The sequence below is a fragment of the Steroidobacter flavus genome (assembly GCF_042651805.1).
In the GTDB taxonomy this organism is placed as follows: domain Bacteria; phylum Pseudomonadota; class Gammaproteobacteria; order Steroidobacterales; family Steroidobacteraceae; genus Steroidobacter; species Steroidobacter flavus.
The window spans coordinates 632,466-690,136 of sequence record NZ_JBHSDU010000014.1 but is presented as its reverse complement, the minus strand read 5'-3'; the positions used below and the strand labels follow the sequence as shown (position 1 = coordinate 690,136).

The 57,671-nt window shown below is 61.4% G+C and carries 43 protein-coding genes (2 of these 43 cut by a window edge); 29 read left to right on the top strand and 14 right to left on the bottom strand.

All coding sequences use genetic code 11. The features are described from left to right. Positions 1-56: the beginning of a MipA/OmpV family protein gene (locus tag ACFPN2_RS25660; RefSeq protein ID WP_380601933.1), read on the bottom strand. Its footprint begins 802 nt before the window's first position; only the first 56 of its 858 coding nucleotides appear in the window; its start codon is at positions 54-56; the stop codon falls past the left edge of the window. Positions 57-299: 243 nt separating this feature from the next. Here ACFPN2_RS25660 and ACFPN2_RS25655 point away from each other — a divergent pair, with 243 nt between their 5' ends. The 5 genes from ACFPN2_RS25655 to ACFPN2_RS25635 all read left to right on the top strand — a co-directional run bounded on the left by ACFPN2_RS25655 (position 300) and on the right by ACFPN2_RS25635 (position 7,822). Next, a complete protein-coding gene (locus ACFPN2_RS25655) occupies positions 300-2,021 on the top strand; it encodes a beta-propeller domain-containing protein (RefSeq protein WP_380601931.1) in 1,722 nt (573 codons plus the stop codon). 294 nt (positions 2,022-2,315) lie between these two features. Further along, on the top strand, positions 2,316-3,458 hold the full coding sequence (locus ACFPN2_RS25650) for an acyl-CoA dehydrogenase family protein (RefSeq protein WP_380601929.1): 1,143 nt from the start codon (positions 2,316-2,318) through the stop codon (positions 3,456-3,458). Further along, positions 3,455-6,004 carry an SGNH/GDSL hydrolase family protein gene (locus ACFPN2_RS25645; protein WP_380601927.1) on the top strand — a complete coding sequence of 850 codons (2,550 nt, stop codon included), beginning with the start codon at positions 3,455-3,457 and terminating at the stop codon, positions 6,002-6,004. Before ACFPN2_RS25650 ends, ACFPN2_RS25645 begins: the two co-directional genes overlap by 4 nt. 8 nt (positions 6,005-6,012) lie before the next feature. Further along, positions 6,013-6,261, top strand: coding sequence for an acyl carrier protein (locus ACFPN2_RS25640; RefSeq protein WP_380601925.1), 249 nt, complete (start codon positions 6,013-6,015; stop codon positions 6,259-6,261). A gap of 4 nt (positions 6,262-6,265) precedes the next feature. Further along, complete coding sequence (locus ACFPN2_RS25635) at positions 6,266-7,822, top strand: amino acid adenylation domain-containing protein (protein WP_380601923.1); 1,557 nt, start codon at positions 6,266-6,268, stop codon at positions 7,820-7,822. A 34-nt stretch (positions 7,823-7,856) separates the two neighbouring features. Here ACFPN2_RS25635 and ACFPN2_RS25630 read toward each other — a convergent pair whose 3' ends face one another. The 5 genes from ACFPN2_RS25630 to ACFPN2_RS25610 form a co-directional block, all read right to left on the bottom strand. Then, complete coding sequence (locus tag ACFPN2_RS25630; RefSeq protein WP_380601921.1) at positions 7,857-9,293, bottom strand: amidohydrolase family protein; 1,437 nt, start codon at positions 9,291-9,293, stop codon at positions 7,857-7,859. 12 nt (positions 9,294-9,305) lie between these two features. Then, the gene (locus ACFPN2_RS25625; RefSeq protein ID WP_380601919.1) at positions 9,306-12,035 is read right to left on the bottom strand and encodes a TonB-dependent receptor plug domain-containing protein; all 2,730 of its coding nucleotides are present in this window, start codon (positions 12,033-12,035) and stop codon (positions 9,306-9,308) included. 46 nt (positions 12,036-12,081) lie between these two features. After that, positions 12,082-13,731 carry an N-acyl-D-amino-acid deacylase family protein gene (locus tag ACFPN2_RS25620; RefSeq protein WP_380601917.1) on the bottom strand — a complete coding sequence of 550 codons (1,650 nt, stop codon included), beginning with the start codon at positions 13,729-13,731 and terminating at the stop codon, positions 12,082-12,084. A 189-nt stretch (positions 13,732-13,920) separates the two neighbouring features. Then, entirely contained in the window at positions 13,921-14,379 is a 459-nt protein-coding gene (locus ACFPN2_RS25615) for a universal stress protein (RefSeq protein ID WP_380601915.1), read from the bottom strand. Positions 14,380-14,427: 48 nt separating this feature from the next. Continuing rightward, entirely contained in the window at positions 14,428-15,084 is a 657-nt protein-coding gene (locus ACFPN2_RS25610; RefSeq protein WP_380601913.1) for a TetR/AcrR family transcriptional regulator, read from the bottom strand. A gap of 104 nt (positions 15,085-15,188) precedes the next feature. On the opposite strand from ACFPN2_RS25610, the gene ACFPN2_RS25605 reads away from it, so the two are divergent. The 3 genes from ACFPN2_RS25605 (at position 15,189) to ACFPN2_RS25595 (ending at position 19,260) form a co-directional block, all read left to right on the top strand. Continuing rightward, a complete protein-coding gene (locus ACFPN2_RS25605) occupies positions 15,189-16,052 on the top strand; it encodes an SDR family NAD(P)-dependent oxidoreductase (RefSeq protein ID WP_380601911.1) in 864 nt (287 codons plus the stop codon). Positions 16,053-16,067: 15 nt separating this feature from the next. Further along, positions 16,068-16,625, top strand: coding sequence for a nuclear transport factor 2 family protein (locus tag ACFPN2_RS25600; protein ID WP_380601909.1), 558 nt, complete (start codon positions 16,068-16,070; stop codon positions 16,623-16,625). Between the two features lie 121 nt (positions 16,626-16,746). Further along, positions 16,747-19,260 (top strand): TonB-dependent receptor, encoded by a 2,514-nt coding sequence (locus tag ACFPN2_RS25595; RefSeq protein WP_380601907.1) that lies wholly within the window; start codon positions 16,747-16,749, stop codon positions 19,258-19,260. 11 nt (positions 19,261-19,271) lie between these two features. Here ACFPN2_RS25595 and ACFPN2_RS25590 read toward each other — a convergent pair whose 3' ends face one another. Together ACFPN2_RS25590 and ACFPN2_RS25585 are read right to left on the bottom strand one after the other, a co-directional pair. Further along, complete coding sequence (locus tag ACFPN2_RS25590; protein WP_380601905.1) at positions 19,272-20,540, bottom strand: c-type cytochrome; 1,269 nt, start codon at positions 20,538-20,540, stop codon at positions 19,272-19,274. Positions 20,541-20,552: 12 nt separating this feature from the next. After that, positions 20,553-21,230 carry a TetR/AcrR family transcriptional regulator gene (locus tag ACFPN2_RS25585; protein ID WP_380601903.1) on the bottom strand — a complete coding sequence of 226 codons (678 nt, stop codon included), beginning with the start codon at positions 21,228-21,230 and terminating at the stop codon, positions 20,553-20,555. 92 nt (positions 21,231-21,322) lie between these two features. Between ACFPN2_RS25585 and ACFPN2_RS25580 the strand changes: the two genes are divergently transcribed. From ACFPN2_RS25580 to ACFPN2_RS25550, 7 genes are all read left to right on the top strand, one after another. Further along, the gene (locus tag ACFPN2_RS25580; protein ID WP_380601901.1) at positions 21,323-22,531 is read left to right on the top strand and encodes a hypothetical protein; all 1,209 of its coding nucleotides are present in this window, start codon (positions 21,323-21,325) and stop codon (positions 22,529-22,531) included. Continuing rightward, positions 22,521-24,155, top strand: a complete 1,635-nt coding sequence (locus ACFPN2_RS25575) for a DUF1592 domain-containing protein (protein WP_380601899.1) — start codon at positions 22,521-22,523, stop codon at positions 24,153-24,155. The genes ACFPN2_RS25580 and ACFPN2_RS25575 overlap by 11 nt, the downstream gene beginning before the upstream one ends. Then, positions 24,152-25,483, top strand: coding sequence for a DUF1552 domain-containing protein (locus ACFPN2_RS25570; protein WP_380601897.1), 1,332 nt, complete (start codon positions 24,152-24,154; stop codon positions 25,481-25,483). The genes ACFPN2_RS25575 and ACFPN2_RS25570 overlap by 4 nt, the downstream gene beginning before the upstream one ends. Before the next feature lie 169 nt (positions 25,484-25,652). Continuing rightward, on the top strand, positions 25,653-26,114 hold the full coding sequence (locus ACFPN2_RS25565) for a UrcA family protein (RefSeq protein WP_380601896.1): 462 nt from the start codon (positions 25,653-25,655) through the stop codon (positions 26,112-26,114). An 84-nt stretch (positions 26,115-26,198) separates the two neighbouring features. Continuing rightward, entirely contained in the window at positions 26,199-26,636 is a 438-nt protein-coding gene (locus ACFPN2_RS25560; RefSeq protein WP_380602841.1) for a YqaA family protein, read from the top strand. A 107-nt stretch (positions 26,637-26,743) separates the two neighbouring features. Further along, positions 26,744-27,580, top strand: a complete 837-nt coding sequence (locus ACFPN2_RS25555; protein ID WP_380601894.1) for a hypothetical protein — start codon at positions 26,744-26,746, stop codon at positions 27,578-27,580. Between the two features lie 13 nt (positions 27,581-27,593). Continuing rightward, positions 27,594-30,344 (top strand): MGH1-like glycoside hydrolase domain-containing protein, encoded by a 2,751-nt coding sequence (locus ACFPN2_RS25550; protein ID WP_380601892.1) that lies wholly within the window; start codon positions 27,594-27,596, stop codon positions 30,342-30,344. A gap of 3 nt (positions 30,345-30,347) precedes the next feature. Here the strand turns inward: ACFPN2_RS25550 and ACFPN2_RS25545 are convergent, their stop codons facing one another. Next, the gene (locus ACFPN2_RS25545) at positions 30,348-30,656 is read right to left on the bottom strand and encodes a hypothetical protein (protein ID WP_380601890.1); all 309 of its coding nucleotides are present in this window, start codon (positions 30,654-30,656) and stop codon (positions 30,348-30,350) included. Positions 30,657-30,880: 224 nt separating this feature from the next. Between ACFPN2_RS25545 and ACFPN2_RS25540 the strand changes: the two genes are divergently transcribed. Then, positions 30,881-31,915 carry a threonine aldolase family protein gene (locus ACFPN2_RS25540; protein ID WP_380601888.1) on the top strand — a complete coding sequence of 345 codons (1,035 nt, stop codon included), beginning with the start codon at positions 30,881-30,883 and terminating at the stop codon, positions 31,913-31,915. 54 nt (positions 31,916-31,969) lie between these two features. Here the strand turns inward: ACFPN2_RS25540 and ACFPN2_RS25535 are convergent, their stop codons facing one another. From ACFPN2_RS25535 to ACFPN2_RS25520, 4 genes are all read right to left on the bottom strand, one after another. Continuing rightward, positions 31,970-33,904, bottom strand: coding sequence for a glycoside hydrolase family 2 protein (locus tag ACFPN2_RS25535; RefSeq protein WP_380601886.1), 1,935 nt, complete (start codon positions 33,902-33,904; stop codon positions 31,970-31,972). Between the two features lie 219 nt (positions 33,905-34,123). Continuing rightward, entirely contained in the window at positions 34,124-35,143 is a 1,020-nt protein-coding gene (locus ACFPN2_RS25530) for a hypothetical protein (protein WP_380601884.1), read from the bottom strand. Beyond that, complete coding sequence (locus ACFPN2_RS25525; RefSeq protein WP_380602839.1) at positions 35,140-36,354, bottom strand: TonB family protein; 1,215 nt, start codon at positions 36,352-36,354, stop codon at positions 35,140-35,142. Before ACFPN2_RS25525 ends, ACFPN2_RS25530 begins: the two co-directional genes overlap by 4 nt. Continuing rightward, positions 36,354-36,776 (bottom strand): BlaI/MecI/CopY family transcriptional regulator, encoded by a 423-nt coding sequence (locus ACFPN2_RS25520; protein ID WP_380601882.1) that lies wholly within the window; start codon positions 36,774-36,776, stop codon positions 36,354-36,356. Before ACFPN2_RS25520 ends, ACFPN2_RS25525 begins: the two co-directional genes overlap by 1 nt. Positions 36,777-36,925: 149 nt before the next feature. Between ACFPN2_RS25520 and ACFPN2_RS25515 the strand changes: the two genes are divergently transcribed. The 11 genes from ACFPN2_RS25515 to ACFPN2_RS25465 all read left to right on the top strand — a co-directional run bounded on the left by ACFPN2_RS25515 (position 36,926) and on the right by ACFPN2_RS25465 (position 54,566). Next, positions 36,926-37,954 carry a formylglycine-generating enzyme family protein gene (locus ACFPN2_RS25515; protein WP_380601880.1) on the top strand — a complete coding sequence of 343 codons (1,029 nt, stop codon included), beginning with the start codon at positions 36,926-36,928 and terminating at the stop codon, positions 37,952-37,954. A gap of 161 nt (positions 37,955-38,115) precedes the next feature. After that, positions 38,116-38,667, top strand: a complete 552-nt coding sequence (locus ACFPN2_RS25510) for an RNA polymerase sigma factor (RefSeq protein ID WP_380601878.1) — start codon at positions 38,116-38,118, stop codon at positions 38,665-38,667. After that, on the top strand, positions 38,664-39,695 hold the full coding sequence (locus ACFPN2_RS25505; RefSeq protein ID WP_380601876.1) for a FecR family protein: 1,032 nt from the start codon (positions 38,664-38,666) through the stop codon (positions 39,693-39,695). Before ACFPN2_RS25510 ends, ACFPN2_RS25505 begins: the two co-directional genes overlap by 4 nt. A 100-nt stretch (positions 39,696-39,795) precedes the next feature. Then, positions 39,796-42,141: a TonB-dependent siderophore receptor gene (locus ACFPN2_RS25500; protein WP_380601874.1), complete on the top strand. Its 2,346-nt coding sequence runs from the start codon at positions 39,796-39,798 to the stop codon at positions 42,139-42,141. A 12-nt stretch (positions 42,142-42,153) separates the two neighbouring features. Continuing rightward, positions 42,154-45,057, top strand: coding sequence for a serine hydrolase (locus ACFPN2_RS25495; RefSeq protein WP_380601872.1), 2,904 nt, complete (start codon positions 42,154-42,156; stop codon positions 45,055-45,057). A gap of 36 nt (positions 45,058-45,093) precedes the next feature. Continuing rightward, positions 45,094-46,119, top strand: coding sequence for an extracellular solute-binding protein (locus ACFPN2_RS25490; protein ID WP_380601870.1), 1,026 nt, complete (start codon positions 45,094-45,096; stop codon positions 46,117-46,119). Between the two features lie 4 nt (positions 46,120-46,123). Beyond that, complete coding sequence (locus ACFPN2_RS25485) at positions 46,124-48,310, top strand: S9 family peptidase (protein ID WP_380601868.1); 2,187 nt, start codon at positions 46,124-46,126, stop codon at positions 48,308-48,310. A gap of 90 nt (positions 48,311-48,400) precedes the next feature. Beyond that, the gene (locus ACFPN2_RS25480; protein ID WP_380601866.1) at positions 48,401-48,937 is read left to right on the top strand and encodes an RNA polymerase sigma factor; all 537 of its coding nucleotides are present in this window, start codon (positions 48,401-48,403) and stop codon (positions 48,935-48,937) included. Then, positions 48,934-49,869, top strand: a complete 936-nt coding sequence (locus ACFPN2_RS25475) for a FecR family protein (protein WP_380601865.1) — start codon at positions 48,934-48,936, stop codon at positions 49,867-49,869. Before ACFPN2_RS25480 ends, ACFPN2_RS25475 begins: the two co-directional genes overlap by 4 nt. 96 nt (positions 49,870-49,965) lie before the next feature. After that, positions 49,966-52,968, top strand: coding sequence for a TonB-dependent receptor (locus ACFPN2_RS25470; RefSeq protein WP_380601863.1), 3,003 nt, complete (start codon positions 49,966-49,968; stop codon positions 52,966-52,968). Positions 52,969-52,973: 5 nt separating this feature from the next. Then, positions 52,974-54,566 (top strand): carboxylesterase/lipase family protein, encoded by a 1,593-nt coding sequence (locus tag ACFPN2_RS25465; protein WP_380601861.1) that lies wholly within the window; start codon positions 52,974-52,976, stop codon positions 54,564-54,566. 84 nt (positions 54,567-54,650) lie between these two features. Here the strand turns inward: ACFPN2_RS25465 and ACFPN2_RS25460 are convergent, their stop codons facing one another. Beyond that, entirely contained in the window at positions 54,651-55,127 is a 477-nt protein-coding gene (locus tag ACFPN2_RS25460; protein WP_380601859.1) for an Lrp/AsnC family transcriptional regulator, read from the bottom strand. Positions 55,128-55,217: 90 nt separating this feature from the next. On the opposite strand from ACFPN2_RS25460, the gene ACFPN2_RS25455 reads away from it, so the two are divergent. Further along, entirely contained in the window at positions 55,218-56,612 is a 1,395-nt protein-coding gene (locus ACFPN2_RS25455) for an aminotransferase (RefSeq protein ID WP_380601857.1), read from the top strand. Beyond that, a protein-coding gene (locus tag ACFPN2_RS25450) for an aldehyde dehydrogenase family protein (protein WP_380601855.1) crosses the window boundary here: on the top strand, positions 56,612-57,671 show its 5' portion. Its footprint extends 344 nt past the window's final position; 1,060 of the gene's 1,404 nt are visible here — the first part of the coding sequence; its start codon is at positions 56,612-56,614; its stop codon lies beyond the right edge, outside the window. Before ACFPN2_RS25455 ends, ACFPN2_RS25450 begins: the two co-directional genes overlap by 1 nt.

Here is a 57,671-nt window from a genome sequence, read left to right as displayed (position 1 = left end):
GGCAGGCAGGCCGCGAGGAGCATAAGCAGGGCGAGTGTGCGCAGTTTCGTAGGCATTGGCGTGTTCTGCGTGCGTGCGGTCGGGCCGCGCTGGAGAAGCATTGTCCCCAGTGCACACGCGGTCAGCTGTGAAGCTTTAGTGGCGATTTGTTACGCAAATGTACGTTGTGTTCCTGCTCTGTTAACACAGCGTGCCATCTGTACGCGCCACTGACAACCTTTACAAATCCGCGACGGATTCGCCAGCCCCCGCTTTCTAGTATGCCGGGGCCGACGACCCACCGATCCGGAGAACAGTGGATGAGCTCATCCGCGAAAAACACCGCGCTGCTGCTGGCCTCCGACGAGCAGTCGCTGGACACCGACTACTCCGATCGGCGGCTGGCGCTATCGACCGAGGGAGGCTTGCAATATGCGACGAAGGGCGAGCAGGTATTGGGAGCCTTGCGCAACGGCATTCGGATGTCGCTGGGCGGCGCGCCTGAGATCGCTCTCATCGATGGACTCGCGGGATTCCGTGGCGGGTATTCCAGCGCCGCCGTACACGTGGCAGGCGTGGATGAGGCGGATCTCGTCAAATACGACGGCGAGCACATTTATGCCCTCGTTGCCCGGCCGCAGCCTGGTGGGCTGATCCGCAATGTCCTGAAGGTCGCCAGCACGAATCTGGAGAACGCCGGGATTCAAGTCACGTCCGAGTTCGCGCTGGAGGGGGAGCGCAGCTCGCTGCCGCTGCTGTATCAAGTGCGAGCTCCCGGCGGTAACACGGAATATGTCGTGGCGGTCAGCCAGAGCTATCAGGATTGGTTGCAATCGCCCGATCGCACGGTCCTGCAATTGCTCGACGTGCGCGATCCTTGCAATGTTTCGCAAGCCTGGAAGATCGAGCTCGACGGTTGGCTACGGGCCAGTCGCAAGATGGGCGACATGTTGTACCTCGTCAGCAGCTATCGACCGCGGCTGTCGGGATTGAAGTTGCCGGCGGACGCTCTGGCCACCAGAGAAGCGAATGAAAGGCGCATCCTCGGAGCGTCCGCGGCGGATCTGCTGCCTTGTTACAGCGTCGACGGCGGAGTCAGGGTGCCGCTCGTTACGACACGTGACTGTGTGTTGCCCGCCAATCTGTCGTCGCGGGATGCGTACGCCGATCTGGTGGTCATCACTGCTATCGACCTGAACGCGCGGCGGGTGACCGACGTCAACTACCTCAGCACCAACGTCAACGGCGTTTACGTTTCGCTCGACAGTTTGTATGTGGGCGGCGAGGGCTACGCCGCGGACGGCACAGTCACGACCGTGCTACACAAGTTCGGACTCAACCGGGGCGATATCACCTATCGCGCGAGCGGCACAGTCAGCGGCAGGATGAATTGGCTGAATACTTCCTGCTTCATGGATGAGTTCCGTGGCGATTTGCGTATCGTCACGAGCCGTTCCGATGTGTATAGCCTGTCGGTGCTGCGCGAAACGCCGGATCGACGGCTCGCGTTGATGGCTCGGCTGCCGATCGGCAAGCCAGGTGAGGAGGTCCACGCCGTGCGTTTCTTTGGCGAGCGCGCATACGTCGTGACCGCCAACGTTTCCGACCCGCTCCATGCCATCGACTTGAGCCGGCCGGTGGATCCGTTCATTGCGGGCGACTTGGACATTCCCGGTCTATCGACTTATCTGCACTCCATGATCGGGCCGACGGGCGCTCAATTGTTGCTGTCTGCGCGGAAGGTTCGCACCGGGATCAAGGTCGAGCTCTTCGATGTAACTGACCTCGCTCAGCCACGATCGCTCGGCGCGCAAGTGTTTGGGCAGTCGGGCGAAGTAACCCACCAGCCGCTGTTGCCGACCGAACCAACAAATCGTTATCGGATTGCGCTGCCGATCGATCTGTTCGACAGCGGGTCCAGAGGCGGCATTCATCTATTGGAAATCGATGACCTGACCGCCGCCACACCGCGCCTGACCCTGGCGAGCACGTTCGTCGGGAACGGCGACAGGTTCATCGGCACCCTCTGGGATCGACTCTAGAACCGCCCCGGTTCTTTGTACCCGCGCCCAGTGTCATCGGGCGCCGTGGTTTTTGCCGACATCGTCGAGTTCGTCACGATTGCCTGGCAGGGCACGTTGCCCTCCCGAAAAGAAACATTTGGAAATATCGGCACACAGGAGTGTTGACGATGTTTACATGTGGCGATGCCGCGCGTTGTGCCGCTTCGTTCTAATCTCTTGAGCACGCTGCGGTGATTGCAGATGGGCTCGCTTAGTGCATAAGGGGATCTGCTAACGAGCCTGGCCCCAACAAATAAAAAAACAGGGAGCGTGATGAACGGTCTGCTATCGGCCGAGCAACTCAGACTTCAAGAAGCCGCGTTTGAATTCGCGCAGCGCATGCCCGTGGATATGGTGGAGCGGGATCGCAGCGCGACGTTCGATCGCAGCGGCTGGCAGCGTTGCGCGGAGTTCGGCGTGCTCGGCATGCCGATTCCACAAGAGCACGGGGGGCTGGGGCTGGGCCTTTCTGATCTACTGGCGGTGATGGAAGGACTGGGTCGTGGCCTGCGAGACCAGGGGTTGCTGTTTTCTCTGAATGCCCACCTGTGGACCAACTCGATTCCCATCCTGCGGTACGGCGATGAATCGCAACAGCGCCGGTTTCTCAAGTCACTGTGCGACGGGTCGTTGATCGGTGCGAATGCGGCGTCGGAGCCGGATGCGGGATCGGACATCTTCAGCATGCGTACGCGAGCGCGGCGGGAAGGCGACTACTACATTCTGAACGGCACCAAGACGTTTGTTACCAACGCACCGGTCGCCGATCTCTTCGTTGCATACGCCACCGTCAACCCCGCGCTCGGCGCCACCGGCATCACGGCTTTCATCGTCGAGCGAGACACGCCGGGACTGATCGTCGATCGCACGCTCGACAAGATGGGATTGCGGACTTCGCCGATGGCTCAAGTGGTGTTCGATGGCTGTCGCGTTCCGGTCGGGCAACGGCTCGGGCGTGAGGGCAGGGGCGTGCCGATCTTCGAATGCTCGATGGAATGGGAGCGCGGCTGCATCCTGGCCAGTTGCCTCGGGGTCATGCGGCGGCAACTGGACGAATGCATTGCGTACGCCAGGACGCGCAAGCAGTTCGGCAAGCCTATCGGCAAATATCAGTCGGTCGCGAACCGGATCGTGGATATGAACGTGCGCCTCGAGACCTGCCGTCCGCTGGTGTATCGGATCGGCGCGCTCAAAGATGCCAATCAGGATGCCACGGTCGAAGCCGCGCTGGCGAAGCTCCATGTCTCGGAGTGCTTCGTCAAATCCTGTCTGGATGCCGTGCAAGTGTTCGGCGGCTACGGCTACATGACGGAAATGCAGATCGAGCGCGACCTGCGCGATTCGGTGGGCAGCACGCTGTACTCAGGGACGTCGGAAATTCAGCGGAACATCATCGCTCGGGGACTGGGGCTATGAGAACGGAAGCAGCGGTCGCGGTGCTACCTGGCGGCGTGAGTGCTTACTTGCGTCATTGGCCCATCATCGCTCAACTGGCGCTGATAGTTCTCATCGCGCACGTCTATCAACTCGAAGGCGCGCCCTTCAGGAACGTTCTTTGGCTGACGAGCGCTGGATTTCTGATCAGCATTGCGCTGCCAGTTCAGTACCGACTGCCGTTGTTCACTTGTGTGTCGCTCGCGGCGATCTTTGTCGTCTTCGGCCTGGCCGATGGCGCGTGGCTGATCGCGCTTGGGCTCACGCTCATCGGTATTTGTCATCTGCCGATCGCGTTACGACTGAGGATCGCTTTGCTCATCCTGGTCGGGGCGGGGCTGGCGGCGCTGCGCATGGGCACGATCGGCTCTCCCTGGACCGCGGCGATCTGGCCGATCCTGGGCTCGATGTTCATGTTCCGCTTGATCCTGTACGCGCGAGCGATGAAGAACGATCAGGGCGAGCGGACCTGGTGGTCCTCCCTGGCTTATTTCTTCATGCTGCCGAATGTCGCCTTTCCGCTCTACCCCGTCGTCGATTACCAGGCCTTCCGGCGCACGCACTTCGATACTGACGAGACCGCGATCTACGAGCAGGGAATTCTGTGGATCGCCCGCGGCCTGGTGCACCTCGTCCTGTACCGGTTCGTTTATCACAATTTGCTCACCGACCCGGCGGACGTGACGCGTCTATCGGATCTCGTGCAGCTCATGCTCGGGACCTTTCTGCTCTATCTCAAGGTGTCGGGTCAGTTTCATCTGATCGTGGGCTTGTTGCATCTGTTCGGCTTTCGCTTGCCCGAGACGCACAAGCTTTATTATCTGGCGCACGGCTTCACCGAGCTATGGCGCAGAATCAATATCTATTGGACGGACTTCATGATGAAGACTGTCTTCTATCCCCTGTATTTCCGGGTGAAGCGTTTCGGTCCGGCCATGGCCGTGGGCATCTCGACCGCAGCGGTCTTCGTGACCACCTGGTTGCTGCATTCCTATCAATGGTTCTGGTTACGCGGCGGATTTCCGCTGACGTTGCCCGATGCATTGTTCTGGGGAGTCCTCGGCGCTCTCGTCGTGCGCGGCGCACTGAAGGAACTGCGCGCGACGAAAGCTTTGAAGCGCCGCGCGGCCGGATGGGATTTCAAGATGGGAGTGCGGGCTGCTACGACGTTCTTTCTGTTCTGTCTGCTGTGGTCGTTGTGGAGCACCGAATCCGTCGGCCAATGGATCTGGATGCTGGCCAGTGCCGGCGAGGTCGACGTCAAGGGCATTGCGCTGCTGCTGGGGATATTCGGCGTCATCCTGATCCTCGGTGGCTTCGATTGGGAGGCCAGCAAGCGAACTTCCAGCTCGCGATGGCGACAGCCCTGGGTGCGAAGCATGGCGTCGCTGATGTTTCTGTTGTTGATCTCCTTGCCCGCGATTCGCGATCTAGGGCCGCAGCCCTGGGGCAACGCGATGGCATCGCTGCGTAACACCGGCTTGAACGTGCAGGATGCCGCGAAACATCACCGGGGTTACTACGAGCAACTGGACGTACGCGGACAGATCAATGCCGCGCTGGCTGCTGCTGACGATCCGTCGGAATGGCTCGCGCCGGCGGAGGCGGGGATCATTCGCAATCGTGAGGATCGCATCGAACGCGATCTTTATCCGTCGCTCGATCTGGTGTGGAACGGTAAACCGTTTACTACGAATACGTTCGGGATGCGGGACCGGGAGTATTCGCTGCAGAAGCCTGCGGGCACTTATCGAATTGCACTTCTCGGCCCCTCTCACGTCATGGGCAACGGCGTCGCCGACGGCGAGACGTTCGAGCATCTGATCGAGCAGCGCCTCAACAAAGAGCGGGCCGGTGCGACTCAGCGCAACTTCGAGATTTTGAATTTCGCTGTGGACGGCTTCACGTTGCCGCAGCAGCTGGCGCTGCTGGAGGACCGGGTGCTGCAGTTCGCTCCCGACATGGTGATCGTCAATCACTATCACCGGGGGCGCATGATGACAGAGCGCTACCTCGGGAAAATCACTTGGAAAGGAATACCGGTCTCCGACGATCTTCGCGCCATCCTGGCTCGCGCGGGAATCGATCGAGTCGACCGCGGATCGGTGCCGGTTCCCACGGAGTTGGGTCGCGCTCTGGCGCGCAACGCGGGGCTGAATCCGCGGATGCCACAAGGCGAGTTTGAGGCTCGTGTACGGCGCGTTTCCAATGACGTCAACGATTGGGCATTGGAGCGGATTGCGACGGTGGTGCGCGACAACGGTGCGTTGCCCGCGGTGTTGGCGCTCAACGCCGTCATCGACGATGCGCCCGCTGAGATTCCAAACATCGAAGCCATCCGCCGCGCGGAGTATCTGGTCTTCGATTTATTCGACGTCTTTCCAGCGCAGGATCGGGCCGCATTGAGAGTGGCGCCGTGGGACGATCATCCGAACGCGATGGGACATCAGTTGATCGCCGATGCGCTTTACGCTCAGCTGATCCGCGCGCTGCCGCCAGCGAATCTGCAAAGTAATACTCAGAAGTAGGAGGGCGAATGGACAACATACGCGAGCAGGTGCGCCGATTCATCCTGGACAACTTCCTGCCCGGCGAAGATGCGGCGAATCTGACCGATTCGACCGAGCTCAAGGAGAGCGGCATCCTCGACTCGATGTCGACCTTGAAGCTGGTCACGTTCCTCGAAGAGCTCTACAAGGTGGAGTTCGAGGCGGACGATCTGGATGCCGGCAATCTTGCCACGATTGCCAGCATTGCCACGCTGGTGACTTCGAAACAGCGGTAATGCCATGAGCACCGTCCGGTCCTTGGCCTCTCTGCTCGAGCGCTCGGCGCGCGAATTCCCTGAGAACATTGCAGTCACGGTTCCCGGCGGGCGAAGTGTCACTTACTCGGAGCTGTGCGAGCTATCCGACCGGGTTCGCGATCGGCTCGTCCATATGGGCGTTCGCCGGGGCGATCGAGTGGGATTGAGATTGCACAAATCCATCGAGGCGGTCGCAACGATTTTCGGCGCTTTGAAGGCGGGTGCCGCCTACGTTCCAGTGGATGCCGAGTCGCCGGCTGCGCGTGCCGCATACATTCTGAATGACTGCGACGTGAAAGTTGTGGTCACGGAGCGCGAGTTGGAATCGGAACTCGTTCAGGCCCTCGGAGACACACGCCCCATGCTCGTGCTCGATGCCACGGCATCGCGGCCGATGGAGGAGTTGCTGGAACAGTTGCAACGATCCGAGCCTGCGGCGCCGGTCGAATCGATTGCAACCGGCGCGGATGACATTGCTTACATTCTGTATACGTCGGGGTCGACAGGGAATCCCAAGGGTGTGGTGCTCTCGCACGGAAATGCGCTGAGCTTCATCGACTGGTGCAGTGAAACCTTCGCGCCCCGCGCTGACGATCGTTTCTCATCGCACGCGCCATTTCATTTCGACCTGTCGATTCTCGACATCTACGTTTCGTTGAAGCACGGCGCGACGCTCGTGCTGATCGGCGAAGCGCTGGGCAAAGAGCCTCTGAAGCTGGCCGCTGCCATTGCCGCCGAGCGCATTTCTGTCTGGTACTCGACGCCCTCGATCCTGAGTCTGCTGGCCAACTACGGCAAGCTGGCCAAGCATGACTTTGCAGCGTTGCGCATGGTGTTCTTTGCGGGCGAAGTTTTCCCGATTCCGCAATACAGGGCGTTGCAGGCGATCTGGACCCGGCCGCGCTATTTCAATCTGTATGGGCCCACGGAAACGAATGTTTGCACGTGGTACGAAGTGACCTCGGATGCGCCTCTGGATCGAATGTCGACATTTCCGATCGGCAAGATCTGTCCGCCCAATCTTGGCCGGGTCGTGAACGAGCAGGGCGAGATCGTCAGTATCGGCGAGCCGGGCGAATTGCTCGTGGCCGGTCCCAACGTGATGCGTGGCTATTGGAATCTACCCGATCACAACGAGCGCGCCTTCTTCAAGGACGAGGCCGGTGCGCTCTGGTATCGAACCGGCGATATTGTCTGCGAGGAGCCGGAGGTCGGCTATCGATATGTCGGTCGTCGCGACCGTATGGTCAAACGGCGCGGGTATCGCGTGGAGCTTGGTGAGATCGAAGCCGCACTACTGCGGCATCCGGATGTGCGGGAGGGCGCAGTGGTTGCGATCCCCAATCCGGAGGAAGGCGTTCGAATCCTGGCATTCGTGGCCTGCCAGGACGGAACGACGCTGACTCGGATCGCGCTCAAAGCGTACTCGGCGCAGGCGCTGCCGCCTTACATGATTCCCGACATCTTCGCCGTCGTCCCGGCGCTGCCGCGAACGTCGACGGACAAGATCGATTATCAGCGGCTCAAGAGCGGCGGTTGACCGATCGCGAGCAGGCAACCGCCGGGAATATCGCCTACTGGTCGTTGGACACGATGCCCTTGCCGGGCAACACGCCGGGCACCAGTGCACCCTTGTCGATTAGCACGGTGCCGTTCACCACGACGAACTTCATGCCGGTGCTGCGCTCGTTGGGCTTCTCATAAGTGGCCCGGTCTTTCACGGTGGCCAGATCGAACACGACGATATCCGCGTCCGCGCCTTCCTGAATTCTTCCTTTGCGTCGCGCCGACACCGTGGCTTTTTCGAGTCGCTGCGCCGGCATCAAGCTCATCTTGCGGATCGCATCGATCAAGCTGATGGTTCGCAGCTCACGGACATAGCGCGCGAGGATCATGCTGTATGTCCCCGCGTTCCGCGGGTGACCGACTTCGCCATCGCTCGCAATCGACGTGAGCGGATTGGCGATGACGCCGTCGACCACTTCCTGGCGATTGACGAACAAAACCACGCCCTGCGACTTCGGCGAGGCATGGAGCTCATCGAAGCGTGCCTGGGTCAGACGCTCGCCGGTCTCCGGCAGCATCAATGAGTTGTAGCCGATGCCGAACTTTTCCTGCCAGCCCGGGTTGAAGAGGGCGGAGTTGATTGAAGTCATGCCGGCGATGTACGGATAAGCTTCCGCTGTGACATCGAGTCCGCGAGCTTTCGCGCCCGCCACCATGGCCAGGCAGTCTGAAACATCGGCGAGGCAGGTCGAATTGATATGGACGATCTGCAGGGGAGCGCCAGTCACCGCCGCGGCGCCGATGACTTCGCTGACGGATTCGATGCTGGAGCCGGGCTCTTTGCGACCGACGCTGCGAATGTGCGTGAACACTGGCACATTGCGGCTCGCCGCCGACTGGAAGATATGAATGATTTCCTGGCGCGTCGCGCCCGGGACGTATTGGATGCCCATGCCGATGCCGAGTGCGCCCGCATCGATTTCGCTGTTGAGGCGAGACTGCATCTGCCTGACTTGCTCCGGCGTAGCAGGGTCGTTTGTTGCATGACCGCTCTGGGGGATCAGGTCGTCGCCTGCGAGCGGTGAGCCGAACGCGGCAGCTCGGGCTGCCGCGTGACTCGCGGTCGTTCCATAGTTGATCAGCGAGTGACCGGACTTCCGTGTCAGAAACTCTTTGACGTCGGGAACTCCGATTTCCATCTCGAGGCCGCTGGTGACGCCGTCAAACGCCTTCAGCACCCCAGAGACTTCATCCTGGCCATGCTGATGCAGATCGATGAAACCCGGAGCCACCACCAGTCCCTTCGCATCGATCGTGCGAGTTCCGGTAAGTGGCTCCGCAGAGATGCGCGCGATGCGTCCCTGGTTGATGCCGACGTTCATGGTCGCGTCCAGCCCGGTTTCGGGATCCAGTACGCGTCCCCCGCGAATGACTAATTCATAAGGGGCGCTCCAGACCACGGCCGGAGCCAGCGCTGCCACGATGGCGACGATCAACTGTTTCATCTTGCTGCTCTATCAGAAGTTGGCACGCACACCGAGCGTGAAGTACCGGCCGATGACATCGAAGTAGGGCGAGTTCAACGCGGCCACCGCCGGTTCCTTGTCGAACACGTTCTGCACGCTGCCGAACACGGTCAACTTCGAATCTCCCAGCGGAATGTAGGTACGCAAACCCAGATCGATGTAAGTGCGGCTGCCGATGTGGTTGCCGGCGAGGGCCACGACTTCCTCCGGCGCGTAGCCGCCGCCCCCGAGATAACGGGCGCGAAGGTCGCCGCCGAGGAACTCGCTTTCATAGGCGAACGAGAGCGAACCGCGCCACTTCGGCACCAGGTACCCGGTCTGCCAACCGAGATAGCCCGCGCCTTCGATCGCGGAGACGCCGTTGTCCACCACCAGCGAATCGACATAGTTCACCAGGCCGCGCACGCTCAGCTGACCTGGGCCGATCGGCAGCTTGTAGGACGCCTCGAGGTCGTAGCCTTTGTTGGTGTACTCGGCGATGTTGATGTATGTCGCGTTGATCGTGGAAATATCACCGGCCCCGTTGCGGGTGATCTGGCTGCAGGCGTTCTGATTGCCCTCGTCATAGCAGCTGTTGACGATTTCCTGCGCCGTCAGCGTGGAAATCACGTCCTCGATCTTGATGTGATAGTAGTCGAGCGACACCTCCAGGCCCGGCAGGAACGAGGGGGTGAACACCGCACCGACGGTCAGCGTGTCCGCGATCTCGGGATCGAGTTGAGGATTGCCGCCGGTAAACTGGGTTACCTGCGTGGTCGGCGGGGTCGCCTGCGATTTGTCCTGCACGGTCGTGTAGTACGCGCCGGGAATGGAGTACAGCTCGAGGAGGTTCGGTGCCCGGATGTCGCGGGAGCGGGTGGCGCGCAGCTTGAAATCCTCCACCATGTGCCACGTGCCGCCGAGCTTCCACGACCAGATCTGGCCGCTGTTTTTGTAATCGGAGAGGCGGGCGGCGCCGTTGAAGTTGAGCGACTTCACCAGCGGCTTGTCCACCAGCAACGGCAGCGCGACTTCGACGAACCCTTCGGTCACGTCGTTGCTGACCTTCGGGATGTTGTCGCCGTTGATGGTGGCGAAATTGCCGGCCAGCGAATTTGCATCGTAGGTCGAGCGGTACTTTTCCTTGCGATATTCGATGCCGGTGGCGAACGACACCGGCTGATTCCACAGGTCGAACGGTTCGCCGCTCAGGATGAGGCCGGCGGTCTGCAGCCAGTTTTCATCGAACGCGCGCCAATCCGCCGTCGCGTAGTCGATGGCGGCCTGATCCGCGCGACCCGAGCCGAACAGATTCAGCGGACGGCAGGCGGTGGTCGGATCGGTCAGCGCGATCCGGCACACCGGTGTGCCGTTCGGGCCGGCGACCGCGTCGATGGCATTCATGAAATTCTCGGCAAGCGCCAGATTCAACAGGCGCATGTCCTGTTCCTGCTTGCCCTGACCGTAGTAGCCGTTGTATCGCCATTTGCCATCGGCGAACTCGCCGTCGAAACCGACGGTGGCCTGGACGGTCTCGCGATCGTAATCGTATCTCGCGAGCGCAACGTCGGTAACCGCGCGGCCCATGATGAACGTGGATTCACCCGATCCTTGCACCAACGCACGCTGCGCCGGTGTGAGATTCAGGAACGGATTATCGTAGGACATTTCGAGTTGCGTGATCGCGAGATCCGGGAAGTAGACGCGCTCGTCGGCGACATTGTTGTAGCTGACCTCGGCCCAGGCTTTGAACGTATCGGTCACATTGACCGAGAAGCGGCCCAGGACGTTGGTGCGCTCGATCGGCGCCACGACGGAGCGGTACTGATCGACGTGATACCCTTCGCCGCCAATCATCAGGTTGGGCGACAACGGGCTGCGAACGCCGTATTGGAAGGGCCGCAGCGTGCCGTCCGGATCGAAGGTCATGCCGGCGAGCGGGCCGGTGTTGATCAGACCGCCTTCGCTGCGCTGGGCTTCATGCAAGTTCATGGTGGGATACAGCCCGCCGCTGGCGTCCGGGAAGAAGTTGGTTGCACCGATGCGGGGACGACGAATGGCAGGAATGATGCCTTCGTCCTTCAAATAGTCGGCGCCGAGCAGCAGGTGAGCGCGGTCGTCGAACAGGCTGGTGCCGAAGGATGCTTCGACCAGTGTCTTCTCGGCATCACCGTGCGTGGAGACGCCGCGCTGGACGCCGACTTCGACGCCTTCTTTTTCGTCATCGAGAATGATGTTCACGACGCCGGCAACAGCGTCCGAACCATAGGCCGCCGAGGCGCCGCCGGTGACGACGTCGATGCGCTTGACCAGCGAGTACGGCACCGTCTGCAAGTCGTTCGCGCTGACGTAACGACGGTTGTTGACCAGCACCAGGGTGCGCGAGGAGCCCAAGCCGCGCAGATCGGCGGGCGTCTGGCCCGAATTGGTCACAGTATTCGTCGACTGCGCGGAGTCCGTCGCTCGGAATTGCGGCAAGTCGGTGAGTGTCGCCGCAATATCGGTGCGACCCGCCTGACGCATTTCAACTTCGCCCAACACCGTAGTCGGCGTCGGAGCGTCGAATCCGGCGGTGCTGATGCGCGAGCCGCTGACTACCACCACATCGATCGGCTCGACGGTTTCCGCCGCCGATTGAGTTTGAGCATGGGCCGCGCCGGCGCATGCGAGCGCTACAGCGAGAGCGACTTTGCTCTTGCCGCCGACGCGCGCTGAAAAACCAATATCCACTACTGTGACCATGATGACCCCTTGTTACATTCTTCTCGCAAATCCCCAAAAAAAACGCTCAGGTGCGTGCGTCGGCAGGGTCCTTTGCGCAGCCGCTGTTCTTCAAAGCCACGCCGGGCTTGGCACCTGTGTGTCGACCTTCGGACACGACCACCTGGCCGTTCACCAGAACGTATTGAATGCCTTCGGGTGTCGCGGTCGGGTTCTGATAAGTCGCGCGATCCTGAATGCGGTCGTAGTCGAAGACGGTGATGTCGGCCCACAGGCCGGTGCGAATGGCGCCGCGATCGAATTGGCGCATGCGAGTCGCCGGCCACGACGTGAGTTTTCGAATCGCGTCGGGCAGTGTGAGCACGCCGCGCTTTCTCACATACTCGGCAATGAGGCGCGGGAAATTTCCATACGAGCGAGGGTGCGGTAATCCCAGCGCGTCAGTGGCGTTGAGCTTTTCGCTGGCCGATGCATCGCTGCCGAGCGACACCCAAGGCGTGCGCAGCGCCGTTTCTATGTCCTTCTCATCCATCATGAAAAACAGCGCCATGGCGCGATGGGGCTGCGCTTCGATCACGATGTCCCAGGCCACGTCGGCGGGGTCCTTGCCGAGCTCTTTGCCGATGGCCGCGAGACTGCGATTGTGGAAGCGCTCGTACTTGGGGTTGTAGGCGTTCGCGAGCACGACCCGATCCCAACCGCCCGAGGCGTGGACCAGGTTCGACCAGCCGGGCAGGGAGCCGCCCGCGACCTCGCGCTTCAGGCGCTCACGCACCTTGCGGCTCTCGAGCTTCTTCAAGCCTTGTTTGAAGCCACCTTCCCACACCCAGCTCGGCACGGTGATTTCGAGGCCCGTGCCGCCGGCTTCGTAGAGATACATGTCGGCGGCGATGTCGACGCCGCGCTGACGAGCCGCATCGACTTGAGCGACGGCTTGCGGCATCAACTGGTGCCAGCCGGGCTGATACGCGCCCTTGAGATGAAAGATCTCGATCGGGATGCCGGCCTGCTCGCCAATCTCGATCGATTCCGAGATGGCGCTCAACAGGTTGGCGCTCTCGTCGCGCATGTGACTGGCGTAGATGCCACCGCACGACGCGGCGACTTTCGACAGTTCGATCAGATCGCGAGTGGATTGAAAGCTGTCGGGGGGATAGATCAACGCGGTCGCCACGCCGACCGCGCCACCGCGCATCGCCGTCGCCACCAGCGACTTCATTTTTTCCAGTTGCTCGGGCGTCGGCTCGCCGGCGCCATCGCCCATCACCGCGACACGAGCCTGGGCCGTGCCGTAGTAGCTGCCGAAGTTGAGCGAGATTCCTTGTCGCTCCAACTGCGCGAAGTAGGCGGGGATCTCCTCGGCGGCGACCGGTGTTCCGCCTTCGCCGGCGATTGCGCTGGTCACGCCCTGCAGGAGCTTGTTTTCCGCGCGACCTTCGGTGCGAAGTACCTCGCCCGATTGGTCCATCATGTCGATCCAGCCTGGGGAAACATAGAGCCCGCGCGCGTCGATCTCCTTGCGGCCGCGCTCAGCGATCTTGCCGACCGCGGCGATGCGCCCGTTGGCGATAGCAACGTCCGCGTTGATCCAGGGATTGCCCAGGCCGTCGAGCACCCGCCCGTTGCGAATGACGAGGTCGTAGCTGGGCGCAGGTCCTTCTGCTTGCACGGCACCCAGCGTCAAAGCGCAAAGGGTTGCCAGGGCGAGTCGCTTCATCGAGCCTCCCACCAGAACGGGATCAAGTTGGCATTATGGGAGAATAGTATCCTGATTAGAGAATCATTTGTCACTATAGGCAAGCACCGCATTTCGGCGATCTGAAGCATTTACAGGAAAATTTTTTTTGAGCCGGAGCAGGACCGGCGCTGGCCTGTGGAAGAAAAGCAACGACCGGCTGGAATAAATCTACTGAGGTGCCGGCTCTTGACTGCGTACTAGCAGTACTGGCACGGGGGCACGTCGCACGATGTACTCCGCATCGCTGCCCATCACCAGCCTGCGAAAGCCGCGGCGGCCATGAGTACCGCACACGATCAGGTCGGCATCGCTCTGCCGGGCTTCTTTGACGATGCACTCGCCGGCCGAGTCGCCGATCGTCTCGATCAATTCCACGTCGACCTCGATGCCGGCGTTCGTGACCTTGTCCTTGCACTCCTGTAGCAGCGCGCCGCCGATCTTGCGGATGTCTTCGGCCACTTGATGGACGGTGGCTGGCATCGCTTCCACGGTCACCATGACCCAGGGCTCCACGACGTGCACGAGCCGCATGCGAGCTTTCAAATGACTCGCCAGGTCCATGGCCTCATCGAGCCCCTGAGCGGAGGCCGCACTGCCATCGATGGGAACCAGTATTCGTGAATACATGGGCCGATCTCATGCCTGCCGCATGAATCGGTCAAGGGGGCCTGGGGCCTACCAGGATTTCCTGGCCGCGAGTAGCAAATCCACCGCGTGATCGCCGAACTTCAGGGCACTGGCCAAGGTCAGCGTGCCCAGCTGCTGTTGAATGCGGAACCAGCCGGTCAGTAGCGACATCAGATCGAGCGCCACCTGGCGCGGATCGCGCGCCGGTCTTTTCTCGGCACGGGAATAAGTGGCGATAACAGCGACGAGCATGTCGATGATGACATCGTGCCGCGCTTTACGCAGAGGACGCGTGATCTCCGCAGGCGCAGTGTCGAGCAAGACATCGAACGCGCGAACATCCGGCTTGGTCGCCCATTTCAGCACTGCGGCCACGTAGTGGCGTAGTCGCTGTTCGAGCGAGTCTCCCAGCATCCAATCGCTCTTCGCCGACTCCGCGCCCCATTGGGCACGTCGATCCTCGACCACGGCGCGAAACAGCTCTGCTTTGTTTGCATAGCGAGAGTACAGCGTCGCTTTGGAGATGCGCGCCGCCAGTGTTACGGCGTCCATGGACGTGTCCACATAGCCCTTCGCCAGAAACACCGCCGCGGCGGCATCCAGAATTTCTCGATCCAACTGCTCCACGGAAGACGCTGCGGGGCGCCCAACCTTCACCACACGGCGCGGCTTGTGGACCTTTGTTGATTTTCTGCTTTGTTTCATGCGCGCAGCTTAACTCATTTCATTAGTTGCATGCTCGCGAGCCGAGGTGAGCGATTGTCGTCTCGTGTCTGGACAAATGAAACGGCACCGTTCTATTGTGACTCATGACATCGAAAGGGCCGGTCGCCGTCGTTACTGGTGCGAGCCGTGGAGCAGGGCGCGGAATTGCTATTGCGCTGGGCGCGCACGGTTGCACGGTGTATGTGACGGGTCGTTCCGAGCAGGCAGGCGACTCGTCGTTGCCGGGTACGATTCATGAGACCGCGGCGGCGGTGACTGCGGCCGGCGGCAAAGGCATTCCGGTGCGCGTGGATCACGCCGACGATGAACAAATAAAACAATTGTTCGAGCGAGTTCGCGACGAGCAGCAGCGGCTCGACATCCTGGTCAACAACGCGTGCGCGCTTCACGATCGACTGACCGCCCCCGGACATTTCTGGGAGAAGCCGCTCGAGATCGTCGACATGCTCGATGTTGGATTGCGCAGCAGCTACGTCGCGAGTTACTACGCGGCGCCGTTGATGATCGAGCGGCGCGGTGGGCTTGTTGTCTTCACTTCCGCTTCAGGCGCCGTGCACTACGTGTTCGGGCCGGCTTACGGAGCGCACAAGGCCGGTATGGACAAATTCGCTGCCGACATGGCGGTCGATTTCAAAGATTACGGCGTGGTGGCCTTGTCCATTTGGATGGGCACCTTGCTCACCGACCGGTTGCGTCAGGTCATCGCGTCGGACCCGGTGAAGTTCGGTCAGTTGGAGCGCAGTGCTGAGACGCCGGAGTTCACCGGGCACGTGATCTGGGCGCTTCACAACGATCCCGGGCTGCTGGAGATGAGCGGGCAAACGTTGATCGGCGCGGAGCTGGCGCTGAAGTACGGCATCAAGGATCAAGGCGGTCGCCAGCCGCGCTCGTATCGAGATACTCACAAAGTCGCGCCCAGAGTCCAATACCCCATCATCATTCGCTGACGGCGAGGAGCAGCCATGGAATCGATCAGTCTCGACAAACTCGCGCGCGACGTGCAGTACCTGATGGATCGGCAAGCCATCTACGACGTGATTGCGAACCACGCGCGCGGGCATGATCGTCACGATGTCGATTTGCTCACCGCTGCGTATCACGAAGATGGCATCGATGAGCACGGTCATGCCATCAATCCCGGTCCGAAGTATGCGGAATGGGCCAATGCCGTGCACTCGGCGGGCGCGGTCCTCCACACGCACAACATCACCACCCATCTATGTGAGATAGACGGCGACGTCGCTCACTGCGAGAGCTATGTGATCGTGGCGCTGCTCAACAAGGATGAAACGAGCGCGCGGATGATCAGCGGTCGCTACATCGATCGTCTGGAAAAGCGCGGCGGCGAATGGAAGATCGCGCTGCGCCGTTCGACGGTGGATGTCTTGATTGCCGGCGATGCTTCGATATTGAAGGCCCCGATCTTCCAGAAGCAGGGCTACACCAAGGGTCTCAATGACAAGCGCGATGTGTCGTACCAGCGGCCACTGAGCCTGGACGTGACGCCACAGCGCTGGTGAACGCTCGATGCCAGGCGCCGGTGAAAGCTGCCTGGCCGACTCTCGATAAATAAAGCGGCCGGCCCGGCCGGAAGCCGGCCCAAACATTCGTTGGCTACATAGAAAGACAGGGGGTGTCCGTATGTTTGTGCGACCTGCATTGTTTCTTGCCGGGGTGGGGTTGGTGTCCGTGGGGCATCAGGCGAGTGCTCAAAGCGCCGGTCCGTCGGCGTCGGAGGTGGAGACAGCGAAGCTCGAAGAAATCATCGTCATGGCGCGTCGACGCGAGGAGTCGATCCAGGATGTGCCGCAGACGGTCAACGTGGTGACTTCCGATCAAATCGAACGACTCAATGTCCGCAACTTCACAGACCTGCAAAGCTTGCTGCCGGGGCTGACGCTCTCCGGGGGCGGCAGTTATTCCACGGCCGCGACGGTTCGGGGCGTCGCGTTCAATCCCGAGGCGAGCGGCAACAATCCAACCGTCGAGTTCTATTTGAACGACACGCCGATCGCGTCGAATTTCCTGTTCCAGTCAACGTTCGATGTGGGACAACTGGAGCTGTTGCGCGGCCCGCAAGGAACGCTGCGGGGCCGGGCGGCGCCGTCCGGCTCGATCACAGTGACGACGCGTCGTCCGGATCTGAGCGACTTCGGCGTGTCGGCCAACGCGACTGCCACCGACACCCACGCGTACAAATACGACGCAGCGATCAACGTTCCCATCATCAAGGAAATGCTCGCTCTGCGTGTGGCCGCGGTGAGCGACGAGAATGAATTCAATCGCGTCGACACCGTCAAGCGAGCGTCGGATCCGGCGCACAATCCGGAACCGTTCCGGGACACGGAAGCGGTGCGTGCCAGCCTGAGGTTCGAGCCCACCGATTGGCTGGCGCTCAACGTCATGTATCAAACGCTGGATCAGAAGAACACGTCGTATACGCAGGTTCGGTCCTCGTCGCTGGTGACAGGCGAAGCACAGTCCGGCGATCTCATCCGTCCTTACGATTTCCGTTCCCTCGAGGATCAGGGGTCGCGCAACCAGCAGGAGATGGATATCTTTATCTGGAACCTCGACGTGCGGATCGCCGGCCAGCGTTTGAGTTATTCCGGCGCGGCCAACGAACAGGACATCGCCATCCTTGGCCAGAATGACAACGGCGACTACTTCTCGCCGCAGAGATTTACACCGGCAGTGCGTGCGTTTCAGGATCGTCCGGGTTATGAGGCTGTGTGTCAGGAGCAGGGCAGGCGGGTCGATCTGGTGCCGACCAATCAGAACTACTTTCAGTGCACGCACACCGATGCCAAGCGTCGCTCGCATGAGCTGCGGCTGGCGTCGGAAGAGCGGGTGTTCGGGATGTTCGATTACGTGGTCGGCGCGTTCTACGATTACAACGACACTCCGAGTCGCTTGACGCAGGAGACACCGCTGCTCGCTGCGCCCACGGTGTTGGCGGCGGTCAATCTCACGGCGATCGAGCGCAACGGCGACTCCACTGAGAAATCCGCATTCGGCAACCTCACCGCCCACATCGGTGAGGCGCTAGAGCTCTCGGGCGGCGTGCGCTACATCGAATACGAGAACTTCTCTTCGATCAAGGTTGACGGGGCCTATCCCACGCCGGATACCAGAGACAAGGATTCCACTGCCATCTATACCGGCTCCGCTAAGTACCGTTTCAATGACGATGTGATGGTGTATGCGACGGTCGGCACCTCGTGGCGGCCGGGCGTGCGGGTCATCGGTAACTTCAGCGCGAATATCAGTCCACGAGAGCTCGGCTTCCTGAATCTGGATCCGGAAGAATCCACTTCCTACGAAGCGGGCATCAAGACGTCCTTCCTGGACGACCGGGGCATGTTCAATCTGAGCGTGTACCAGCAGGACTTCGACGACTATGTTTATCGGGGCGGCTCGGTCTTCTTCATCAACTATCGACGCCTCGCGCCGACGGTGGTGGTGCCGGAAGCCGGGAGTCTCAACTTCGTCGCCGGCGTGCCGGTAACGGTGAAGGGCGTGGAGGCGGAGGCGTCGTTCCAGATCCGGCCGCGCTGGAGCTTGAGCGGCAACATCAGCTATGCGGATGGCAAGATCAAGAACGGCACCATCGCGTGCAACGATCTGAACGGCGATGGTGTGCCTGACACGCTCACTGCGGCACCCACCCTGGCTCAGCTGCAGAGTTCACTCGAGCCAGGTCAGAACGTGGCGCAGTGTCAGTTCAGCGGTCGCTCCACGTTCGCGCCGGAGTGGAGTGCCAATTTACAGACCGAGGCAAGCATGGAGCTGACTCCACGCATGGATGGATTCGTGCGCGGTCTCGCTACCTACACACCGTCGAATTCGCAGGATCCGAGCAATTCATTCGACAACGTGGACAGCTACGCGATGGTGAATCTCTACGCGGGCGTGCGAGATCCGGACGGGCAATGGGAAGTGTCGTTGTTCGCCAAGAACATCTTCGATGAGAAGGTGGTTCTCAACAGCGGCGCATCGCCGCTGACGACGAATCTGACGACGCTACGCTTTGGGCCGGGAGGTGCTGTTATTGGCAGCACTGGGTCGTCCTTCGCCTCTCCGTACTACAGCGTCAACGTGCTGCCCGAGCGAGAGGTAGGCATCAACCTGCGAGTCGGGTTCGGTTCTCGCTGAGGTTTCCCGCCTCAGCGTTGTCGATTCACCTGGGCCGGCGTGACCGCGCCGGCCTGGTTCCCGAAGCTGGCGCGAACGTAAGTCACGAGATTGGCGATATCTTCATCCGACAACCGCTTGCCGAAGGGCTTCATGCGAGTCCGCTCGGAAACGAACGGCGGTGGCGGCAGGCGCGGACCGTAGAGAATCACGTTGATCAACGATGCGGGATCGGCGGCTTGCACGATGCTGTTTCCCGCCAGCGTGACACCGAGCCCCTTGTCGCCCAGCCCGGTCGGCAAGTGACAGCTGCCGCAGTGGACGGTGTAGGTGACCTTGCCTGACGCGAGTTGTTCCTTTGACGGTGTGCCGCCGCTGGCGGGCGCGTCTGCGGGAATCTCGCGCAGATACGTTGCGATGGCTTGCACGTCGGCATCCTCGAAATGTCGGGTCGAGTTCAGGACGACTTCGATCATGGGGCCATGAACGATGGCGCGTTCTGATTCTCCCTTCTGCAGATACGAAGCGATGTCTGCTTCCGTCCAGTGTCCCAGGCCGGTCGGGTGGGTCGTGAGATTCACGGCGGACCATTCGCGATACTTGCCGGGCTTGACCTCGTCGAACATGACACCGCCGGTGAACGCGAGCTCATGACGCTCGGCGCCAAGGAAGTTACGTGGCGTGTGACAGGCGCCGCAATGTGCGACACCTTGGGTCAGATAGGCGCCACGATTCCATTCGGCGGATTGATTGGGATCGGGCGCGAAGGTGGCGGGCTCATGAAACAGCTTGTTCCAGGCGCGCAGGGCAAAGCGCAGGTTATAGGGAAAGCTCAGATCGTTGGCTTTGGCCGCCGCTTTCACAGGCGCGACGGTCTTCATGTACATGAACAACGATGCGATATCCGAGTCCGTCATCTTGGCGAACGACGGGTAGGGGAACGCGGGATATAAATGAGTGCCGTCCGGGCGCATGCCGTGTTTCATGGCGCGATGGAAATCGTCGAACGACCAGGCGCCAATGCCCGTCTCTGCGTCGGAGGTGATGTTAGTGGAGTACAGTTCGCCGAATTCAGTATGGAACTTCACGCCGCCCGCATAAGGCGCGCCATCTTTAGCGGTGTGGCAGGTGGCGCAATTACCCACCAGGGCGAGATAGCGGCCCCGGTCCGCGGAGGCCTGGAGTCCACTGAGTTCCTGCGCGGCTATGGTCGACTCGGGCCAGAGCAGCCAGGCCCCGAATCCAATCCCGATCACGCCAAGCAATGCGGCGGCCTTCAGGCCCATCCTGCGGGTCATCATGCTGTGAGGCTCTTAGTTTGAGCGGCGCTTCGCGCGCGGTGTACTGCGCGCCGGCGTCGCACTGGACGATGTTTTCTTTTTCGGAGCGGTCGCGGCAGCAGCGGGGGCGAGCTCTTCGACGAGCCGTTCGCTGTATCGAATGCCTGCCAGCTGCAGCCAGTCCCGAGTCCGCAGCACCAGATAACGCCGCGAATCCGGATCGTCCATGGCGAGCCAGGCGATGATGTTGCCAGTGAGCTGCGAAAGAAAGGCTCGGACGGCCAAGTCATGCTCGATCGCCACTTTCGGCATCACTTCCGAAATGGCATCGAGGAGCACCTTGCCGCGCTTGTGCTCCAGTGCTGTCAGTTCAGGGTCCTGCAAGCTGGCGTTGTATCTGGAGAAGAACTTCGCGCTGCTTTCGCGCGAGTGCAAATGACCGCCGATGAAGGCGGCGATGTGTAGCAGCCCGTCGCCTCCCTTGGGCTTCGGCACTTGAGCGATGGCGGCGGCGAATTGCTGGATGACTTGCGACAGCAGCGTCAGCTTCAGCGCACTCGTGCTCCTGAATCGAAGAATGATGGTGGCGCGCGATATCCCGGCCTCGGCGGCCACTTCGGCAATCGAAAAAGCATCGGGCCCGCGTCGATCGAGCACTCGATGCGCCGCCTGCAAAATGTCTTCGTCGGAAGCAATGACTGGTCGCGCCATGGCAGTACAAATCTCTGGTGTCCACCGCTGCATTGACATGCTAACACCCCTGTTATTAACATGCACGTCAGAAATGGCTGGAGCAGCGATTCATGGCCGGAACCTCGCCCGTTGTGACATTGGCATTGTTGCTGTCGGCCTCGGCCGCCGGGGCTGCGGCGCCTGAGTTCGTGCAGAACGGCAGGGCGGGCTTCGTCGTTACGGGCATCCGTTACGCGCTCGGCGACGATGCGGCCAAGAGCGGCGCATGTCCTCGCGGCATGTCCATGAACGTCGCCGAGATTTATGCGTTGAAGCCGGAAGGCAAGCGGCGCAAGGGCGAGTCCGACGACGACTACGGCAAACGAGTGGAGGCGGGTGGTCGAGCGATCTCAGCTGCGCCGAACGGCCAGAACGTCTGCGCCAATCCCGAAGCCGCCCCGCCCGAGCCGTACTATCGCTCGCTCGAATCCGCCGACGTCGTGGCGGACGGCATCGATCTCGATGGTGTCGATTCGAACGCGACTCAACCCGCGGCGGGCGGCATGTGCCCGCATCAGGATTTCGTGAGCAGGGACGGGCAGCGCGGCGTCGACAATCAATTCTTTCGTGTCGTGGGCTGCAATCGATCGTTCCAATCGACCGGTCAGTCCAATGGCTTCGGCGTGGCCATGCTGACGGGCTCCTGGGGCATTCTGATTACGCTGGACGGCGTCGACGACATTCGCAACGACGACAGCGTCGAAGTGACGGTCGTATCGAATGCGGATCCCATCCAATTGAGCCCGACGCGTGAGCCGCTGGCCTATGCGACGTATGCCATGCATCAGGATCCGCACTATCGAACTCGCACGCACGGTCGAATCAAAGAGGGAGTGTTGACCACCGATCCCGTCGACCTGCGTTTCTACACGGAAGTAAACAGTCTGTTCAACGATCGGCCGCTGAAGCGTGCCCGTCTGCAAGTCACGCTGTCCGAAACGGGTGTCATCGAAGGTTATCTGGCGGGCTACACGCCGGTCGAGTCGGTGTACGACATGCAGTTCGGATTTCGGAATGCCAAGAACGCGGCAGGTGAGCCGGGTCCTCAGCAACTACGCCTGCACACTGCCAATGGCGCGGCACGTGTCTTGGGCTACACCTGCCAGGGCGCGTATCAGTCTCTTTATCAGCACGCCGACGCCGATCCCGATCCACAAAGCGGTCGCTGCACGTCCATCTCTACTCAATATCAGATCAAGGCTATTCCAGCGTTCGTGGTGGACGTGGCTACGAAGAGCGTCAACGACAAGCTGATTCAGGCGAACGGCAATGCAAAGTAGACGCGTCTTCTCTGGGGTTCTCGCTGTGCTGCTGATCGCGCTCGGCGGTTGTGGCAGTCATACGGGAGAACCGGATGCGGTGGGCGGGCCCGCTGTCATGCGGCGGCTGACGGAGTCTCAGTATCGCGCCACCGTGGCCGACATCTTCGGGCCGGAGATCCCGATCACTGCTCGCTTCGAACGCGCGTTGCGAGAAGACGGTTTGATCTCGATCGGCACGGGCCGGTCGGGCATGTCGCCCTTTAGCATCGAACAATACGACGGAGCTGCACTCACCGTGGCCGCGGCTGTGGTCAGCGAAGAGCATCGTGCCAAGCTGATTCCTTGCCAACCCAAATCCGGTGCGGCTCAGTTCGATGCGGAGTGTGCGAAGCAAGTCGTCCAACACTATGGAGTCCCGCTGTTCCGCCGGCCCTTGCGAGACGATGAAGTGAAGCGTTTCGTGGACGCCGCGCAGGCAGGGCAGGAACGCCTCGGCGATTTCTACGCAGGTCTGCAGTTCGCGCTGGCCGCCATGATGGTGTCACCGGAGTTTCTGCTGCGGATCGAAAGAACGCCGCCGGACGCGAAGCAAAGAGACGTCATGCAGCTGGACGCATGGTCCAAAGCCACGCGGCTGAGTTATTTCCTCACTAACTCGACGCCGGATGACGAACTGCTGCGTGCCGCCGGCGCGGGTGAGTTGGAAACGCGGCGTGGATTGCAACGGCAAGTGGATCGTCTGGTCGGATCGCCCCTGTTCGAAACTGCGGTGCGAGCGTTCTTTCAGGACATGCTCCAGTTCGACAAGTTCGGCGACCTGGCGAAAGATCCGGTGGTGTATCCGGCGTTCAACTCGACCGTTGCGGCTGACGCTCAGGAACAGACGTTGCGCACGATCACTCATCTGTTGATCGAAGAGAAGGGCGACTACCGCGATCTGTTTACGACTCGTGACACTTTTCTCACGCGTGCGTTGGGTGTTGTCTATCGCGTTCCCGTCCCGACGCGCAATGGTTGGGAACCGACGGAGTTCGCCGAGGGCAAACATCGTGAAGGCATCCAGTCCCAGGTGGCATTCCTCGCCTTGAATTCTCATCCCGGGCGCTCGTCCGCGACCTTGCGAGGCAAGGCGCTTCGCGAAGTGTTTCTATGTCAGGAAGTGCCGGATCCACCGGCGAATGTGAATTTCGCCGTGGTCCAGGATCCGTCGAACGTGGCGATGCCGACGGCGCGGGATCGATTGGTCGCGCATCGAACCGAGCCGGCCTGCGCGGGGTGTCACGCGATCACCGATCCGGTTGGGTTGACGCTCGAGAACTTCGATGGGCTGGGCACGTATCGCTCGGTCGAGAACGGCGCGGCTATCGATGCGAGCGGCGATCTGGACGGCATCGCGTTCAACTCGGCAGATGGGCTTGCACGCGCCTTGCACGATCATCCGGAGACGCCTCGCTGCCTGGTTGAAAAGATGTATCGATTCGCGGTCGGGCGCGACACCGAGATGGAAGAGCGCCCGTACATGGATTATCTGAACCGGGAATTCAAAGCCAGCGGTTATCGCGTGCCGGAGGTCATGCGCACCATCGCGCTGAGCGACAACTTCTTTGCGATCTCGACGCTTCGAGACGGAGAGCAAACATGAGCAAGATCAATCGACGCACCGTTCTTCGCGGTCTCCTGCAAGGCTCCGCGGTGGGCGTGGCATTGCCGATGTTGAACTGCTTTCTTACGGACAGTGGACGCGCGCTGGCTGCGACAGGGCAACGTATCCCTGTTCGCTTCGGCACCTGGATCTGGGGCTGCGGTTTCATCCCGGAGAAGTGGGTGCCGACGACGACGGGCACTAACTACGCCATGCCCGAGGATTTGCAGCCTCTCGAACCTTATCGCAAGAAGCTCGCCATCTTGAGCGGCTTCGATGTGAAGCTCGATGGGGTGCCGAACAAGCCGCATATCACTGGCTGTCTCGGCCTGCGCACCGGCGTGCCGGTGCCGAATGAGAGCGTCAAGGCGCCCACGCTCGATGTGATCGTCGGCGATGAGATCGGCAAGAGCACGCGGTTTCGTTCGCTCGAGATCAGCACGTCGGGTACTGAGCGTTCCTATTCTTATCGTGCGGCGGGCTCGCCGAATCCCAGCGAAGTCTCGCCGACGGCACTGTATCAGCGCATCTTCGGTGCGGGCTTCCAGGATCCAAACTCAGCGGACTTCAAGCCCGACCCGAGCACGATGGTGCGTCAAAGCGTGCTCTCGGCGGTCCAGGACGACCGTCAACGATTGATGCGCGAAGTCGGTGTGGAAGACCGGCGTCGGCTGGACGAATACTTCACGTCGATTCGACAGCTCGAAGAGCAGCTGGCGTTACAGCTGCAACCGCCAGCTCCCGTGCAGAATTTCACGATGCCGAAGGCGCCGCCGAAAGTGACGTTCGACTCCGAGATGGACAATGTGCTGATCACGCACCGTTTGATGGCCGGCTTGCTGGCCAAGGCGCTGCAATGTAATCAGACACGCGTCTTCAACGTGCTGCTGTCGGACACGGCGTCGAATCTACGTCGCAAAGGCTCGACCACGACCCATCACACGCTGACTCATGAAGAGCCGACCGATCCGCAGCTCGGCTATCAAAAAGAGCACGCCTGGTTTGCCACCCGAAGCATGGTGGCCTGGCGCGATTTCCTGGATGAGATTGCCGCGATCCCCGAGGGCGACGGCACGTTGCTCGACAACTGTCTGATCCTTGCTCATTCCGACTGCTCGATCGCGAAGGCGCACGCAGTGGAGGGCATCCCGATGATGATCGCCGGCAATGCCGGCGGCAGAATTCGCACCGGCTTTCATCTGGCCGGCAACGCGGATCCGGTCACGCGCGTCGGACTCACGTTGCAGCAGGCGATGGGATTACAAGTCGATCGCTGGGGCGTGATGTCGATGGAGACCAAGCGCACGGTGACGGAACTGCTGGCGTAACAACCCGCGCGCTGACATCCAACACTACGGCTCGTGACGTTCGTCGCGAGCCAACGAATCCAGCCTCGGGCGCGCACGACACGCTGTGCGGATTGTGCTTGCTGCCCGAAAGATTCGTTGTCGACTTCAGTGACTTAGAGAAACCTCGCCGCTCGCCGGCCGAGCCGGCATGACGGCTGCAATTTGCTCCAGCAAGCGCGATGCAAAGCGCTTGACCGCTATCTCTCACTCCCTGGAGCCAAAGACCATGTTCAACTTCAACGTCAATGCCGCGCGTTCGCGTGGCCATCTGCTGATGCTGACAGTCATCATCGCCTGCTTGTCAGCGGGATTCGCCAGCGCCGATACCGGCCGCTCGGATGATGTACCAAAGATCGTCGTCAGCCTCGCAGGCATCGAGCTGTCGACACCGAAGGGAGCGGAGCTGGCCTATGACCGGATCCGGTCCGCCGCGAAGATCGTTTGTCGTTCCGGCCAATCGCGCGAGCTGGAACAGATCGCACGAGCTCGTGCCTGCTTCAGAACCGCGGTCGACGATGCAGTGGGACAGGCAAATCGTCCGCTCTTGTCGGCTCTGCATGAGCGCCGGATGGGCGAGCAGGGTGAAATGATCCGGACCGCCCGTCGTTGAAGAGAGCTCGGAGCGGGGCGCTTGGCCGGCATGGATGCCGGCAACCGCGTTACCATCGCGAGATGAATCACGATGGTGAGCTACATGCCGGAGCTGGCGATCTACGCGGGCCTGTTTTTGGTGGCGTTTGTCGCCGCCACTTTTCTGCCGATGCAGTCGGAAGCCGCACTGGTCGCGCTGCTGCTGACGGACAACTATCCGGTGGCGCTGCTGGTCGCAGTGGCCAGCGCAGGCAATGTGCTCGGTGCGACGGTCAACTGGGGACTGGGGCGGTTGGTCGAGCGCTTCAGCGAGCGCTCCTGGTTTCCTGTGCGGCCAGCGGCGTTGGACCGTTATCGAGTCTGGTATCAACGCTACGGCAAATGGTCCTTACTGTGGAGCTGGATGCCAATCATTGGCGATCCGCTGACTGTCATCGCGGGCGTTCTGCGCGAGCCGCTGCCGATCTTTCTGTTGCTAGTCACGGTAGCTAAGGTCGGGCGCTACCTGGTGCTGACTGCCGTGACTTTGAACTGGACTTAGCCGCTGATAAACGTGGCGGATGAAGCCGTCCGCGCCTGCCCGCTCTACAGATTCGCGGGCGCTCGCAGCATCTCTAGCCTGTCAACGGGCAGCGTACAGAGATGGCCATGCGAGCTCACAAATTCACTAGCGCTGTCGCGATGGTGGTGGCGGTCAGCCTCATGTCTCTCGCGCGTTCCGCGGCTGCGGCTGAAAGCGACGAACGCATTCCCGATCATCCTTTGATGTCCGACGCCTGGTACTTCAGTGCCGGCGCGCTGTGGGCCGAGTCGAATGTCACGGCGAATCTCAACAGCGGAGCTGTAGGTGTCGGCGCGCTCATCGATTTCGAGGACGATATGGGCCTGGATGAGACGAGTATCATCGGCCTGTTCGATGCGCGCTGGCATTTCACCCGACGCTGGCAGCTCGAAGTCGAATATTTCAAGCTGGACCGCGACAACGAAAAGCAGCTCCAGCGCACCGTCGACTGGGGCAACTTGAACCTGCCGGTCGACGCGGTGGCCAAGGGCTCCTTCAACATCGAGGACTTCCGGGTCAGTGTCGGCTACTCGTTCTTCCGCACCAAGGACAAGGAATTCGGCGTGGGCCTCGGGGCGCACGTCGCCAAGCTGGAAGCGGGCCTGTCGACCAGAAATTTTGGTTCCGAGGTCGCCAGCCAGACGGCGCCGCTGCCGTTCCTCACCGTCTATGCGCGCATGGCTTTGACCGATCGCTGGCTGTTGAGCATGCGGGTGGATCGACTCTCGCTCGATACCGGCGATATCGACGGCAAAGTGTTCAGCAGCGGCCTGGATGTGATCTACCAGCCCTGGCGACATTTCAGTATCGGCTTGGGCTTCCGCGACATCAATTTCCAGGTGTCGTCCACCAGCGAGGATTGGCGCGGCAAAGCGCAGATCCAGCAGAGCGGACCGGCGCTCTATTTCGCGACCTCGTTCTAGGCGTGAAGCGCTCATGAATGCCGACGCGGAGTCTCACCGTTTGCGAGCTGCCCGCGCGGGCATTGCGGCCTGGCGTCGATGGGGGCCGTACCTGAGCGAGCGCCAGTGGGGAACGGTGCGCGAGGATTACAGCGACAGCGGCGATGCATGGAATCATCTGACTCACGATCAAGCGCGTTCTTATGCCTACCACTGGGGTGAGGATGGCATGGCGGGCTTGTGCGATGACCGTCAACAACTCTGCGTTGCTCTCGCCCTCTGGAATGGCGCGGATCCGATCATCAAAGAACGGCTGTTCGGCCTCACCAACAACGAAGGCAATCACGGCGAGGACGTGAAGGAATATTACTTCTACCTCGATTCGACGCCGACGCATTCGTATCTGAAGTATCTGTACAAGTATCCGCAGCTGGCCTATCCCTATGACGACCTGGTGCATACCAATCGCTCGCGACGGCGCGATGAGTTCGAATATGAGTTGCTGGACACGGGCGTGTTTGCCGAGGACCGGTACTTCGACGTCTTCGTCGAGTATTCGAAGGGATCGCCTGAAGACATTCTGATCCAGATAACGATTTGCAATCGCGGCCCGGACGCCGCCACCTTGCACGTGCTGCCGACCTTCTGGTTTCGTAACACCTGGCGGTCCGACAGCGGGAGCTCCCGGCCGATGCTACGGCAGATCGCCGCGGGCGAGTCGGGCAGTGTGATCCGGGTTTCACACTCGCAGCTGGGGGAGCGATTCATCTATAGCGAGCAACCGGCCGAGCTGCTGTTCACCGAGAACGAAACCAACACTGAGCGCCTGGAAGGCAAGCCGAATCGCACGCCGTATGTGAAAGATGGAATAAACGAGTACATCGTGCACGGCCGTCCGGAAGCGGTGAACCCGGAGCGTTGCGGCACCAAGGCAGCGGTGCACTACACGATAGAGGTCGGCGCTGGCGAATCGAAGGTCGTGCGCCTGCGCTTGTGCGAACGTGCGCCGGCGCAGCTCGTTTCGGCACGCGATCAGTCCGGTGATATGTTCGCGGCGAGCTTCGATGACACCGTCAACGCACGCAGGCGCGAAGCGGACGAATTTTACGCCAGTGTCATTCCAAGCTCGCTCGACAACGACGCGAAAAGTATCGTCCGCCAAGCGCTGTCGGGCATGCTTTGGTCGAAGCAGTTTTATTACTACGACATTGCCGCGTGGGTGCAGGAACACCGCCGTTACGGCCGGCACGCGCCACGCAATATCCAGTGGCGACACATGCACAACGCCGACATCATTTCGATGCCGGACAAATGGGAATATCCATGGTACGCGGCCTGGGACCTGGCGTTCCACATTCTGGCGCTGACGCTGGTGGACGAAGACTTTGGCAAACAGCAGCTCGATCTGATGTTACAGGCCACCTATCTGCATCCGAGCGGACAACTGCCCGCATACGAGTGGAACTTCGGCGACGTGAATCCGCCGGTGCATGCGTGGTCGACGATCTTCACCTATCGGCTCGAAGCTGCGGCGCGCGGCAACGGCGATATCGATTGGCTGGAGCGCTCCTTTCACGCACTGTTGCTGAATTTCACCTGGTGGGTGAATCGCAAAGACCGCGACGGCAAGAACGTGTTCGAGGGCGGCTTTCTCGGGCTCGATAACATCGGGGTGTTCGATCGAAGCGCGCCGTTGCCCACCGGCGGGCATCTGGAGCAGGCGGATGGCACGGCGTGGATGGCGCTGTTCTGTCAGAACATGCTCGAGATCGCCATCGAGCTGACCTTGGCGCGGCCTACATACATCCGAATGTGCACCAAGTTCGCCGAGCATTTCCTGTGGATCGCGTCTTCGATGGTTGTGACACAGGACGGCGTCGGCATGTGGGACGAGGAAGACGGGTTCTTCTACGACGTGCTACAGCTTCCCGACGGCGGGGCACAGCGCCTGAAAGTTCGCTCGATGGTGGGGTTGCTGCCGTTCTGCGCGGTCACGGTGTTCGATGGACGGCTGTTGGAAAAGTATCCTGAAGTGGGGGAGGTGCTGCGCGAGTTTCTGGTGTCGCATCCCGATCTCACCAGCGCCATTCACGATCCGACCCGTCGGGGTGAGCACGGCAGACTGATGGCTTCCATTCTCGATGCAGCCCGGTTGCGGCGGGTGCTGGCACGCATGCTCGATGAGAACGAATTCTTCAGTCCGTACGGCATTCGTTCGTTATCGAGAGCTCATTTGGATCGGCCCTACCAGTTCTGGGTCGGCGGCCAGGAGTATCGAGTCGGCTATCTGCCGGCGGAATCGGACAATGGGATGTTCGGCGGCAACTCGAATTGGCGCGGTCCGATCTGGATGCCGGTGAACGGGCTCATCATTCGCGCGCTGCTCCAGTACTACACGTACTACGGAGACGATTTCACCGTGGAGTGCCCGACGGGATCCGGGCGGCAAATGAATCTATATGAGGTGGCGGAGGAACTGTCGCGACGGCTCACTGCGATCTTCAAGCGCGACGCGAATGGTCGACGCCCGGTTTACGGCGGCACCGAGAAGTTTCAAACCGATCCGCACTGGCGCGACTACCTTCAGTTCTATGAGTACTTCCATGGCGACAATGGCGCCGGGCTCGGCGCAAGCCATCAGACGGGATGGACGGGCATCATCGCTCGCATCATGCAACTGTTCGCGCTCGTGCCGGCCGACCAACTGCTGAAGAGCGGCGCCCGAGCCACGATCAAGGAAGCGCAGGAGCGCAAGCCGCCTGCACCGGTCGCGAAGCGGATCTGACGATCACCGGCTCACATCGAGCGAGCTGCTCACCACGACTTTGTCGTCGAGCGCGGCGACATACCACCAGGTTCCCGGCGCATCGCGACCTCGGTTGAAGCCATACGTTACTGCGCCGCCGCCGCGACCGTTCTTTACGACCATTGTGGATTGGCCGATGTAAACCTCCCGGCCGTCGCCGTCATAGACGTTCACCTGCAGCGAATGCTCGCCGTCGTCGGCCTGGATCCAGAATTCGAAGTAAATCTTGTCGGCAAACGTGGCTTGGCCTGCGAGCGGGGTCCGGCGGTCGGTGCCGGGAGTCTGCTTCAAGAATCTCGCCTCGCCGCTGGGGTCGCCCGCCATTAAAGCGGCGCCCGGAAAGCAGGCGAGCAGGACCAATATTGCGCAGGTTCGACGGTTATACATATGTTCTTCCTCACCAACGCTCGATTAGAGAGACAACGGCCGTGGCGATTCGTTTCATCGTCGTGCGCCTGCCTTGCTGGTGACGCGCTGCATCGTTAGCATCGCCGGGAGCCCCCGGAGAGTTTCCCATGTCCCAGATCATCGATGCCAGAAGCGATACCGTCACGCGACCGACCCCGGCCATGCTGGAAGCCATGATGTTGGCCGAAGTCGGCGACGATGTGTACGGCGAAGACGAAACTGTCAACGAACTGCAGCGCAAGGCGGCCGATCTGTTCGGGATGGAAGCGGCGCTGTTCTGTCCGTCCGGAACGATGACCAATCAGATCGGCATCCGCGTTCACACGCGACCGGGTGACGAGGTCATTTGCGACGAGCTCTCGCACGTGTACCTGTACGAGGTCGGCGGCATCGCGGCCAACAGCGGCGCGTCGGTGCGCTTGTTGAAAGGCGATCGCGGACGCTTTACGGCTGAGCAAGTCCGCTCACAAGTCAGCTCTCGAAGCGATGTGCACGCCGCGTGGTCGCGACTCGTGGTGGTCGAGAACACAGTGAACAAAGGCGGCGGCGCGTGCTGGGATTTCGCCGAGCTGGAACGAATTCGCGGTGTCTGCAATGAACATGAGCTGGCATTGCATCTGGACGGCGCACGCGTCTTCAACGCCATCGTCGCTCGCAACGAATCCCCGCGTGACTATGGCCGCCTGTTCGACTCGATTTCCATCTGCCTGTCAAAGGGACTCGGCACGCCCGCCGGCTCGTTGCTGTTGGGGTCCGGCGAGTTCATTGCGAAAGCGCGTCGGTTTCGCAAGATGATGGGAGGAGGGATGCGGCAGGCCGGCTATCTGGCCGCGGCGGGCCTGTTTGCTCTGGAGCACAACGTCGCCCGGCTGCACGACGATCATCGACGAGCGAAAACGATCGAGCGGGAGCTGCAGGGTCTCTCTTATGTATCGAGCGTGCTGCCCGTCGAAACGAATATCGTGATCTTTACCATCGATGCCCGCTCGAGCACCGATGAGTTTCTGCGGAGCTTGCAGAGCCATGGCATCAAGGCAGGCAGCATGGGCGGGTCGACGATCCGCTTCGTGATGCATCTCGATATCGGCGACGATCAGGTCGGCGCGCTCGTTGAGAAGCTGCGGACGCTGCAGGTTGCGTAGAGCCCGGAATGTCACCGGCGCGTACCGGTGACGCTCCGTTGCGATGACGAATGTTTATTCGTCGAACAGCGGCTTCGCGATGGTCGAGAACGTCTCCGCCGGAAACTTCTCGACTTCACGATCGTAAGAAAGCAGTCCGTTGAGCTCGCTCTCGACATCGGTGGTCTGAGTGTAGACCGCGGCGCTCACGCCGGCTTCCTTCGCTTGACGGATGACTTCCTCGAACTTGCGCTTGTAGCGGGCGAGGTAGTCCTCCGGCGTTTTGGCCACTTGATAGATCTTGAGGTCGCGGTCCGGGAACCAGAGGTGGCCCGGGACTGCGAGACCGACACCGCCATATTCGCCGAGCACCAGTGCGCGAGGGCCGTGCGCGACGGGAGTGGTCGGTACTTCCTCATAGGTATGGATATCGAAGACGTCGGAGCTGTCATCGCCGACATCCATCCAGCCGCTGGCCGCATTGACCAAGCGGCTCGGATCCATGTTCTTAGCCAGCTGGGCTACCGTACGAGCGTCGTACTGACCCCAGCCTTCATTGTTGGTCACCCACATGACGATCGACGGAAACGCCCGCAACGCGCCGATCATGCGCGCCAGCTCGCTTTGATACTCAGCCATTGCGGCGGAAGAGAACGTCGCCTCATGATCGCTCTGCCGGCGCACGGATTGATCGTCCATCGCGCCCGAGGGCATGTCCTGCCAGATCAGGATGCCGAGTCGATCGGCATCGTAGTAATAACGGGCGGGCTCCACCTTGATGTGCTTGCGGAGCATGTTGAAGCCGGCTTTCTTCAGAAAGACCATGTCACTGCGCGCCGCTTCCTCGGACGGAGGTGTCAGCAGACCGTCTGGCCACCAGCCTTGATCGAGCGTTCCGTTCTGGAACAGCGGCTTGTTATTGAGCAGCAACACCGGTCGGCCCTGTGCGTTGGGCCCGACCGAAATCTTGCGCATGCCGAAGTAAGTGGTGACTTTGTCGCCGCCCTCGGATTGCACCTTCGCGGCGGCATAGGCCTTCTGCTCAGCGCTGGTGTGAGGCGCGATGCGCGCTTCGCGTCCGCTCGATACACCGAGATCCTGAATCTTCACCAGCTCGGCGGTGAGATCGTAGAGAAACGGATCGTTCGGTGACCACAGATGCGCATCTGGAATTGCCAGCGACGCGCGACGATTGCCTCGCATGAGAGTGGAAGCAACGATCTTGCCGTTCGCCGACGCGGTGAGTCGTACTGCATCGGTGGCGCTAGTGGCATTGTTGAGTGCGACTTCCACCTCGACCATGCCGTGATCGATATCAGGCGTTGCGCGCACCTCCTTGATATAGAGATCGGGGACCGCTTCGAGCCACACCGTCTGCCAAATGCCGGTCACTGCGGTATACCAGATGCCTTGAGGCTTGAGCGTCTGCTTGCCGCGCGGCTGATCGCCCGCCGACGTCGGATCGGACACATGCACCACGAGTTCGTTAGCACCCGACTTCAGAAACTCGGTGATGTCATAGCTGAAAGGATCGGATCCGCCACGATGCGCGCCGACCGGTGCGCCATTGATAAAGACCTGCGATTCGTAGTCGACCGCGCCGAAGTGGAGGAGGGTGCGCTTACCTTTCCAATTCGCTGGCACCGAGAAGTTGCGTCGATACCAAAGACGCTCGTTCGGCAGCACCTTACGCGCGACCCCTGACAGTTTCGATTCGACTGCGAAGGGGACGAGAATCTTGCCGTCCATTTTCTTCGGCTGAGGTGACGTCGCTTTGGTAATTGCGTAATCCCACGAGCCATTCAGATTGAGCCAGTCCGGGCGCTCGAGTTGGGGACGGGGGTAGCTGCGCCACGCATTCTCGGGCGTCACCGCCTTGCCCCATTTCGTGACGATCGGGCCAACGTAGGCGGCGCCGGACGTCATCGCCGGGTCTGCATTCTGTGCGGAGACAGGGCCGCACAGACTTGCGACGCCGACCAGGATTCCCGCGGTCAGTCTGGTCATCATTCTCATCGTTTGTTTTCCTCGTTGCGCTTCATTGCCCAAGGGCGTTCTGGAGTTTCCGCGCCGCGCACGCACCAGAATGCGGGCAAGACTGCGCAACTTTTTCAGCACGGATCCCCCGGAGGCGGCGCGCCGGGGCGGCTCGGCAGGCCTGATCCTATTTATCATATTTAATCGCGAGCGCGATGTAAACCGCGGGCTCCGGGACGCCCAGTCCGGGTATCAGGGCTCGCCGGCGGGCCCGACTTTGATTCCGTTGATGTCCGCGATGGTCACGGGGCGCAGAGTGCGCATGACGGCTTCATTGATTGGGCCGAAGGGGCGCGCGGTCGACGGATCGGTTTGCTGAAAAATAGAGAGGGCATAGGAGCCCACTTGGGTCGCGCCGGTGGCGCGCATCCAGCTGACAAACGAGTGAGCGCTGGCGGGGCTGTCGAATACCAGGCGAACAGCACCCAGGGTGGGATCGAACAGAGCGAGCCGTTCTTTGCGAATTGCGTTCGCGGAAGCAAGGCCGAGATCCCAGAGGGGTTGGCGCAGCGAATCGCGATCCACCAAGGTCACGCGCGCCTGGCTCCCGCACACCCATTCGTTGCCAGTGTCCGCGACGCGCACGACGAAACTCAGTTCCAATGTGGCTTCAACAACATCGAGGCCGGGAGGGTGACGCAAGGGGACGAGTTGGGGAGAGACACGATCGCTCGTCAAAGGTGTGCCATTCTCAGTCCACAGCGCGGAGAATTGTACGACTGTGTCGTCGACGGCCACGCCGCCTGGCATGACGACGAGATCGATGGACTGATCGCCGGCGAGATCGGCGCGCCCTTTGGCAACGCGAGTGATCTTCAGTTGGCCGGGAGAGGCGACCACGGTCGATGTTTCTTCCGTGCGTCGGTCGGGTGAGGAAAGCTCAAAGCGATCCCAACCGAGCAACGTGCCGCCGAAGGTCGCGACATTCAGCGCGCTCCAGACGATTCGATCCTTGGGTCGCAAGCCGCTGGGCGTGACCGAAACGAGCAACCGTCTCGCCAACATTCCCCGAGTCACGATCGATGTTTGATGCGGGGTTGCGGTCGGCAATTCCAGCGGCCGAACCTCGGCCTGCAATGTGACTTGCCCTTCAAGACTTTCCGGACAGTTGTATGTAGGGTAGCCGCTCGTGAACTCCGCGCGTTGCGGAGGCGTGCCGCAACCGGTGAGCGCCATCCAGGGCAGCAAGAGCACGATCAGGCGATGTTTCATTCGTCGTTCGCCAGCTTGAAGGTGACGGCGAAGCGTCCCCACATTCTCGACGGCGTGCCGTCGATGGTGCCTGGGTCGAGACGCCACAGAAACGATTGGTAGAACGCGGCGTAATCCAGATCGGGATAGCCGCTCGACTGCGCAATGGCCGCGTCCGCGACCGAGCCGTCTTCCAACACGTGCAGCTTCAACACAACCGTGCCGGCCTCTCCGAGACGGCGCGACGCCGGTGGATATTTCGGACCGGAGAGCGGCCGGGCGGGATTGCTCTTGGGCAGGACGACCTGCACCTCCGAGTTCGATCCGGATCGGAACAGCTCCAGACCGTTTGTATAGCTCCCAGGTTCGGCAGGCGATCGAATCGCGGCAGTGGCGGTGAGGATGGGAGCGAGCAGGCAGGCGACGAGTGCGGTCTTGACTGCGCTCGCTCGACCGCCGGTGTGTTGCAAGATGCGCTCGATCCGAAGGCGGAGAGAGTGAGTGCGGATCATCGGGACGACATTCGCGCTGGCCGGCGATCGTTGCGCGAGACTCAGAAGGATCCTGGCGTACGTCGTGCGCTCATCCCGACCGGCGATGGCGGCGTCGTCGCTGACATGTTCATTCAGCAGGGCGAGGCGACCCGCCAGCCACCACGCGAATGGATTGAACCAGAACACGCTTCGATAAAACTGAGCCAGCCATTGCACGTAGAAATCTTTGCCGGTCACGTGCGAGCGCTCATGCGCGATCGCCAGTCGCTGCGCCTCGGCGCTCCAGTCCCTGAAATCCGACGGCACGAGAACGGTCGAGAAGACAGTCGCCGGCGAATCCACGGCGTCACTGATACGAACATCCAACGAGCCGTAACTGGAAACTCGTGTGGCCCGTTGTCGCATGACCCAGCATCGAACGACGCCAGTCAGCTGACGAACGATCAGCACGCCAGAGACAGTGGCAATCAGGACGAGGAGGGCCGTGCTCCAGATGGATATCGAACTTGAAGCGGGCAGAGTCACCAGCTCGGTGTAGCTCGCATTGAGGACCGGCGTGGGCACGGGCGATAACGAAATCAGCTCCAACACCGCCGGCATCGATACCGCCGACACCAGCACGATTCGCCAAGCGGTCCGCTCCAGGCGCGGGTCCTGCAAATGCAGGGCTTTCAGCGCTAAAAACACCAACAGCCCCAGCGCGATGGAACGAACCGTGTATTCAGCGAGGAGTGCCATCACGACCGCGCTCCTTTCTTGGAACGAGAACGTTGTGAATCGTCTTTGGACTGCCGTTCCGCTTGCTCGATGGCGCTCAGCAGACGATCGACCTGCGCGCGGTCGACCATCTTCGCGTCGACCAGCCCCACCAGCACTTCGTCGACGGAGCCGTCGCAAAACCAGTCCACGATACGTTTGATGGCTCGCGCGGCGACTTTGCGTCGAGCCTCGACCGCTTCGTAGAGAAACGTCCGATTCTCGACTTTGTGACTGACATAGCCCTTGACCTCGAGCCTGCGCAGTACCGTGCGGATGGTGGTCTCCTTGAGCCCACGGTCCAGTTTTTCCCGAATGGCTTCGGCGCTGAGCGAGCTTTGCGCCCACACTATCTTCATCACGGCGCGCTCCAGCTCGCCGAGCTCGGCCTTGGTCGCTTTCATGGGAGTGTGCTACCTCCTGTAGTGTTACAGACGGTAACAGACGTCCCGGGCAGAATTCAAGCGGCGAGATTGCGAGATCGAATTGCTAAGCAGGGAGCGCGCGTGTGTATAGGCTTGCGTGCGTTGGGCTCTCATCATTAGGAACGCGCATGCCTCGACCGCAGCCTCGCCGATTCGTGATGTTCTTTGCCACCATGCTCATCGCATGCTTTGCCGAAGCGGCGCAACCGCTCGAGCCCCGCACTGTGCCCGACATCGAGCTCGAGCTCATGCCGATACCGGCGGGCTCGTTTGTGATGGGCAGTCCGGCCGACGAGCCGGCTCGCGAAACAGATGAGGAGCCGCTGACGAAGGTCACGATCAGCAAGCCGTTCTGGCTCGGCCGTTACGAAGTGACTCATGGTCAATGGCGTGCGGTGATGGGTACCGATCTGCAGGCAGCCGCGGATCGGGTCTTCAACGACAAGAACGTTTATAACAACGGCAAGCGCGAACTGCGCACTGTCGAGATGCATGGCTCGACCATCGCGAACTCCACCAGCTCCGACGCACTGCTCGGCGATACCAGCGATGGGGTGGCGATGTATTTGGTGAGCTGGACCGATGCAATGATTTTCTGCGACAAGCTCAACCAGCGCGAGCGGGCCGCGGGCCGCTTACCCAAAGGGTATGTCTATCGATTGCCCACCGATGCCGAATGGGAATACGCCGCCCGCGCCGGCACGACAGGAGCGATCTACAAAGGCACGCTGGAAATTCTGGGTCAAAGCAATGCGCCCGCGCTCGATCCGCTGGCTTGGTATGCGGGCAACAGCGCGATTGGCTATAGCGGTCGCGGCTTCGATGTTTCTTATCGACCCGAGCGCCAATATCCCACGCCGACCAACGCCGGCCCGCGCCAGGTCGGCTTGAAGCAACCGAATGCCTGGGGGCTCTACGACATGATCGGCAATGTGTGGGAGTGGTCGATGGATTGGTACGAGCGCCCGCTGCCCGGCGGTGCCGTGACCGATCCGCTTGGCCCGATCGAGGGGATCCGTCGCGTCGTGCGTGGCGGTGGCTGGAATAACCCCGTCTTCGATAACCGCTCGGCGCAGCGCTTCGGCGTGACGCCGGAAGGCGGCCGCCTCATCAATCTGGGCTTTCGGCTGGCGCTGGCACCGGAGCTGTCGCGTTGAGCACAGCGGGGGCCGGTCCTGAATGCAAAGCGGTCGGTCCTATTAGTGAGCCGTACCACCGGGCTGTGATATATATGTTCAGGTAAGCGCCGCCGACGACGCCAGCGCTCCAGCAACCTCGATCGATTCCGAAGAATCGATGGTGTTTACGGTCGGTGCCTATGAGCGATCACCCAGCGTCCGCCGCCAGTCTGCAAAGTGACCTGTCCGCGCAGTTTCGCGGGCCGCTCATCGCCTTCTTTTCCCGTCGCATCAAGGATCGGCGCGAAGCGGAGGACCTGGCGCAAGAGGTTCTGCTCCGGGTTCTGAGCACCGACAGTCGGCGCATCGAGCACGTCGCCAACTTCGTGTTCAAGATCGCGATCAACCTGTTGCGCGATCAGCGGCGCCGGCAGGTGCGGGCCGGCATGCCGGGCTTCATTCGCCTCGACGACACCGCAAGCCCGGAGCTCGAAGGCGAGTTCGCGCAGACGCTGTCGCCCGAGCGCATCTTGAGCAGCCGCTCGTCGCTCGAAGACGTGGTCCGCACGCTCGATGAGCTGGGCGAGCGGACGCGCAACATCTTCGTGCTGTTCCGACTCGAAAAGATGAAGCACAAAGACATCGCCGAGCGCTACGGCATCTCCATCAGCAGCGTCGAGAAGCATGTGATGCGGGCCTCGCTGCACCTGGCCTCGCGCTACGGCCGCCAACCCGAGGTGACGCAGCGATGAGTTGCGCACTGGCGGAAGCGACCGCGTGGCAGGTGTATTTCGAGTCGTCGGGTCTCGAGAGCAGCGACGAGTTCGTCGCATGGCTCAACGCGAGTAACGACAACGCGACGGCTTGGGACCAAGTGCGCGGCGCCTGGAGCTTGCTCGACGAACATGAAACATCGGACGCCGGTGCAGAGCTGCGCCGTCTCGCGCTCGCGGATGCCGATGCCGCGCAAGCGTCCAAACCGCGCCGGTGGTGGTCGTCGATCGGCGCCGGTCAGCGGATCGCGGCGGCTGCGCTGGTGGTCATGATGGTCGGTGCGCTCACCACCTGGGGACTGACGCGTCCCGAGACCTATCGCACCTCGATGGGAGAGCGGCGGGTCGTGACATTGAGCGATGACTCACGCATCACGCTGGATTCGAACAGTGAAGTTCAGGTGCGCTATTCGAAAGAGCGTCGCACGTTGTTCCTGTCGCACGGCCAGGCGCGCTTCGATGTGGCGCACGATACGTCGAGACCGTTCTCCGTGAAGGCGCGGGGTCAACAGGTCATCGCGGTGGGCACTTCATTCAATATCGATACCCTTGGACCGGAGTTGCGAGTGACCTTGCTCGAAGGTCGAGTGGTGGTAGCTCCACAGAGCGCGCAAGTCGACGTTGCTTCTCTACGTGATCAGATCATCAACGCCGGTACCATCATCACGAGCGGCAGCGCGCCGTTTGTCCAGCTTGCCGCCGGCGAGCAGCTAGCGCTGCGGGCAGGTGCGACGCCTGAAGTGGCGCCTGTGAGTGCCGCGGACGTGAGCGCCTGGGAGAGCGGACATCTGGTGTTCGACGATGAGTCGCTTGCCTCGGTCATCGAACGGATGAGTCACTATTCATCGCAACGTCTGCTGATCGCAGATCCACGCATCGCCAACTTGCGCATCACTGGCTTCTTCAACGCGGGGGACACCGCGGGCTTCATCAGCACCATCACTGAATATCTGCCGGTGATCGCCAGCACCACCGCCGATGGCGACATCGCGCTCAATCATCGCTGAAAAAATCGTCTGCCTGCTTTGAGGGTTTTCAGAAAACCGGCGTCTGTCCTTACAGGGGAGCGCGAAACGGTCTGCGCCCACAACTAAATAAGGCATGCGTATGGTCCGAACATTCTCGAAGGCGGCCTCGCCGCTGGTGGTTGCCGTCGCCGCGGCGTTGATGGGAGCCGCGGTCGCTGCTGAAGCGCCCAGCTATCGTTTCGATCTGTCGTCGCAGCCGATGTCGCAGGCGCTACAGCGCTTCGGGCAGATCTCCGGACAACAGATCATCGTCAGCAGCGAGTTCGTTGAAAAGCTCACTGCGCCGGAATTGAAGGGCGAGTTCACGGCGGAAGCGGCGCTCGATCGATTGTTGGAGCATAGTGGTCTGGTCGCAGTCCGTTCTTCATCGGGTGCGCTGATGATCCGTCCGGCGCCTGCGTCGACGAAGGATGAATCCGGTGCGGACACCGTTTCGGAAGTTCTGCTGGACACGGTGACGGTGTTCGGTCGCGCCACTCAGTACACGCAGAAAGACATTCCGCAAACCCTCACCGCGTTCAATCCGGAGTTTCTAGAGAGCGTGGCCGCGGTCGATACCTACAATGTGTTGCGTTTCGTGCCGACCTCGGCCTCACGCTACTCGGAGTTCGGTTTCAATCCGGGCGAGACGGTGATTCGCGGCTTTCAATCCGTTCGCACCATCAACGGCGTGACGCTCGACACGATGAATCACGGTGCCGATCTCGTGAACGCGGAGCGCGTCGAAGTGCTGATGGGTCCCGCATCGGTGTTGTACGGCTCGATGCAGCCCGGTGCGGTCGTGAACGTCGTCACCAAGCAGCCGAAGGATGCGTTTCATCTCGGCCTCGAGGCCGGCTTCGGCAGTTACAACGATCAGCGCTACTCCATCGACGTGGGCGGTCCGCTGTCAGACAGCGTGCGCGTGCGCTTGAACGCTGAGTGGCGCGATCGTGAATCCTTTCTCGACTACTGGAGCTTGAACAAGATTGTGGTCGCGCCGGTGGTCGAGATCGATCTTTCGGATCGGACGCTGCTGACGCTGGAAGGGCTGTATTCGCGCAATGAATGGGGCGCGGGCACCTGGCTCGGTGGGCCTGCCGCCGGATTGATCACGCAGAATCCGAACGGCGACTATCGTCGCTCATTCTTTCCCGCCAATCCGGATGAGGAGGAGGCGGGCACGACGCGCAATGCCCGGCGCATCGAAGCGCGACTGAAACATTCATTCACCGATACGCTGACCGCGCAGCTCGTGACCACTTACACGTACGGTCAGGAAGATGCGGCGGACATCGTGTCCAACGGCTTTCTGAACACGGACTTTCGCACGCTGCGCATGTTGCGCTTTCTGGCGATCGACTCGCGCAGCGACGATATTGCCGGGCGCCTGGATCTGGCCGGTGAGTTCGAGACCGGACCGGCGCGGCACCGTTTCGTGATCGGCGGCGATTACCTCTCGCAGGAGGCCGATAATTTCAAGGGACGCGCCAACATCGCGACCACGCCGCTCGATCTGTATGCGCCGGTCTACAACTCGGTGATTCCCAATCCGTTGCTGATCAACGGCTCGGGCATTCAGACAGATACCACCGGCGTGTTCCTGCAGGACCGCGTCTCCTTCGCCGAGAAACTGCACGTCATCGTCGGTGTGCGTTACGCGAAGATCGATTCGGAGAACGTGTTCCAGGCGGCGGGCACCACCAATCGGGTCACGACCAAACTCTCGCAGGACGCGTGGCCGACGCAGTTCGGTGCGGTGTATGAAATCACGCCGGACATCTCGTTGTTCGCGAACCGCTCCGAGTCGTTCCTGCCTCGCAGCGGCACGACCGCGGGTGCGAAGCCGTTTCCGCCCGAAGAAGGCAATCAGATCGAAGCGGGCGCCAAGTTCACGCTCGGTCGCTCCGGGCTGGTCGGCAACTTCGCCGTGTTCCAGGTGGAGAAGCCCGACGTGCTCGCGCCGGATCCGAACAATCCGGGCTTTCAGCTGCCGCTCGGCGATGTGAAGTCGCAGGGTGTCGAGCTGTCGGTGAACGGCCAGCCGCTGCCGAACTGGACGCTGTACGCCGCCTTCGCGCACATGAAGACGGAGGTGAACACCACCGATCCGGTGCTGGATGGTAACGAATTGGCGAACGCGCCGAAGAACACCTTCTCGCTCATGTCTCGGTACGACTTGGTCGGCGGCTTGTTTGATGGCCTCGCGTTCTCGATCGCGGTACAGAACGTCAATGCGCGTTTCGCCGACGATCAGAATACGTTGCGTTTGCCCGGTCATACGCGGGTCGATCTCGGGGCGTACTATCCTTTGAATCGGCACTTCGAGCTCAGTCTGCTCGTCAACAACGTTACGGACGAGGATGTCTATTCGGCGATCTCGGCCAACCGCATCTCGTACGACGCGTATCGAAACTATCTGGTGCGCATCGGCTACAAGCTGTAACGCGTGACGGTCATGACGACAGTTCGATCGCTACTGCCGCTCATGCTGGCGCTCGCCTCGTGCATCACGCACGCGGCGGCGCCGGATACGCCGATAGCTCGGGCCGCTGCGTTTCTTGCAAGTCAGGAGAGAGCGGGCGAGCCGGGGTGCGCGGTTGGCGTTCTTCAGGATGGGCGATGGGTCTTTAAAGATGCGTATGGGCTCGCCGATCTGGAGTCCAAGGCGCGCAATACGCCTGACCTCGTGTTTGGAGTCGCTTCGATCACGAAGCAATTCACGGCTGCGGCGGTCGCGATTGCCGCGTCTCAGAAGTATTTTTCGTTAGACGACGACATCCGGAAGTACTTGCCGGAGATGCCCGACTATGGGCGAGCGATCACCATCGCGGAGCTCGTCTATCACACAGATGGAATACGCGATCATGGTCGGCTCGTCGGACTCACCGGCAATCCGAAACAATATGAAACGCAAGCCGCTCGTGTCGCCTTGCTCGCGCGCCAGCGCGCGTTGAATTTCGAGCCGGGCACGCAGTATCTGTACGGCAATGGCGGCTATTTGCTGCTGGCCGAGATCATTCAGCGAACGACGGGGCAGCCGCTGGCCGCTTATGCCGAGCAGAATATCTTTCGCCCGCTCGGCATGAAACATACGTACTTCGGCGCGGGCACTCGCGGTACCAAGGGGCGAGCGTTGCCGTACTCCCGCACCAAGGACGGCTGGCGGAACACCGACGGCGAAGCTCCGGCGCATTTCGGATCGGGCGGGCTGATGACGACGCTCGATGATTACGCCAAATGGGCCAATAACTTGTTCGCTTCGCGGAGCGGCCTCGCGGGTGGGACGGCGCTTACGAAACAGTTGCACACTTCGGGTCGCCTGCGTGATGGCACGGCTGTGCATTATGGGTTCGGGCTGCGACTCAATCCTTATCGCGGGATCGAACAGGTTGGGCACAGCGGGTCGGGCGAGGGTTACAAGGCGCTTGCCATGATGTTTCCTCAGCGCAAGCTCGGTGTGTTCGGCTTTTGTAACAACGGTGTGTATGCGCAGGAAGTGGTCATGGCAGTCGCCGACCTCTTTCTTGGGCTGCCGCCCCAGGGGAAGGCGGCGGGCGCAGAGTCGTCTATTCGACTCACGCGCGCTCAGCTCGATCGTTTCGCGGGTGTGTATCGCGAGCCGGAGCTGCGGCTGCCGATGTTGGTGAGTGCTGGCGATAACCTGCTCGTCGTCGATGGCGATGCCAAGCGATATGAGTTTTTGCCGCTGGCGCCGACGCGCTTCCGGAACGAAGAGAACATTATCATTGAGTTCGGCGGGCCGGCGGATACCGCTCTCACGCTGCGTCAGGTCGAAGGTAGAAAGTATGGATCCGGCGTGTTCGCGCGCGTGCAGCCCGTATCGCTCACGCCGACGCAGATGGCGACTTACGCGGGGGACTATCTCAGCACTGAGCTGAATGCGACGTATCGCTTCAGCGTGCACCAGGGCCAGCTCACTGCGCGCATCGTGGAGCAGGGCGCGGATGCCAAAGCGCTGCGCTTCGCGCCGTTGCTACAGGATGAGTTCTACGACCTCGACAATCGCATGGTCGTACGCTTCAAACGCGACCGCGCCGACCACATCGCCGGCCTCGACCTCACCAACCAATTCGGCTGGATCAAAGACGTGGCCTTCGAGCGTGTAACTGCCGACGGCGAGGCGGAGCAGGTGGTCGCCTGGTCCGCTCAACATGCAGTTGGGTTCGGCGAGGATCTATCACCGCTTAAGCGTGTGGTGGGCAATGCTCGGGTGCTGGCGTTCGGTGAGGGCACGCATAACGCGAGCGAGCTCTGGACCTTGCGCAATCGAATGTTCGCCTATGCCGTCGAGCAGCTTGGCTTTACAGCGATAGCCGCGGAGACCAGCGTCGCCGAGGGCTGGATCACCGATGACTACGTCACCGGCAAATCGAACGCCATCGATGCAGCCACTCACGGCGTCTTCTCCTGGACCGCAGCTTCATTCGAAGAAAACCGTGCGCTGATCGAATGGATGCGGGCCTACAACGCGAAATCGACCACGGCACGAAAGATCCGCTTCTATGGCCTCGAGATGAGCGGATCGACCCGACCCGATGGCCGCTTGCTCGTGCAACCCGCGATCGACTACATGCGCACCGTCGACGCCAAACGCGCACAAGCCGTCGAAAGTCAGTTCTCGCCCTTGCTCCCAATCTTCAACGCAGCGAAATGGCTCGACGCCGAGCCATCGAAACAAGATCAGCTAGTCATAGCCGCCCAAGACCTGGTGAGCCTGTTCGAACGCTACCAAGTCCTCTGGACGGCGAAGAGTTCGCGAGATGCCTATCAGCGCGCATATCGCCATGCCATCGCGTCACGGCAGTTAGTCGCGCATGTCCGCATGAAGGGCCAGGGACGTGACATCGCGGCGGCGGAAAACCTGCGTTGGGTATTAGAGCAGGAAGGACCGAAGGGGCGGGTGTTCGTGTTCGCGCATAACTCGCATGTCGCGAAGTGGCGCATGCTTCCGGCGGACGATGCGGAACTACACAGCACGATGAGTGAATTCATTCATCCTCTGCTCGGAAACGACATGGTGGTGATCGCATCCCTATATCACCGCGGCGAGACGCGCGACTGGCTCGGAATGTTTGGTTTCGACAATCAACTGCGCAAGGTGCCGCCGTCCAAACCTGAAAGTCTGAACGGCGTGATGTCCCGCGTCGGCAAGCCGAGCTTTCTGCTCGATCTGCGCGCCTTGCCGAAAGCAGGCCCGGTGCGCGATTGGTTCGAACAGCCACGACCGGTGCGCAATATCAACGTGCGCGAAGAGTACAACCAGATAAAACCGGCGGCCGCCTTCGACGCGTTGCTGTACATCGACGCCATCTCACCTCTGCATCCCGCCGGCAAGTAGCCGGCATCCCCGAATCAATCTTCAGGAGCCTGTCTGATGCTTCGTTTCAGAGCCTCGTGGATTCGTGCTGCCCTGGTGGCGGCGTGCGCATGGACGGCGCCGATGGCGAGTGCGGCGGAGAAAGAGCCGCTGACCGTCAATTGGTATCACAGCGCGCAGTTCCTCCAGCCGGTCATCGACGAGTTCAGCAAAGAGAGCGGCATTGCCGTCAAAGTCACCGACTCTTACGACAAGTTCGACACCGACGTCATCCTGGTGTCGGACTACAAGAGCCTCACCGAAGCAAAGAAGCTCAACTCCTTCGAGCGCATCCGCTCGCCGGATCTCGACGCGATCGTGCCGGCCCGTTGGCGCGACCGCGACGGTGCCTGGTATGGCGTGATGTTGCGTGCCCGCGCGGTGATTTATAACAAGGCGCAGGTGAAGCCCGACGAGATCAAGTCGTACCGCGACCTGACCGATCCGAAGTGGAAGGGCAAGATCGCATTACGCGGGGCGTCCAACGTGTACAACCGCTCGTTGCTCGCATCGATGATCGTGCATGACGGCTACGAAAGCGCCGCCGCCTGGGCCAAAGCCGTGCGTGACAACGCGGGCGACTATCCCGAGTATTCCGGCGACACGGGCAACATCTGGCGAGTGGCCAAAGGCGAGTTCGCGCTCGGCTTCGTGAACACGTACTACATCTGTTACGAGATGGCCAAGGGACGCGAGAAAACGAACGGCTTGAAGCTCGCCGATACGCTGGGTGTGGCCTGGCTGGATCAGGATGGCGCGGGTCAGCATGTGAACGTGACGGGTGTCGGCGTGCGCGCCGGCACGACGCGCAAGGACGATGCAATGAAGCTCGTGCGCTTCTTGCTGAGCAAGAAGGGTCAGGCGCTGATGTCGCAGAACGTTTTCAAGTATCCGGTGCGTAGCGATGTCGCGCCCAGCCCCTTGTTGCAATCGTTCGGAACCTTCCGCGCCGACGAGCTGAATTTGAACGATCTGGAATTGCACTACGACGAAGTCGACGGCATTTACCGCGCCGTGGGCTGGCGCGCCTGGCAGGCAGAGTGAACCGATGAGCAAGCTCAGTCGCCGCATTCGAAGCGGCATGATCGTGGCGGTGGGAATGATGTTGGCGGCGCTGCATGCGAATGCAGCGCCGTCGTTCACCCTCGCCGAATCCATCGAAGCGCACAGCAGTTTGCAGCTCAGGGCGAACAATCTGGTCGTGCCCGCGTCGGGTCGATATGCCGCGTGGATCGAAGGCGGCAAGTTGATGATTGCGTCCGCGCCGGATTTTCGCCCGCGTGAATTGCTGGCGACACAGGATGGCGCTGCGTTGAGCGCGGCTTATGCGTCGCCCGACGATGTCCCCCTCTACTACACGCGCGGTGCTGCCACGCCCGCATTCGGTTCATATCAGGCGAGCGATACCCGAGAGTTCTGGCGAGTCGATGTGACCAACGGACGCACTGAGCGTCTGGCCAGCGGTAGCGATGTTCCCGAAAGTCCGCCGGTGTTTGCGCCCGATGGTAAATCGTTCGCCACTGTGCGCGGACCGATGGTGTATGAGTATCGCGTCGAGGGCACACGACTGTCGCGGCGGCCGATGTTGGAGAACAACGCGGAGCATTACGCCGCCCAGAAGCTCACCAGCTTGACGTATTCGCCGGACGGTCGCCGGTTGGCGTTCGTTAGTTGGCGTCGGGCAGCGCAGAGTTACGTTGCCATCCTCGATGTGGCCACCGGCAAAGCGCGTTACCTGCAGCCGGGAATCTTTCGTGATCAATCGCCGGTCTGGTCGCCCGACGGACGTGAGCTGGCGTTCGTGCGCATGCCGGGCAATTGGACCCGCGAATACCGCTTCTCGCCGAGGAAACAAGGCGCACCGTGGAGCTTGGTCGTCGCCGCGACGGACAGCGACAACGTTCGTACGCTGTGGCAAGCGGATACCGGCACTGGCAGCGTGTTCCAGCCGTTCGGCATCGGCTCCTGGATGGAACCCAACGCCGAAGTCACTCAGCTGCGCTGGACGACGTCCGGTCACATCATATTTCCGTGGGAGAAAACCGGTTGGGTCTCCGCTTACGCCATCGACGCAAAAGGTGGCGCACCGAAATCACTGATGACCGGCAACGGTGAAGTGACGCTGCCGGTTGTGAGCGGCGACGGACGGAGCATTTTGTTTGCTTCGAACGTGGATGATTCCGCGCGGTTGCACGTGTGGCGTGCGCCGTTGAACGGCCGCAAAGCCGAACGTCTCACCTCGGGCGGTGTCGAGCATAGTCCGATAGAACTGGCAGGTGGTGTTGTCGCGTATGTGAGCAATGACAAAGGACGCATGCCAAATCGACATATGCTCGTGACGACCAAAGCCGCGGCTCGACCGCTCGGCGCGTACTCGCAGGTGTCGACTCGCACGGCGCAGGTGTGGGAGCAGTTCGTCGATACCGATGTCGTGCCGGTGAAAGCCGCGGATGGTGTTGTCTCGCAACAGCTCATTTTCTGGCCTCGCAGCTCGGCGCCGAAGACGGGCTATCCGGTCATCATTTCATCCAAGGGCGGCCCCGAGGGGCGAGTGTCACCCGGCAATGGCGTGTACACCGCGTTGGGTCAGTACGCGGCGTCGCGTGGATATGTGTTTGTCGAGATGAACTATCGCGGCGGCACGGGGGATGGGCTCGAGTATCGCTTGCCTGAGGAACGCGGCGCGACCGGTGGTAGCGAGGTCAAAGATATCGAAGCGCTGGTGTCGTACCTGCGAGGTCGCAAGGAAGTCGACGCGAAGCGCATCGGCATCATGGGCGGCTCGTATGGTGGCTTCATCGTTTCATTGGCGCTCTCGCGTCTTCCTCAATACTTCGCGGCCGGCGCGCATATGAGCGGTGTCGGCGATTGGGTGGGCGAAATGAAGCTCGATCAGCGCGACGAAGGCTGGCCCAGCGCGCCGCCCGACCTCATCCGGCTCAGCGAGCGCAGCGAGATCGAAGACCTGGCCTTCCGCTCATCGTCAGTAGCAAACATCGCTGCCTGGCGTGCGCCGACGCTCATCACCATGGGCGAGCTGGACCGCTCGGGACACATGGAAGGCATCATCGATCTGGGCTACCGGTTGCTGGAGCAGGGCACGCATGTCGAGTTTTCGATTGCGCCGGAAGCCGGACATGTCGGGCCGCGAGCCCGGCCCATGGACAAGGTGTTCGATTTCTTCGAGCGCACGTTGCGGGGAGAGCCGCCGCGCTCCGCCTCAATTGCCAACTGAGGAATCTCTTCCGTCAAGCCGCGCGTCGCGCCTGCTGGTCATTCTGGTTGTATGAACGACGCTGCACCTTCGCGCGGTGAGGAGGAGCCCGTGGACGAACGCGGCTCCCATGTGGCGCGTTTGTTTCGCGAGCACAATCGTATGCTCGTCGGGCTGCTCGTGGGCCGGCTGAAGAACGAGCAGGAGGCGAAGGAAGTCGCGCAGGAAGCGTACGTCAAGCTGCTGCAGCTGGACACCGCGCGGGGCGCCGTCAGCTATCTGCGCGCTTATTTGTTTCGGATCGCGGAGAACCTCGCGGTGGATCGATTGCGCCAGCGGCGCTCGCGTTCACGCGTGGATCGACTGGGCTCGCTCGATGATTTCTGCGAAGAGCCGCGGGCCGAGCGAGCGGCAATCGCGCAGCAGGAGTTGCAATTGCTTCGCGACGCGGTGGACGAATTGCCCGATCGGTGTCGGGAGGCCTTCCGGCTCCACAAGCTCGAAGATCGCTCTCTGGAAGAGGTCGCCGCCCGCATGGGGATCTCCGAGCGCATGGTACGTAAGTTCATCACGCGAGCGCTGATCTACATCCGGTTGCGGCGGGAAGGCCACTCGGTCGCGCAGGCCAGGGAGTTGCTCAAGTCATGAGCACGAAGCAAACGATGCAGCCCGGTGAGCTGCAACGGCTGGAGGAAGCGGGTGACTGGTTGCTTCGACTCAACAGCGCCACTCACACCGAAGCGGATGTCGAGGCGTGGCTGCGCTGGTGTCACGCTGACGATCGCAACCTTGCGGCTTACGAAGCCCTGCAACGGGACTGGCAGGATCTGGACGCGCTCAAGCAGGCGCCGGTCGGCAAGCCTGCGCGTCGCTTCAATGTCGCGTGGGCCTTGGCTGCGGGCGTGGCGGCGGTGGTGCTGACATTCTCGATTGTTCAGATACGGTCGCAGTCACCCGCTGTTGTCGCAGCCGCCGTGAGCAACCGTGCGGCCACGTTGCCGGACGGATCCAAGATGATTCTGGGCGCGCAGAGTCTGGTGAATCTCGATTTCAGCGGCGCGACTCGCAGGCTGGATCTGTCCTCGGGCGAAGCGTATTTCAAAGTGAAGCACGACCGGTCGCGGCCGTTCGTCGTGCAGGCGGGCGAGGTCAGTGTGACGGCCGTCGGCACCGCGTTCGACGTGCGCCGCCAGGACGATGACATCGTCGTCACTGTTGAGGAAGGCATCGTCGAGGTCGCGGGCGAGCGGGAGACGTGGCGCGCCGCTGCGGGTTATCAATTGCGCTACTCCAATCGACGCCGAACCGCGTCCATTGCAACGGTGAATCCGGAGGTTGCCCTGGCCTGGCGCAGCGGCGAGCTGGCCTATGTTCGTGAGCCGCTTGGCTCGGTCGTCGAGGATCTGAATCGCTACTCCGAGCACAAGATCGTGATCGAGGATCCCGCGATCGCGGCACTGCCGTTCACGGGCACGGCGTTCGCGGCGTCGCTGGAGGATTGGCTCGCGGGCATCGAGGCGGCGTATCCGGTGGTCGTGCGGCGTACTGACGATGATGAGGTCGTGCTGACCTCGCGCTAAAAACTTCTTCGCCGCACCGAGGTTCAAAAAATCGCCGGTCGCTCGTCATAGCTGCGTTGGCAAATCCGCCGAACAATAAGCAGCAGGGGAGAACGGATGAGCGAGTCGAGCGTTCAAGAGCAGGCAATCCATCGGCGCGGCGGCAAGAGAAGGAGTCGTGTCGCGCTCGCCGTGTTGGCGAGCTTGTTGGCACAGGGCGCGCTCGGCGCCGACCTGGACAAGCGCATCGAGTTCAACATCCCTGCGCAGGATCTGTCGGCCGCACTGATTCAGTTTTCGCAGCAGTCCCGCCTGCAAGTCATCATTAGCGAAGATCTCACCGGCCAGAAGACGTCGGGCATCAACGGCGCGTTGCCGATCAAGCAAGCGTTGTTGAGGCTGCTCGACCCGGCGGGGCTGCGGTTCCAAGTGGTCGGCGATACGTCGATCACGGTAGGAAAGGTTGCGGAGAAAACCAGCGCCGTGCCGCAGGCGAGCTTGCGGCTGGCGTCCGCTGAAGAGACAGTGCCGGCCCAGCGCGACTCAACGCCGCCGTCGACCCCGTCGCAATCGAGCGAAGGCACGGCGATCGCTGAAATCACAGTGACGGGCTCGCGTCTGGCACAAGCGGACGACAGCCCGCTGCCCGTCACCACGATCAACATCGAGGATTTCAAACAAGGCGCGCAGGCCACGCCCGCCGATTTTCTGCAGAAACTTTCTGTCGCCTTGTCCGCGGACGGTCGCGGCACCTGGGGCTTCAACGGCGAAGGCGAGGCTGCTATTGGTATGCGCGGCCTCGAAGCCAAGAACACGTTGTTCCTGGTCAACGGCTTTCGTATCGCACAGGACGGCGTCAACGGCGCGTCCAACATGAATTCCATTCCGGCGGCGGCCATCGAGCGCGTCGAAGTGCTCACCGGCGGTGCATCGGCCATCTATGGCACGGACGCGGTCGCCGGCGTGATCAATTACATCCTGAAGAAAGACTTCGACGGCATCGCGTTCGATACGTTCTATGGCGATTCTGCGCGTGGCGGTCGCGAGACGGTCTCGGCGTCGTTCCTTGCGGGCACGCCGATTGGCGATGGGCGAGGCAACCTGATGCTCGGTGCGTCGTACATGGATCAGAAGGGCATCACGTCCCTGCAGCGGAGCGATTTGTTCAACGGCGCTCGCAACGTCAACTCGGTGCGCGTGCCGGGCTCGTTCACGTTTCCTGCGGGATTTTTCGGTGCTGGCAGCACGCAGGGGCGCTACACGATTCGTGACGGCGTCACGCAGCCCACCGGAGCCGGCGATTTCCGTTTGCGAAACGCGGCTACCGACACTTGGAATACCGCAACCAACCAGGGCTTCTTCGTGACATTTCCGCTGCAGCAGACCTCGCTGTTCGGCAGCCTGGAGTACGAGCTGGTCGAGGACATGCTGACGTTCTTCTCCGATTTCAGCTACACCAAAACCGATACCAGCGATCGTTACTATGCGGCGGCGCTGACGGTCTCCAATGGCGCGCGTTCGGTCGCCACTATCAATGACGGTCCGCCTCGCATCTTCAACCTGCGCATTCCCTCTACCAACTACTACAACCAGCAGCTGTTCGGCGGTAACGCGGTGGACATCCTCAACTGGGATCTGCGCTTCGCTGAATTGGGCTACACGGAGCGCACGCTCAAGCGCGATGAGTACCGCATCGTCGCTGGTCTGCGCGGTCAGATCGGTTCGGACTACGACTGGCAGGTGGCTTTCAATCGCTCCGAGTTCAAGCGCGACGAGTCGCAGGCTAACCAGATCAACCTGGCGGCGCTGGAACGCGCACTGGCCCGGACCACGCCGGATGCCTTCAATCCCTTCGGCCCGAACAGCGAGGCGGTCCTGGATCAGTTGCGGGTGACGTTGCCGTTCGATGAGAACTCATATGAGCAGTCGGTGATTGCGTCGGTGCGCGGACCGATCGTCGAGTTGCCTGCGGGGCGTATGACGGGCGCCGTCGGCGTGGAGCGTCGTCGCAGCTACGTCGATCGGCCGCTGGGGCAGGCGACCTATGATTTTCGGGGCTCGTTTCCGTATGACTTCCTCTATGACATCACCGGGTACTTCGCCGAAGTCAATGTGCCGCTGCTCGACAGCCTGACGCTGGATCTCGCGGGACGCGCGGAAGACTACCAAGATATGTTCGATACCACGGTCGGCTCGGTGTCGCTGCGTTGGCGTCCGATCGACTCGCTTCTGGTGCGCGGCTCTTACAGTCAAGGCTTCGTCGCGCCCGGCGTGACCGATCTCGCCAGCAACGGCTTCACCACGCCGCAGCAGTCGTTTCTCGATCCTCGCAGCGGCCAGGCTTTCGCGCTGGATATCTATTCCATCGGTAATCGTGAGCTGAAGCCGGAAAGCAGCGACATCTACAATCTGGATGTGACTTTCCGGCCCGACGGCGTGCCGGGGCTGATGGTCTCGACGGGTTACTTCCGGATCGAGCAGCAGGACATCGTGCGCGATCTGAGCGTTCAGTACATCATCGACCGTTACTTTGCGACGGGCGGTCCGAACAGCGCGGGCGCTGAGTTTGCTGATCGCGTCCAGTTCGACAGCGCGGCGAATCGCATCCTTCAGGTCACGCGCGGGCCGTTCAATCTCGCCGAGCGCACCGTCGACGGCGTCGACTTCTCGGTCCAGTACCGGTTGCCTGAGTTCGACATCGGCACGTTTACAGTCGGCCTCAATGGCTCGCGCTATCTCACGTTCGAAGAAGTCGATATGCCGGGCAGCGATCCAGTGAGCTATCTCGGCACGGTGCGAGACTTCATGGCCGTCTATCCGAAGCTCAAGGCGAGTGCGAACGTGCAATGGTCGCTGGATAATTGGAGTGCATCGATCGGCACCAATGGCTTCAGCTCGGTCAACAATCCGGGCAGCACGGTGAAGCGTCGTCTTGGTGCGTACATTTCCACCGATCTGTCGTTGGGCTATCAGTTCGAGCGGGTCGGCGTGACGACGGCAGTGGACAATGTGTTCGGCCGCAAGCCACCCATGGACACGTCCATCTACGGCAACTATCCGTTGAACTCGTACGATCCGACGGGACGCTACTACTCGGTGCGCATGAGCACGAAGTTCTAACACTCATGCTGACGCGTCGTTCGATTCTGCTCGGTGTCGCGGGGGCTGCCATTGCGCAGCCCCTGTGGGCGGCCCAACCCATCCTGCCCGTTGTCGAAACTCGCTTCGGCAAAGTGATGGGGGTGATGGATGGGCCGATTGCGCAGTTCAGAGGCGTTCCCTACGGCGCGTCGACGGGCGGTGTCAATCGCTTCATGCCGCCGCGCAAGCCGCAACCCTGGTCGGGTGTGCGCGAGTGCCTGGGTTTCACGACGTTCTGTCCGCAAGCGGGACTGCGAGAAATGGATTTCCGCTCCGAGTATTTCCAGCTGATTGCGTGGGATCAATCGGCCGGCGTCATGAGCGAGGATTGTTTGAATCTGAACGTGTGGACGCCGGGCCTGCGTGACGGCGGGGCACGGCCGGTGATAGTTTCTTTTCACGGCGGCAACTTCGATCGCGGCACCGCCAACGCGCCAAGCTACGATGGCAAGAATCTCGCGTTGCTCGGCGATGTTGTGGTGGTCACCGTCAATCACCGGCTCGCTTCATTGGGATATCTGCACCTTGCGGATCTCGATGTGCCCGAGGAGTTCGCATCGGCTGGCGTGGTCGGTGCGATGGACATGGTGGCGGCGCTGACATGGGTTCGAGACAACATTCGAGAATTCGGCGGCGATCCAAATCGCGTGACTATCATTGGGCAGTCCGGCGGCGGAGCGAAGGTGGCGACGCTGCTTGCGATGCCGGCGGCGCGTGGACTGTTTCATCGCGCCATCATTCAAAGCGGTGGTCGGTTGCGGTTGGCATCGCGCGAAGCCGCGACCGCGAATACAGAGAAGCTGCTGTCGACGCTGGGCTTACGCTCCTCAAATATTCGAGCGTTGCAACGTTTGCCGTGGCAGCGACTCATCGAGGCGCAGTGGCAACTGGAGATGACCGATTTCGCGCCGGTCGTCGGGGTTGAGGCGCTGCCCCGGCACTACTTCGATTCGGAGCACCCGGCACCGAACGACGACGTGCCTCTAATAATGGCCTCGACGCTCGAGGATGCGGCGATGTTCAGCACCAACTTCGATCTGGACGAGGCCGGGTTGCTCAAGGTCATCGAGACGCGATATCCGGATGAGGCGCGTGAAATCCTGGCGCTCTATCGTGCGCATGATTCGCGGAAGACACCGTTTCTCATTCAGGCGCAGATGCTCTCGGATCTCAACTATCGCAAGCCCATGCTCACCCAAGCCGAGCTTCGAGTGCGGCGGGGCGGAGCGCCCGTGTATTCCTATCTGTGGCGATGGCCATCGCCGGCGTATGACGGGAAGTTCGGCGCGGTTCATTTCGTCGACGTGCCTGCGACTTTCAACAATGCTCGCGATGCCATTGTGGGCGGCGGCTCGAGCACTGGCGGTCGGTTGTGTCATCAGCTCGCGTCGGCGTGTGTCGAGTTCGCACGCATGGGTAGGCCGCAGTTGCCGAGCGGTCACGAGTGGCTGCCGTTCGAGGCGACCAAGCGCAAGGTCGCCGTGTTCGATGAGCAGCTGGCGGTGGAGGACGATCCTCGCGGAGAGATTCGACGGTTCTGGGAACGGCCGTCCCTGACAGGCCATTCTCGTCGCTGAGCTTGATCACTCGACGAAGTTGCCTTGAGCCGGGGCTAATTTCGATCACTCGACGAAGACTGCCTGAGCAGGCGCTGAGCTCGACTATTCGACGATGGCGGCCTTGAGCGGGCTCTGCGTCTTCACAGTGCGCATGGTGACCAGCGTCTTGAAGTTCTTGACGAAGTTATCCGCATACAGAACGTCGCGCGTCAGCGTCTCGAAACTCTCCATGCTCTGTGCGACGACGCGCAGTGCGAAGTCATAGTCACCGGTGACGTACCAGGCTTCGACAATCTCCGGCACTCCCTGCAGCTTTCGAATGAACTGATCGAGAATGGCGGTGCGCTCGCGCTCGAGCGTGACCAGCACGATCATCGTGAGCGGCCAACCCATGGTGCGGGGTGAAACGACGGCGACTTCCCGCTCGATGACTTTCTCGCGCTTCAAGCGTTGAATGCGCCGATAGCACGCGGGCTCGGACAGCCCGACGATCTCCGCCAGCGCCGCGATCGGCGTGCGGGCGTCCGCCTGTAGCAGCTCCAGCAGTCGGTAGTCGGCGGCGTCGAGTTCGGGGTTCATGCGATAACTTTTATCATTCCCGAGTCAATCTTGCGAACTTATCGCGTGGCCGTTCGGTAGCTTTTATCGCCTGATACGGAGAACGCGCTCATGACCTCGCTCGAACAGCTCAAATCCATGGACCGTGCGTCGGTCCTGCATCCTTTCACCCAGGCCAAGGACTACGCGTCCGGCGCGGCGGACTGCTTCGTCGTGGAGTCCGGCTCGGGCGTTCGTATCAAAGGAGCGGACGGCACCGAGCTCATCGACGCATTCGGCGGGCTGTACTGCGTGAACGTCGGCTACGGTCGCTTGGAGATTGCCGACGCCATCGCCGAGCAGGCCCGCAAGCTTGCCTATTACCACTCGTATGCCGGCCACACGACCGAAGCATTGGCACGGCTCTCGGCTCGCTTGATCGAGATGGCGCCGGCCGGCATGAGCAAGGTGTTCTATGGCTTGTCCGGCTCCGATGCGAACGAGACCAATGCCAAGCTGGTCTGGTACTACAACAACCTGCGCGGTCAGCCGCGTAAGAAAAAGATCATTTCGCGTGAGCGCGGTTATCACGGCTGCTCGGTGATTTCAGGGTCCATGACCGGTCTGTCGTTCTATCACCAGCATATGGATCTGCCGTTGCCCATCGTGCGGCATGCCGGCGTGCCTCATCACTATTGGGGCGCCCAGGCCGGCGAAACCGAACAGCAGTTTTCAAAACGTCGCGCCGACGAGCTGGAAGCATTGATCCTGCAAGAAGGGCCGGAGACCGTGGGCGCGTTCATTGCCGAGCCCGTCCTCGGCACCGGCGGTTTGATTCCACCGCCCGAAGGATATTGGAAGCAGATCCAGGCGGTGTTGAATCGCTACGATGTGCTGTTGATCGCAGACGAAGTGGTGTGCGGCTTCGGTCGGATCGGCACGCCGTTCGGCAGCGATCGCTACGGCATGCGGCCGGATCTGATTACGGCGGCCAAAGGCTTGACCAGTGCCTATGTGCCGATGTCCGCATCCATCATCGGCGAGCGCATTTGGAATGTGGTCCGCGATGGCGCCGAGCAGGTCGGCGCTTTCTCGCATGGCTACACCTACAGCGGTCATCCGTTGGGGGCGGCTGCCGCGAACGTATGTTTGGACATCCTGGAGCGCGAGAACCTGGCTGACAATGCCGAGCGCGTCGGCAGTCATTTGCGCGAACAGTTCGTTCGTGAACTGGCATCGAACGAGTTCGTCGGTGAGATCCGCGGTGTCGGCATGCTGGCGGCGATCGAGTTTGTTGCAGACCGTGCTACGAAGCGTCGCTTCGATCCGGCGTTAAAAGTCGGCGCACGCTTGTCGGCTGCGGCCCGCAAGCGAGGTTTGATTACGCGTGCCATGCCTCATGGCGACATTCTGGGGTTCGCTCCGCCGCTGGTGCTGACGCGAGCCGACGCTGACCAGATCGTCGCGATCACCTGCGAAGCGGTGAAGGAAGTCACGCAACAGCTGAAACGCGAAAAGGCGGCTTGATGTCCGACGTGGCGGCAGCAACCGAACGGGATGTCATCGTCGTGCGCGATCCCGACGACGACAGCATCGTCGGAGAAGTCAAAGTCACCAGCGGGGCCGAGCTCGAGCGCGTCCTCGCGAGGGCGGTCGATGCGTCGAAGGCGCCATCGTTGGCGGCGCACGAGCGTTCGAAGATTCTCGCAGCGGTGGCTGCGCGTGTCGAAGCACAGGCGGATGCGCATGCGCAGTTGATCGCAACCGAAGGCATCAAGACGATTCGGGAAGCTGGCCGCGAAGTCGCGCGTTGCGTGGAAACATTGCGACTGTCGGCGGAAGAGGCCAAACGAATCGGTGGCGCCGTGGTGCCCTTCGACCAAGCCAGTGGCGGTGTCGATCGCCTGGGTTGGTGGCAACTGCGACCCGCCGGCGTGGTGGCTGCGATCACACCGTACAACGATCCGTTGAACCTGGTGGCCCACAAGCTGGGGCCGGCGTTTGCCTTGGGGGCACCGATCGTTCTCAAGCCGCATCCGCAAACGCCGTTTTCGGCGCTCAAGCTGGCGGAGCATTTTCGCGAAGCCGGCGCTCCGGAGCATTCCATACAAATCGTCCTGGGCGGCGGCGAGCTGGGGGCGATGCTCGTGGCGGATCGCCGGCCGAGAGTGGTTTCTTTCACCGGCGGGCGAGCCGCCGGCGCGGCAATCGCGGCCCGCATCGGATTCAAACGGTTGCTGGCGGAATTGGGCGGGGTCGGTGTCGTGGCCGTGGCCGCCGATGCGGACCTCGACATCGCGGCGACGGCGATTCATTCCGGTGCATTCTGGGCGGCGGGCCAGAATTGCGTGCACTCACAACGTATCGTGGTCGATGCCGCGATTGCCGGAGAGCTTCGGGAGCGACTGAGCGCGCTCGCCGCGCAAATGCGCATGGGCCCGAAGCGAGATGCGACCACCGACCTTGGGCCGCTGGTTGATCGTGCCGCCGCTCGCAGGGTGATGCTCGAAATCCAGCAGGCTCGTGCCGACGGCGCGAGACTGGTGACCGGTGGCTGGAGCGAGGGCAACCGCGTCGCGCCGACGT

Coding starts and splice junctions, on each gene's coding strand:
- ACFPN2_RS25655 (WP_380601931.1), top strand. CDS start 300: ATGAGCTCATCCGCGAAAAACACCGCGCTGCTGCTGGCCTCCGACGAG.
- ACFPN2_RS25650 (WP_380601929.1), top strand. CDS start 2,316: ATGAACGGTCTGCTATCGGCCGAGCAACTCAGACTTCAAGAAGCCGCG.
- ACFPN2_RS25645 (WP_380601927.1), top strand. CDS start 3,455: ATGAGAACGGAAGCAGCGGTCGCGGTGCTACCTGGCGGCGTGAGTGCT.
- ACFPN2_RS25640 (WP_380601925.1), top strand. CDS start 6,013: ATGGACAACATACGCGAGCAGGTGCGCCGATTCATCCTGGACAACTTC.
- ACFPN2_RS25635 (WP_380601923.1), top strand. CDS start 6,266: ATGAGCACCGTCCGGTCCTTGGCCTCTCTGCTCGAGCGCTCGGCGCGC.
- ACFPN2_RS25630 (WP_380601921.1), bottom strand. CDS start 9,293: ATGAAACAGTTGATCGTCGCCATCGTGGCAGCGCTGGCTCCGGCCGTG.
- ACFPN2_RS25625 (WP_380601919.1), bottom strand. CDS start 12,035: ATGGTCACAGTAGTGGATATTGGTTTTTCAGCGCGCGTCGGCGGCAAG.
- ACFPN2_RS25620 (WP_380601917.1), bottom strand. CDS start 13,731: ATGAAGCGACTCGCCCTGGCAACCCTTTGCGCTTTGACGCTGGGTGCC.
- ACFPN2_RS25615 (WP_380601915.1), bottom strand. CDS start 14,379: ATGTATTCACGAATACTGGTTCCCATCGATGGCAGTGCGGCCTCCGCT.
- ACFPN2_RS25610 (WP_380601913.1), bottom strand. CDS start 15,084: ATGAAACAAAGCAGAAAATCAACAAAGGTCCACAAGCCGCGCCGTGTG.
- ACFPN2_RS25605 (WP_380601911.1), top strand. CDS start 15,189: ATGACATCGAAAGGGCCGGTCGCCGTCGTTACTGGTGCGAGCCGTGGA.
- ACFPN2_RS25600 (WP_380601909.1), top strand. CDS start 16,068: ATGGAATCGATCAGTCTCGACAAACTCGCGCGCGACGTGCAGTACCTG.
- ACFPN2_RS25595 (WP_380601907.1), top strand. CDS start 16,747: ATGTTTGTGCGACCTGCATTGTTTCTTGCCGGGGTGGGGTTGGTGTCC.
- ACFPN2_RS25590 (WP_380601905.1), bottom strand. CDS start 20,540: ATGATGACCCGCAGGATGGGCCTGAAGGCCGCCGCATTGCTTGGCGTG.
- ACFPN2_RS25585 (WP_380601903.1), bottom strand. CDS start 21,230: ATGGCGCGACCAGTCATTGCTTCCGACGAAGACATTTTGCAGGCGGCG.
- ACFPN2_RS25580 (WP_380601901.1), top strand. CDS start 21,323: ATGGCCGGAACCTCGCCCGTTGTGACATTGGCATTGTTGCTGTCGGCC.
- ACFPN2_RS25575 (WP_380601899.1), top strand. CDS start 22,521: ATGCAAAGTAGACGCGTCTTCTCTGGGGTTCTCGCTGTGCTGCTGATC.
- ACFPN2_RS25570 (WP_380601897.1), top strand. CDS start 24,152: ATGAGCAAGATCAATCGACGCACCGTTCTTCGCGGTCTCCTGCAAGGC.
- ACFPN2_RS25565 (WP_380601896.1), top strand. CDS start 25,653: ATGACGGCTGCAATTTGCTCCAGCAAGCGCGATGCAAAGCGCTTGACC.
- ACFPN2_RS25560 (WP_380602841.1), top strand. CDS start 26,199: ATGCCGGAGCTGGCGATCTACGCGGGCCTGTTTTTGGTGGCGTTTGTC.
- ACFPN2_RS25555 (WP_380601894.1), top strand. CDS start 26,744: ATGCGAGCTCACAAATTCACTAGCGCTGTCGCGATGGTGGTGGCGGTC.
- ACFPN2_RS25550 (WP_380601892.1), top strand. CDS start 27,594: ATGAATGCCGACGCGGAGTCTCACCGTTTGCGAGCTGCCCGCGCGGGC.
- ACFPN2_RS25540 (WP_380601888.1), top strand. CDS start 30,881: ATGTCCCAGATCATCGATGCCAGAAGCGATACCGTCACGCGACCGACC.
- ACFPN2_RS25535 (WP_380601886.1), bottom strand. CDS start 33,904: ATGATGACCAGACTGACCGCGGGAATCCTGGTCGGCGTCGCAAGTCTG.
- ACFPN2_RS25530 (WP_380601884.1), bottom strand. CDS start 35,143: ATGAAACATCGCCTGATCGTGCTCTTGCTGCCCTGGATGGCGCTCACC.
- ACFPN2_RS25525 (WP_380602839.1), bottom strand. CDS start 36,354: ATGGCACTCCTCGCTGAATACACGGTTCGTTCCATCGCGCTGGGGCTG.
- ACFPN2_RS25520 (WP_380601882.1), bottom strand. CDS start 36,776: ATGAAAGCGACCAAGGCCGAGCTCGGCGAGCTGGAGCGCGCCGTGATG.
- ACFPN2_RS25515 (WP_380601880.1), top strand. CDS start 36,926: ATGCCTCGACCGCAGCCTCGCCGATTCGTGATGTTCTTTGCCACCATG.
- ACFPN2_RS25510 (WP_380601878.1), top strand. CDS start 38,116: ATGAGCGATCACCCAGCGTCCGCCGCCAGTCTGCAAAGTGACCTGTCC.
- ACFPN2_RS25505 (WP_380601876.1), top strand. CDS start 38,664: ATGAGTTGCGCACTGGCGGAAGCGACCGCGTGGCAGGTGTATTTCGAG.
- ACFPN2_RS25500 (WP_380601874.1), top strand. CDS start 39,796: ATGGTCCGAACATTCTCGAAGGCGGCCTCGCCGCTGGTGGTTGCCGTC.
- ACFPN2_RS25495 (WP_380601872.1), top strand. CDS start 42,154: ATGACGACAGTTCGATCGCTACTGCCGCTCATGCTGGCGCTCGCCTCG.
- ACFPN2_RS25490 (WP_380601870.1), top strand. CDS start 45,094: ATGCTTCGTTTCAGAGCCTCGTGGATTCGTGCTGCCCTGGTGGCGGCG.
- ACFPN2_RS25485 (WP_380601868.1), top strand. CDS start 46,124: ATGAGCAAGCTCAGTCGCCGCATTCGAAGCGGCATGATCGTGGCGGTG.
- ACFPN2_RS25475 (WP_380601865.1), top strand. CDS start 48,934: ATGAGCACGAAGCAAACGATGCAGCCCGGTGAGCTGCAACGGCTGGAG.
- ACFPN2_RS25470 (WP_380601863.1), top strand. CDS start 49,966: ATGAGCGAGTCGAGCGTTCAAGAGCAGGCAATCCATCGGCGCGGCGGC.
- ACFPN2_RS25465 (WP_380601861.1), top strand. CDS start 52,974: ATGCTGACGCGTCGTTCGATTCTGCTCGGTGTCGCGGGGGCTGCCATT.
- ACFPN2_RS25460 (WP_380601859.1), bottom strand. CDS start 55,127: ATGAACCCCGAACTCGACGCCGCCGACTACCGACTGCTGGAGCTGCTA.
- ACFPN2_RS25455 (WP_380601857.1), top strand. CDS start 55,218: ATGACCTCGCTCGAACAGCTCAAATCCATGGACCGTGCGTCGGTCCTG.